Annotated in this window: 37 protein-coding genes, 1 rRNA gene and 1 riboswitch; of the genes, 14 read left to right on the top strand and 24 right to left on the bottom strand. The window is 57.0% G+C overall.

Features of this window, described 5'->3' with window-relative positions:
* The 5 genes from B088_RS03865 to B088_RS03845 all read right to left on the bottom strand — a co-directional run.
* The coding region (locus tag B088_RS03865) for a hypothetical protein (RefSeq protein ID WP_038973893.1) at window positions 1–573 on the bottom strand (573 nt) is incomplete at its 3' end.
* A 652-nt stretch (window positions 574–1225) separates the two neighbouring features.
* Window positions 1226–1810 carry a crossover junction endodeoxyribonuclease RuvC gene (gene ruvC / locus B088_RS03860; protein WP_018107093.1) on the bottom strand — a complete coding sequence of 195 codons (585 nt, stop codon included), beginning with the start codon at window positions 1808–1810 and terminating at the stop codon, window positions 1226–1228.
* Window positions 1811–1814: 4 nt separating this feature from the next.
* Window positions 1815–3038 (bottom strand): LL-diaminopimelate aminotransferase, encoded by a 1224-nt coding sequence (locus B088_RS03855; RefSeq protein WP_018107092.1) that lies wholly within the window; start codon window positions 3036–3038, stop codon window positions 1815–1817.
* A 6-nt stretch (window positions 3039–3044) separates the two neighbouring features.
* A complete protein-coding gene (gene dapF / locus B088_RS03850) occupies window positions 3045–3845 on the bottom strand; it encodes a diaminopimelate epimerase (protein ID WP_018107091.1) in 801 nt (266 codons plus the stop codon).
* A gap of 147 nt (window positions 3846–3992) precedes the next feature.
* The gene (locus B088_RS03845; RefSeq protein WP_018107090.1) at window positions 3993–5672 is read right to left on the bottom strand and encodes a putative transporter; all 1680 of its coding nucleotides are present in this window, start codon (window positions 5670–5672) and stop codon (window positions 3993–3995) included.
* 98 nt (window positions 5673–5770) lie between these two features.
* Window positions 5771–5963, bottom strand: a riboswitch (cobalamin riboswitch).
* Window positions 5964–6112: 149 nt separating this feature from the next.
* On the opposite strand from B088_RS03845, the gene B088_RS08305 reads away from it, so the two are divergent.
* From B088_RS08305 to B088_RS03805, 8 genes are all read left to right on the top strand, one after another.
* On the top strand, window positions 6113–6487 hold the full coding sequence (locus B088_RS08305; protein ID WP_018107089.1) for a putative signal transducing protein: 375 nt from the start codon (window positions 6113–6115) through the stop codon (window positions 6485–6487).
* A gap of 4 nt (window positions 6488–6491) precedes the next feature.
* Window positions 6492–7004 carry a bifunctional adenosylcobinamide kinase/adenosylcobinamide-phosphate guanylyltransferase gene (locus tag B088_RS03835; RefSeq protein WP_018107088.1) on the top strand — a complete coding sequence of 171 codons (513 nt, stop codon included), beginning with the start codon at window positions 6492–6494 and terminating at the stop codon, window positions 7002–7004.
* 3 nt (window positions 7005–7007) lie between these two features.
* A complete protein-coding gene (gene cobT, locus B088_RS03830; RefSeq protein WP_018107087.1) occupies window positions 7008–8054 on the top strand; it encodes a nicotinate-nucleotide--dimethylbenzimidazole phosphoribosyltransferase in 1047 nt (348 codons plus the stop codon).
* Entirely contained in the window at window positions 8038–8799 is a 762-nt protein-coding gene (gene cobS, locus B088_RS03825) for an adenosylcobinamide-GDP ribazoletransferase (RefSeq protein ID WP_018107086.1), read from the top strand. The genes cobT and cobS overlap by 17 nt, the downstream gene beginning before the upstream one ends.
* Window positions 8799–9365: an alpha-ribazole phosphatase family protein gene (cobC, locus tag B088_RS03820; protein ID WP_018107085.1), complete on the top strand. Its 567-nt coding sequence runs from the start codon at window positions 8799–8801 to the stop codon at window positions 9363–9365. Before cobS ends, cobC begins: the two co-directional genes overlap by 1 nt.
* 184 nt (window positions 9366–9549) lie before the next feature.
* The gene (locus B088_RS03815) at window positions 9550–10737 is read left to right on the top strand and encodes an AAA family ATPase (RefSeq protein WP_018107084.1); all 1188 of its coding nucleotides are present in this window, start codon (window positions 9550–9552) and stop codon (window positions 10735–10737) included.
* A gap of 52 nt (window positions 10738–10789) precedes the next feature.
* Complete coding sequence (nifJ, locus tag B088_RS03810) at window positions 10790–14407, top strand: pyruvate:ferredoxin (flavodoxin) oxidoreductase (RefSeq protein ID WP_050560122.1); 3618 nt, start codon at window positions 10790–10792, stop codon at window positions 14405–14407.
* Window positions 14408–14832: 425 nt separating this feature from the next.
* On the top strand, window positions 14833–15222 hold the full coding sequence (locus tag B088_RS03805; RefSeq protein ID WP_018107082.1) for a PEGA domain-containing protein: 390 nt from the start codon (window positions 14833–14835) through the stop codon (window positions 15220–15222).
* A 77-nt stretch (window positions 15223–15299) separates the two neighbouring features.
* Here B088_RS03805 and B088_RS03800 read toward each other — a convergent pair whose 3' ends face one another.
* The 12 genes from B088_RS03800 to rbr form a co-directional block, all read right to left on the bottom strand.
* Window positions 15300–16994: a glycoside hydrolase family 3 protein gene (locus B088_RS03800; protein WP_025081852.1), complete on the bottom strand. Its 1695-nt coding sequence runs from the start codon at window positions 16992–16994 to the stop codon at window positions 15300–15302.
* Between the two features lie 31 nt (window positions 16995–17025).
* Window positions 17026–18480: a glycoside hydrolase family 10-like protein gene (locus B088_RS03795; protein WP_025081851.1), complete on the bottom strand. Its 1455-nt coding sequence runs from the start codon at window positions 18478–18480 to the stop codon at window positions 17026–17028.
* A 112-nt stretch (window positions 18481–18592) separates the two neighbouring features.
* A complete protein-coding gene (locus B088_RS03790; RefSeq protein ID WP_081605456.1) occupies window positions 18593–20026 on the bottom strand; it encodes a DUF4623 domain-containing protein in 1434 nt (477 codons plus the stop codon).
* 31 nt (window positions 20027–20057) lie between these two features.
* Window positions 20058–21854 (bottom strand): RagB/SusD family nutrient uptake outer membrane protein, encoded by a 1797-nt coding sequence (locus B088_RS03785; protein WP_018107078.1) that lies wholly within the window; start codon window positions 21852–21854, stop codon window positions 20058–20060.
* Window positions 21855–21879: 25 nt separating this feature from the next.
* Window positions 21880–25332 carry a SusC/RagA family TonB-linked outer membrane protein gene (locus B088_RS03780; RefSeq protein WP_018107077.1) on the bottom strand — a complete coding sequence of 1151 codons (3453 nt, stop codon included), beginning with the start codon at window positions 25330–25332 and terminating at the stop codon, window positions 21880–21882.
* Between the two features lie 26 nt (window positions 25333–25358).
* Window positions 25359–26576, bottom strand: coding sequence for an exo-beta-N-acetylmuramidase NamZ family protein (locus B088_RS03775; protein WP_018107076.1), 1218 nt, complete (start codon window positions 26574–26576; stop codon window positions 25359–25361).
* A gap of 170 nt (window positions 26577–26746) precedes the next feature.
* The gene (locus tag B088_RS03770) at window positions 26747–27931 is read right to left on the bottom strand and encodes a serine hydrolase domain-containing protein (protein WP_018107075.1); all 1185 of its coding nucleotides are present in this window, start codon (window positions 27929–27931) and stop codon (window positions 26747–26749) included.
* On the bottom strand, window positions 27931–28749 hold the full coding sequence (locus B088_RS03765) for an N-acetylmuramic acid 6-phosphate etherase (RefSeq protein ID WP_018107074.1): 819 nt from the start codon (window positions 28747–28749) through the stop codon (window positions 27931–27933). Before B088_RS03765 ends, B088_RS03770 begins: the two co-directional genes overlap by 1 nt.
* Window positions 28746–29594, bottom strand: coding sequence for a hypothetical protein (locus B088_RS03760; protein ID WP_018107073.1), 849 nt, complete (start codon window positions 29592–29594; stop codon window positions 28746–28748). The genes B088_RS03765 and B088_RS03760 overlap by 4 nt, the downstream gene beginning before the upstream one ends.
* Window positions 29591–30745: an acyltransferase family protein gene (locus tag B088_RS03755; RefSeq protein WP_018107072.1), complete on the bottom strand. Its 1155-nt coding sequence runs from the start codon at window positions 30743–30745 to the stop codon at window positions 29591–29593. Before B088_RS03755 ends, B088_RS03760 begins: the two co-directional genes overlap by 4 nt.
* On the bottom strand, window positions 30742–32196 hold the full coding sequence (locus B088_RS03750; RefSeq protein WP_018107071.1) for a sodium:solute symporter: 1455 nt from the start codon (window positions 32194–32196) through the stop codon (window positions 30742–30744). The genes B088_RS03755 and B088_RS03750 overlap by 4 nt, the downstream gene beginning before the upstream one ends.
* A 795-nt stretch (window positions 32197–32991) precedes the next feature.
* Window positions 32992–33579, bottom strand: a complete 588-nt coding sequence (gene rbr, locus B088_RS03745) for a rubrerythrin (protein ID WP_018107070.1) — start codon at window positions 33577–33579, stop codon at window positions 32992–32994.
* Between the two features lie 357 nt (window positions 33580–33936).
* Here rbr and B088_RS03740 point away from each other — a divergent pair, with 357 nt between their 5' ends.
* The 3 genes from B088_RS03740 (at window position 33937) to B088_RS03730 (ending at window position 38120) form a co-directional block, all read left to right on the top strand.
* Entirely contained in the window at window positions 33937–34569 is a 633-nt protein-coding gene (locus B088_RS03740) for a TetR/AcrR family transcriptional regulator (protein ID WP_018107069.1), read from the top strand.
* Between the two features lie 6 nt (window positions 34570–34575).
* On the top strand, window positions 34576–36327 hold the full coding sequence (locus tag B088_RS03735; RefSeq protein WP_018107068.1) for an ABC transporter ATP-binding protein: 1752 nt from the start codon (window positions 34576–34578) through the stop codon (window positions 36325–36327).
* A 65-nt stretch (window positions 36328–36392) separates the two neighbouring features.
* Entirely contained in the window at window positions 36393–38120 is a 1728-nt protein-coding gene (locus B088_RS03730; RefSeq protein WP_025081849.1) for an ABC transporter ATP-binding protein, read from the top strand.
* 190 nt (window positions 38121–38310) lie between these two features.
* Here B088_RS03730 and rpmF read toward each other — a convergent pair whose 3' ends face one another.
* Complete coding sequence (gene rpmF, locus B088_RS03725; protein WP_018107066.1) at window positions 38311–38490, bottom strand: 50S ribosomal protein L32; 180 nt, start codon at window positions 38488–38490, stop codon at window positions 38311–38313.
* A 44-nt stretch (window positions 38491–38534) separates the two neighbouring features.
* Entirely contained in the window at window positions 38535–39077 is a 543-nt protein-coding gene (locus B088_RS03720) for a YceD family protein (RefSeq protein WP_018107065.1), read from the bottom strand.
* 308 nt (window positions 39078–39385) lie between these two features.
* Here B088_RS03720 and B088_RS03715 point away from each other — a divergent pair, with 308 nt between their 5' ends.
* Window positions 39386–40444 carry a lysylphosphatidylglycerol synthase transmembrane domain-containing protein gene (locus B088_RS03715; RefSeq protein WP_038973892.1) on the top strand — a complete coding sequence of 353 codons (1059 nt, stop codon included), beginning with the start codon at window positions 39386–39388 and terminating at the stop codon, window positions 40442–40444.
* 30 nt (window positions 40445–40474) lie between these two features.
* Window positions 40475–41641 (top strand): glycosyltransferase family 4 protein, encoded by a 1167-nt coding sequence (locus tag B088_RS03710; protein WP_018107063.1) that lies wholly within the window; start codon window positions 40475–40477, stop codon window positions 41639–41641.
* A 303-nt stretch (window positions 41642–41944) separates the two neighbouring features.
* Here B088_RS03710 and B088_RS03705 read toward each other — a convergent pair whose 3' ends face one another.
* From B088_RS03705 to B088_RS08290, 5 genes are read right to left on the bottom strand one after another with little or no spacing between them, the layout of a single operon-like run.
* Window positions 41945–43708, bottom strand: coding sequence for a leucine-rich repeat domain-containing protein (locus tag B088_RS03705; RefSeq protein ID WP_018107062.1), 1764 nt, complete (start codon window positions 43706–43708; stop codon window positions 41945–41947).
* Between the two features lie 45 nt (window positions 43709–43753).
* On the bottom strand, window positions 43754–46192 hold the full coding sequence (locus B088_RS03700; RefSeq protein WP_026170478.1) for a leucine-rich repeat domain-containing protein: 2439 nt from the start codon (window positions 46190–46192) through the stop codon (window positions 43754–43756).
* Between the two features lie 16 nt (window positions 46193–46208).
* Window positions 46209–48029 carry an Ig-like domain-containing protein gene (locus B088_RS08300; protein ID WP_050560120.1) on the bottom strand — a complete coding sequence of 607 codons (1821 nt, stop codon included), beginning with the start codon at window positions 48027–48029 and terminating at the stop codon, window positions 46209–46211.
* 14 nt (window positions 48030–48043) lie between these two features.
* Window positions 48044–49378 carry an Ig-like domain-containing protein gene (locus B088_RS08295; protein WP_081605455.1) on the bottom strand — a complete coding sequence of 445 codons (1335 nt, stop codon included), beginning with the start codon at window positions 49376–49378 and terminating at the stop codon, window positions 48044–48046.
* Between the two features lie 33 nt (window positions 49379–49411).
* On the bottom strand, window positions 49412–51175 hold the full coding sequence (locus tag B088_RS08290) for a C10 family peptidase (RefSeq protein WP_018107060.1): 1764 nt from the start codon (window positions 51173–51175) through the stop codon (window positions 49412–49414).
* Between the two features lie 1022 nt (window positions 51176–52197).
* On the opposite strand from B088_RS08290, the gene B088_RS03680 reads away from it, so the two are divergent.
* Window positions 52198–52333: ribosomal RNA gene (locus tag B088_RS03680) — 16S ribosomal RNA — on the top strand; the annotation flags it as partial.

Here is a 52333-nt window from a genome sequence, read left to right as displayed (position 1 = left end):
ATAAGCCTGCGCCACCAGCTTCATATAGGCTTCGCTCCGGACGTGGAAGTCTGCCGGCATTCTCTGCCTGCCGGGATTGTCGAGATGCTTCGCATAGCGGTCATGGCAGCGACCGAGGAGCCAGAAGTGCGCATTGAGTACACTCCCCGCCGGCTGATCCGCCCAGTCTCTGTCGCTGACCAGCTCCACCTTGTCTATCGGCGTCTTGAGGAAATAGCGGCTTGGGGTACTAAAAGCGAAGTGTGGCTGAGTGTACCCCTCGTAGGTGTGTGCCTGATGCTTCGCTTCGCCAAAGTCCTGTATGATCTGCTCCAGCTGAGGACGCTTTTCGGGATAGGAAAAGAGACAAGTCATACTGATAATTGGGCGATTAACTACTGACCATTTGGCGTACTTTATGTCCCACCCCTTGACACGAACCTCTATATAGTCGGCTGACTCCTCATGTATTTCCATGCTGCTCTCTAAGTAGAATCCTGTGGCGTAATGATCCCACGTCACCTTTTTCCAGTCAGTAAACCGATCGCACGAGGAACACAGCATACAGAGACTGGTCAGGATTAGAAGAGCCATAAGGCTCCTGTTTTTAACCATAATAATGTTGCTTGTGGTGGTTGTTAGACGTTAGTTATGATCGGTGTGGTAGAGAACTTCAGGTTAATGGAGTTGACTGCTCCCGATCTTGGTATCCAAATGTCGTCATTTTTATTGGTAAACCAAGCAATTTTGCGCTGAACATTGCAAATAAATATTTTGGGTTTTCGGAGATTTATGTGGTTTGCAGGGGTGACGCATTTGAGCTTCACAGCAAAGGTGTTGTTCCCTATCGCTGTGCAATCCCATTGACCGATCCCCGCCCTGCTGCTACCGCCTGCCGATCCCGCAGGGGCGAAGCCCCGGAGGGATCATCGTTTTTTAGACCGGGTGTCGAGGCACGAAGTGCCGAAGACCCCGGGAAGGAGGATCTCGAGAGGGATATACGACCCTGCTAGGGTGTCGCACTTGTCAGAGAGTCAAGCAATCAGTGCGACACCCTAGCGGGGTCGCGGGATCGCTTGCAATGCCTGATCCACGGGTCGAGGGGGCTAAAAAGCGGGCACCCACAAGGGGTGCTTCATCTTCCACTCTTCACAATGAGTTAAATAGCTCCTGTACCGCTCAAATGCGTCACCCCCTGATGTGGCTTGGGAAGTTTTGATATTTTGAGACTGACGCCATCAGGCTCTTACTTGACGACCTTGTCGGGATGGTTGCGGAGGTAGTCACGCCATGAGGAGGAGCGCCCGCCCGTGACTGGTCCGCGACCTGCGGAGAGCACGTGGCAGATCGCCGCACCGGTGGCGTCGGTGGCGTCCAGCGCATCCATCATCGCCTCCGGGGGGATGGAGAGCATCTTGCGGAGGTAGTAGGCGACCTGCTCCTTGGAGGCGCTGCCGTTGCCGGTCACCATCTTCTTGATCGTCGATGGGGGGTACTCCGTCACCGGTAGGTCGGCGAGCTGAGCTGCGACGATTGCCGCCCCTTGGGCGCGCCCCAGCTTGAGCATACTCTGTACGTTTTTGCCATAAAAGGGTGCCTCGATCGCCAGCTGATCGGGGTGGTAGCGGGCGATGAGCTGAGAGACTCCCTCGTGGATCTTGCGCAGTCGGAGGTAATTGCTCGCATAGCGGTCGAGCTTAAGCACACCCATGGCGATAAGGCGCATCTTGCGCCCCCGGGCGGCGATGATGGCGTAGCCCATCACGATCGTCCCCGGGTCTATCCCGATGATGATCTGCTCTTGTGCTCTCCCGGCGACAGGCGTGCCCATCGGGTCAGCCGAGGATCCGCTTCATCGCCCGCTCGGTCAGCTCGTGCGTGGAGAAGCCGGAGAGGCGGAAGTAACCCTCGCCCTCGGGACCAAAGCCGACGCCCGGCGTACCCACTACGCCCTTCTCCTCGAGGAGGTACTGGAAGAAGTCCCAGCTCCTCGGGTGGCTCTCCGGAGTCTTGATCCAGATGTAGGGCGCCGAGATCCCGCCGAAGACCTCCATGCCCCGCTCTGCAAAGGCGGCGCGGATCGTCCGACAATTCTCGAGATAGTAGTCGACATGGTCGCGGATCTGCGCCTGCGCCTCAGGCAGGTAGGAGGCGGCGGCACCGACCTGAGAGATGTAGGAGGCACCATTAAACTTCGTCCCCTGACGCCGCGCCCAGAGCCTATTGAGCTCCACCTCTGAGCCGTCCTCGAGGTGTGCCTTCAGAGCGTGCGGGACCACCGTGTAGCCACAGCGAACCCCGGTGAAGCCGGCAGACTTGGAGAAGCTGCGGAACTCGATCGCGCACCGATCTGCTCCCTCCAGCTCGTAGATGCTGTGGGGCACGTCCTCCTCCCGGATGTAGGCCTCATAGGCTCCGTCAAAGAGGATCACCGCATCCTCAGCGAGGGCGTAGTCGACGAAGCGCTGCAGATCGGCCCGCTTGAGTACTGTGCCGGTCGGGTTATTTGGGTAGCAGAGGTAGAGCAAGTCGACGTGCCGGGAGGGTAGGGGGGGGATAAAGCCATTCTCCTTATTACACGGCAGGTACTCCAGCCTCGTCCACCGTCCGTCGCGGTACTCTCCGCAGCGGCCCATCATAGCATTGGTCTCTATGTAGGCGGGGTATACCGGGTCGGTCACGGCGACCATCACGCTGTCGTCAAAGATGTCGACGATATTGGAGGCGTCCGGTCCCGCACCATCGCTGATGAAGACCTCCGACCAGTCGACCGGAAGTCCCTTACTGCGGTAGTCCTTGGCGATGCGCTCTCGGAGGAACTTATGTCCTACCTCGGGGCCGTAGCCGTGCATCGTCTCGCTGTGACCCAGCTCTTCCACTGCCTTAGCCATGGCCTGTAGGCAAGCATCCGGCAGGGGGAGTGAGACGTCGCCGATGCCCATCCGGATCAGATCGGCACCAGGGTGGTGACGGAGGTGGCGGTCGATGCGGTCATTGATCTCCACGAAGACGTAGCTGTCGGGGAGCTTGAGGTAATTGGTGTTGATCTTATGATTCATAGGGATTTATCTTAGCTGAAGTGTGCCATCAAATACTCGAGTGGCGGGTCCGGTCATGTAGAGCGACCGGCTCTCCTCTCCGCTCCACTCGATCGTCAGGTCGCCGCCCGGCATGCGTACGCAGACAGGGGAGAGCGCCAGCCCGAGGCGGATCGCCACGGCGGCCGAGGCGCAGGCTCCGGTACCACAGGCGCGAGTTAGTCCGGATCCGCGCTCCCATACCCGCATCTCGAGGGTGTGCTTGTCGATCGGACGGGTCACTTCGACATTCGTCCCCTCGGGGAAGCGACAGCTCTGCTCCAGCAGCGGCCCCTTGGTCTCGAGGGGGAAGTCCTCCTGTGAGAGGATGACGAAGTGGGGGTTGCCCATGCTTGCGACGTAGCCCTCGACCCCTTCGACCATCTCGGGGGTCTCGATCACCTCGGGGATGCCCATCTCGACACGCGCTCCGGTGACCTCCTTTTCTTCATCAAATAGGGGATCCACTGTCAGGAGTCCAGCCCCGGTGTGGATGCGAAGGGAGTGCGCCTCGGTCCGCGCCTCCTCGTGGAGGAGCTTGGCGACGCAGCGGATCGCATTGCCGCACATCTCTGCCTCGGAGCCGTCCTTATTATATATGTGCATCTCGAAGCTCCCAGCATCGTGCCGGGAGTAGGTCACCACGCCGTCGCCCCCGATGCCGGTGTGGCGGTCGGAGTAGCGCCGGGCGAGTGCGGGATAGTCGAGGGAGGGGTAGCGGTCACGATCGATATAGATGTAGTCGTTGCCCAGGGCCTCCATCTTGGTGAAGTGCAGGATTTCGGTCATTGCTTTGCTCTCAATTTCTTGCTCTGATGTCCAAAGGTACCCATTTTCGTCCGTCCTCCATTTCCGTACCTCCTCGTCGGAAGCGCAAGCAGGGGTGCCTTGTCTACAAGACACCCCTGCGGAGTATGACAAACTGAGTTCCGGGAGTTAGGAGAGGAGTAGAACCATCCACTGAGCCGCCATAACTCGGAGGAAGAGGGTGAGCGGGTAGATGGTGGCGTAGCGGACGGAGGGGATGTTATTCTTCGTCGCATCCGGGGTGAGGGAGAGTGCTGGTGCAAAGGTCATGCTCCCTGCCACGTAGCCGAGCAGGGTGAAGTAGTCCAGCCGGAGCCAGAGCCGTCCGATGATCAGGGTGATCCAGAGCGGGATCATCATCATAAGCGCTGCGTAGCCCATCCAGACCAGTCCCCCGCTGGCGATCTTCGCCACAAAGCTCTCGCCCACACTCAGTCCGACGCAGGCGAGGAAGAGGGCAATGCCCAGCTCCCGCAGCATGTGATTGGCGCTCTCGGTATTGTGGGTATTGAGGCGAAAGTGGGTGCCGAAGTTACTCAGCAGAATCGCCGTCACAAGTGTTCCGCCGGCAAAGCCGAGCTTAACCGGCATAGACATGGACGGCAGGTGGATCCTCAGGCTACCGATCAGCACGCCTATGAGGATCGTGAGGGCAACGACGAGGAGGTTGGGCTGACGGAGGGTCTTCCGCGAGTTGCCGAGCACCTGCTCCACATGCTTCACATCCTCCTCATGTCCGACAACGATCACCGTGTCTCCTACCTGAAGCAGCAGCTCAGGGCGTGCCATCAGGTAGACGCCAGCGCGGTAGACTCGCGTGATCGAGGCATTGTAGAGGGAGCGAAGCTTCAGACTGCCGATGCTCTTCCCATTGATCCTGTCACGAGTGACGAGACAGCGGTGCGACACCACATCAGTGGCCCCGCGTGTGATCCACTCCGGCTCCACGAGCGGCACCTCTCTCCCGAGGAAGGCGCATATCGTCTCCTTGTCGCTCTCATCGGAGATCACCATCAGGCGGTCGCCGAGGCGTATGATCGACTTCGGTCCCGCCATCTCCACCTCCCCGGAGTCGTGGTGCATGATGCGGGAGATCACCACATCGTACTTCTCCAGCACCGACTTTGACTCGTAGACGCTCTTGCCGTCCATCCAGGGGTTGCTCACCTCCAGGGCGTAGACCACCGCATCCTTGTGGGCGGCACGCTCCCGCTCCTCCAACTCCCGCTCCTCGCGCTCCACATCGATCCGGAAGACCCACTTCAGCACCGACATCGTCAGGATCATCCCGAGGATCGCCACCGGGTAGCCGAGGGCGTAGCCGATACCGACATCCCCGATGGCGGAGCTGCCGACGGCGCGGGCAGTCTCCTGCGTCGCTGCCAGTGCGGGCGTATTGGTCACCGCCCCGGAGAGGATGCCCATCAGCGTCGCCATGGGGGTCTGCGTCACCCGATAGAGCACGTAGGAGACGACGAGGGAGAGAAGGATAGACAGGAGAGAGAGGACATTGAGCCGCACCCCTCCCTGGCGAAAGGTGGCAAAGAATCCCGGCCCCACCGTCATGCCGATGCCGAAGATGAAGAGGATCATCCCGGTCTCGCGGACAAATGAGAGCACCTGTGGATCAAGTTTCAGACCCACGTGCCCGAGGAAGATCCCGGTAAAGAGGACCCAGGAGACCCCGAGGGAGAAACCCCCGATGCGGATCTTGCTGAGTAGGACGCCGATGGTAAGCACCAGCGCGAGGATGAAGATGGAGGAGGCGATGTCCCCCGTCCAGAGGAGGTTGCGTACTATCTCGACCATAAGCGTGTGATGCTGAGGGATGACCGAGTAACGCCTGAGTGTCTGTTCATAACTTTAACTCCCGAAAGAAATTAGTGTGACTATAACGGCTTATGAAGGTAGTGTCCCGGTCGCAAGTCGGTCTTCTGACTTGTCTCTGCCGCATCGGAGCCTTCCCGGGGCTTACCCCCAGTGACTATCGAGCCGATCGGCTATTACATGAGACTTACAGCAGCGGGTACTGTACCGGACTCTCACCGGTTTCCCCACCTCCGCACAGCGGAGGCATTTACTTGCGCCTCGGGCACTCCCAAGACGAAGCAAAGGTAGCAAATAAATGAGATGCGGTGATCACTCGTCGAATCAAACGTGGTACTGCAACTTGTCCCGGCGGGAGAAAAAAGCGACCTTTGTGTAGAGTATGGAGATGGTCTCCGTGCGGAAGCGACTGAGTGACTATTATGAAAAGGAATGATAAGGAGGAGGCTTTTGTGGAGGTCTTCAACTCCCTCAACCTCGAGGAAGTGCGACTGGCGGAGACGCTCCTCCAGTCGGAGAATATTATGGTGACCGTCTCCGGAGAGACGGGGACACAGGTCTTTGGGCGGGTGCAGGGCTTGACCGGCGGCGTCTCGCTCATGGTCCCGGCTATGGAGGAGGAGAGAGCCCTTCGGATCCTTCGTGAGGCGGGGTATTTGCCCCTTGCGGATCAGACCGACAGCGTCTATACCGTGGGTAAGAGTCGGAAGAATAGGAGCGCCTCCAGACAATTCTGGCTCATCACCGGGCTGATGGCGCTTCTCCTCATCCTCCTCGCTCTCCAGAACTTCATCTGACCCCATGCAGCGTAGGATTATCTATATCACCGGAGGGGCTCGCTCCGGGAAGAGTCGCCAAGCGCAGACACTTGCGGAGTCGCTCTCTGACCATCCGATCTACCTCGCCACGGCGCGGATCATGGATGAGGACTTTGCGCGGCGGGTGGAGCGTCACCGGCAGGATCGCGGGGAGCAGTGGACGACGGTGGAGGAGCCGCTTCGCCTGAGCGATCACGACCTCACGGGGCGGGTGGTGCTGATGGACTGCGTCACCCTCTGGCTCACCAACCTCTACGACGAGCATGGCTACGACATGGACGAGACCCTGAGGGCAGCCACAACGGAGTGGGATCGCTTCGTCGCCCGGGACATGACGCTCATCGTCGTCTCCAATGAGCTCGGCATGGGGCTCCACGCTTCGTCGGAGAGTGCGCGTCACTTCGTCGACCTCCAGGGGTGGGTCAATCAGCACGTAGCCGCATCCGCCGATGAGGCTTTCTTTATGGTTTCGGGCATAGCCATGAGGCTAAAGTAGAATATGGTAACAGTAGAAGAAATACAGCATAAGATCGACACGCGATCGAAGATCATCGGTTCGCTCGGACAGCTTGAGACGATAGCTCGTCAGGTCTGCCTGATCCAGGACACCCTTACGCCGGAGCTGAGGCGCCCGGCACTCCTCCTCTTCTGTGGCGATCACGGGATAGCGGATGAGCGGGTGAGCCTCTCGCCTAAGGACTTTACTTACAAGTGTGGCTGCACTTTCCAGAGAGGGAATGCGGCGATCACCGTCTTCTGCCGACAGTACCACTTCCACCTCCGCGTCATCGATGCCGGAGTGGATCGGGACTTCCCCGAGGAGTATGGCGTGGAGCCGCGGAAGGTGGGGTATGGGACGCGAAACTTCCTCCACGAGCCGGCGATGACGATCGAGGAGTGTCGGAGGGCACTCGAGACCGGGGCCGCCTGCGTGCGGGAGGAGTACTACAAGGACTGCAATGTGATCGGCTTCGGCGAGATGGGGATCGGCAATACCTCCTCCTCCGCTGTGCTGGCGCATCTCTACTCCGGCATCCCACTCGACCGGCTTGTGGGACGGGGTACGGGACTGGACGATGTACACTTAGAGCATAAGTACCAGACGCTGAAGCGTGCCGTGGAGGCTCATCATTCGGAGACGCCCCTCGAGATCCTCGCCACCTACGGCGGGTACGAGATAGCGATGATGGTCGGCGGGATGATCGAGGCGGCTCGGCTGCGGATGGTGATCCTCTGTGACGGCTTCATCGCCACGGCGGCTGTCATCGCTGCCGAGGCACTTGCGCCAGGGACGAAAGATTGCGTCCTCTACGGTCATGTCTCTGATGAGGGTGGGCATAGGATGCTACTGGACTACCTCGGAGGAGAGCCGATCCTCCGGCTCGGCATGCGGCTGGGCGAGGGTACCGGTGCCGTGGTTGCCTATCCGATCGTCCGGTCGGCCGTCGCTTTTCTCAATGAGATGGCCTCCTTCGACGATCGACAGCTGGAGAATTGCTACGAGGATAATCCCGACAGTATCTACCGCCATGGGACTGAGGAGTGAGTGGAATCTCCTGAAGGCTGCGGTGATGTGCTACACCCGTCTGCCGGCGGGAGAGGTGCACTTCGATGCGGAGACGGCGCACGAGGCGGCTCGCTACATGCCCTTCGTAGGTGCTCTCATTGGTGGGTGTGGTGCGGCGGTCTATGCGCTTGCCTTTTTTCTCCTCCATCTGCCGCCGTCAGTCTCATCCGTGCTGGCGCTCTCCACGATGATCATAGTGACGGGGGCCTTCCACGAGGATGGTTTCTCCGACTTCTTAGACGGCTTCGGTGGTGGGACGACCCGTGAGCGGGTGCTTGAGATCATGAAGGACAGCCATGCCGGAGCTTTCGGCATGATCGGCACGGTGATGCAGCTGCTGCTGAAGGTCTGCTGCCTCTCTGCACTCACCTCGCCGATCTCGGCGATGGTCGTGATGTGTTGCAGTGCACGGTCGGTGCCGCTGCTGATGATGCACTTCTCCGTCTATGCCCGACGGGAGAATAGTAAGCTCAGCCGGGAGTCCTACGTCACCTCTGACGGCTCGATCGTGGTCGGTGTGGTCACCGGTCTCGTCGCACTGCTGGCGCTTGGGTGGATGCAGGCGCTGGCGGTGGTGGCGGTCTACGTCCTGCTCTTCCTCTTTGTCCACCGACTCAGTAAGGCGCGTATCGGCGGCTACACGGGGGACGTGCTTGGGGCGCTGGAGCAGATGTGCGAGATGGGCTGTCTCGTCGCCCTCCTCGCCGTGGAGCGGCTGATGTGATGGAGCTCTACCTCGTCCGCCACACGCATACCGCCACGCCGAGTGGTATCTGCTACGGCAGAGCCGACGTCTCGGTGGCGGAGACTTTCCCGCAGGAGACTGCCGGGGTGGTCGCCACCCTTGAGGGAACCGGCTATGGGCGTGTCTACAGCAGTCCGCTCAGGCGCTGCCGACTCCTGGCAAAGGAGCTCGCTGACACGATCACCATTGATGCCCGGCTTACGGAGCTGGCCTTCGGTAAGTGGGAGCTGGTCCCTTGGCAGGCGGTCTATGAGCGGAAAGAGAGCGAGGCGTGGTTTGCCGACTACAAGCATACTGCCCCTCCTGCCGGCGAGTCGTACCCGGGGATGACCCGACGGGTGCAGGACTTCATCGACTACCTGCCGGACTACGACCGCCCACCGGTGCTGGTGACGCATGCCGGGGTGATCCGGATCTTCCTCGTCCGTCTCCTTGGCTACACGATCGACGAGTCCTTTGCCCGCAAGATCGCCTATGGCGAGGTGGTTCATCTCGTACGCTCAGATGATGGCGTCTGGCGGGAGGAGCCGATAGGGAGGAGGTAGTTTGTGATAATGTTAGCTCGTCAGTGCAATTGGGTAAGCTTTTTGGCTCTAATTGTAATGCAAGGTTTGCGAAATAGGAATATTCTTCCTACTTTTGAACCATCGAAGGCTTCGTCATAGATCGGGATGACTTCGAGAGGGCTGACCCTACTTAATCGGGGCCTGCCGTCACGACACTTTTTGCATGCAGAGCTTTAGGAAGATATACAATCGGATGCTGACTGCCCATCAGGAGAGCGACCGCAAGTCCCTGATCAGCAGTATCACGTCATCGGATCGTCTGGTCGCTGTGCGCGGTGCGCGCGGCATAGGCAAGACGATCTTCCTGCTCACCTATGCGGTCCGAAACATTACCGCACGTCCCGATCAGATCCAGTACGTGACGATGAATTACCTCTACTTTGCGGGACACTCGCTCTACGACTTTGCGCGGAAGTTTTACCAAGAAGAGGGAGGTAGGATCCTCTTGGTGGATCAGATCTACAAGTACGCCAAGTGGCGCGATGATCTCTACCGGATCTATATGGACATGCCCAACCTGCGGGTGATCTTCAGTACCTCGAGCGTCGTGACTGAGGAGGAGATGGGTCCCGAGCTAAAGGGCAGGGTGCGGATCATCAATCTCCAGGGCTTCTCCTTCCGCCAGTACCTCAATATAAAGTACGGTCTTCACCTTAAGGCATACTCGCTCAAAGATCTTATGGAGCGGCATGAGGAGATCGCTGCTGAGGTGATGAACCAAGTGAAGCCGAAGGAGGACTTCGAGCTCTACCTCACCGAGGGCTACTACCCGCCCGTGGAGGACAACCCGCTCTCCTCGGCCAAGTTGACGAAGAATATAAATATGATGCTCGAGGTCGACGTGGTCTATGTCCATCAGGTCGATATCTCCTATCTGCCCAAGATGCGGGAGCTGCTCTTCCAGATCTGCACGCAGGACAAGCCGACGGCCAATGTGACCCGCTTTGCCCGCAGTATCGGAGCCAGCCGCGCCACGATCGCCAACTACCTTAAGTATCTCGACGAGGCGGAGCTGATCCGCACGGTCTATAAGGAGGGCAACGAGTACCCCAAGAAGCCCGATCAGATCTTCCCCAACGACACCAATATCGCCGGGGTGATGTATCCGCATCGGCAGTCGACCTGTATGCGGCTCAAGACCTTCCTTCTCTCACAATTTGAGAACGCCGGCTACCGGGTCAACGTCCCCGATAAGCCCGGCGCAGACTTCATCGTCGATGGTGAGCATCTCTTTGCCTGCGTCGACGGTAAGACCAGTCGCTTCAGGAGCGAGGTGACCTACACCTTCAGCAACCTGCTGGTGGGGCATGACAACTGTCTGCCGATCTGGCTCTTCGGCTTCCTCTATTGACCTTTACGAAAAAAGAAAAAATAAATTACTTCACGCTTTAGTATACTTATATATGAGTAAAGAAAAGAAATTCATGACCTGTGATGGCAACACCGCTACGTCGCATATCGCGTATATGTTCTCGGAGCTGGCCGCCATCTACCCCATCACTCCCTCCTCTACGATGGCAGAGGTTGTGGACAAGTGGGCAGCCAATGGGCGTAAAAACCTCTTCGGCGACACCGTCCGTGTCCAGGAGATGCAGAGTGAGGCCGGTGCCGCCGGTACCGTCCACGGTTCTCTGCAGGCTGGTGCGCTGACGACCACCTTTACAGCGTCTCAGGGTCTCCTCCTGATGATCCCGAATATGTACAAGATCTCCGGCGAGCTCCTCCCCGGCGTCTTCCACATCGCTGCACGTGCCATCGCCGGCCATGCCCTCTCGATCTTTGGTGATCACCAGGACGTGATGGCTTGCCGTGCCACCGGCTTCGCTATGCTCTGCAGCAACTCTGTACAGGAGGCTCAGGATATGGCCGCTGTGGCTCACCTCTCTGCGATCCACGGACGTGTGCCCTTCCTCCACTTCTTCGACGGCTTCCGCACCTCTCACGAGATCCAGAAGATCGAGGAGATCGACATGGAGGATCTCCGTCCCCTCGTTGACCTCGAGGCGATCAAGGAGTTCCGCCACCGCGCTCTCACCCCCGATGCGCCCGTGACCCGTGGTACGGCGCAGAATGGGGATATCTACTTCCAGGAGCGTGAGGCTTCCAACCCCTTCTACAACGCTGTCCCCGAGACCGTTCAGCACTACATGGACGAGCTGGGCAAGATCACCGGTCGTCACTACCACCTCTTCGACTACTACGGCGCAGAGGATGCTGAGGACATCGTGATCTGCATGGGCTCTGCCTGTGAGACTGCCGAGGAGGTGATTGACAAGCTCAATGCCGAGGGCCGCAAGGTCGGTATGATCAAGGTTCACCTCTTCCGTCCCTTCAGCGTGGAGCACTTCCTCGAGGCGATGCCCAAGACCGTGAAGCACGTCGCTGTCCTCGATCGTACCAAGGAGCCCGGTAGCGCCGGTGAGCCCCTTTACCTCGACGTGAAGAACGCTCTCTACGGTATGGAGGAGCACCCGACCGTTGTCGGTGGCCGCTATGGTCTCTCCTCTAAGGACGTGACCCCGGAGCAGTTTGCAGCTGTCTTCGAGAACCTCCGGATGAAGATGCCGAAGGACCACTTCACCATCGGTATCGTGGATGACGTCACCTTCTCCTCACTCCCGCTCACAGACCACTTCGACGTGGCTACGGATGCCTTTGAGGCGAAGTTCTACGGCCGTGGATCTGACGGTACTGTGGGTGCGAATAAGAACTCTGTCAAGATCATCGGTGAGAATACCAATAAGTACTGCCAGGCTTACTTCGAGTACGACTCTCGTAAGTCCGGAGGCTTCACCTGCTCTCACCTCCGCTTCGGTGACAGCCCCATCCGCTCCACTTACTACGTCAATCACCCCCACTTCGTAGCCTGCCACGAGCCGGCATACCTGCACCGCTTCAATATCTCGAAGGGTCTCCGCAAGGGCGGCTCACTCCTCCTTAATTCCATCTGGGAGCCGGAGGATCTGGGTGAGAACCTCCCCGGTCGTCTCAAGAGATACCTCGCACAGAACGGCTGCCACCTCTACATCATCAATGCGACCAAGATAGCCTCTGAGATCGGTCTCGGCAACCGTACCAATACGATCCTCCAGTCCGCTTTCTTCAAGATCGCCAACGTCATCCCCTACGATCTCGCTGTCGAGCAGATGAAGAAATTCATCGTCAAGAGCTACGGACATAAGGGCGAGAAGATCGTCAACATGAACTATCAGGCCGTCGATGCCGGTGCCAACGTCATCGAGGTACCCGTGCCCGCAGAGTGGGCCGACTGCCCCGACGATGCTGAGCAGGAGTACGAGTACGATACGCCTTTCGTCTCCGCCATCGTCAAGAAGATGCACGCTCAGGAGGGTGATGACCTGCCTGTCAGCGTCTTCACCGGCCTCGAGGATGGTACCTGGCAGCCCGGCACCACGCGTGTGATGCGCCCCGGTGTCGCTGTCAATGTACCGATGTGGCATGAGGAGAATTGTATCCAGTGTAATCAGTGTGCCTACGTTTGTCCTCACGCTACCATCCGCCCCTTCATCCTCGATGAGAAGGAGATGGAGAATGCTCCCGAGGGCTACGTAACCAAGCCTGCCATCGGTAAGGAGTTTAAGGGTATGGGCTTCCGCATCCAGGTCGACGTCCTTGACTGTCTCGGCTGCGGTAACTGTGCCGATGTCTGCCCCGGAAAGAAGGGTGAGAAGGCACTCTCCATGGAGCCTCTCCACACCCAGGAGGATCAGGATCCGCTGTGGCTCTACTCCGCACAGGAGGTGACCAATAAGGCTCACCTCGTCGATGTCAGCAAGAGCGTGAAGAACTCTCAGTTCTCTCAGCCTCTCTTCGAGTTCTCCGGTGCCTGCGCCGGCTGCGGTGAGACACCGTACGTCAAGCTGATCTCTCAGCTCTATGGTGATCGTCAGGTAGTGGCCAATACCACCGGCTGCTCCTCTATCTACTCCGCATCTGCTCCTGAGACGCCTTATACGACCAATGAGAAGGGTCACGGTCCCGCCTGGGCCAACTCCCTCTTTGAGGACAACGCAGAGTATGGCTACGGTATGTACCTCGCCAATAAGAAGCTCCGCGAGCGTCTCCTCACCATCGCGCAGGATGTCGTTGATGGCAAGATCGAGATCGGTCAGGAGAAGACTAAGGAGCTCCTCAAGGAGTGGATCGAGAAGCACGAGGACGCTCAGGCTTGCCGTGAGCTCTCTGATGAGATCCGTGCTCTGGTAGAGAATGATGCTACCGAGGGTGGTCGTCTCATCGACGATCTCCGTCACTACATCACCAAGAAGTCTCACTGGATCATCGGTGGTGACGGCTGGGCTTATGATATCGGTTACGGTGGTCTCGACCACGTGCTGGCACAGGCACCTGACGTCAATGTCCTCGTCATCGATACGGAGGTTTACTCCAATACCGGTGGTCAGAGCTCTAAGTCTACCCCGCGTGCCGCTGTGGCACAGTTCTCTGCCAATGGTCGCCGCTTCCGCAAGAAGGACCTCGGTATGATGGCTGCCGGCTACGGCTACGTCTACGTCGCCCAGATCGCCATGGGGGCCAATCAGGCTCAGGCGCTCAAGGCGATCCGCGAGGCTGAGGAGTTTGATGGTCCCTCACTGATCATCGCCTACTGCCCCTGTATCAATCACGGACTCCGTGCCGGTATGGGTAAGACCCAGGAGGAGGAGAAGCGCGCCGTTGAGTGTGGCTACTGGCAGCTCTGGCGCTACGATCCCCGTCTGGAGGAGCAGGGTAAGAACCCCTTCCAGTTCGACTCCAAGGAGCCGAAGTGGGACCTCTTCCACGACTTCATCATGGGTGAGGTGCGCTACCGCTCTCTCGACAAGCTCTTCCCCGACGACGCCGAGGCGCTCTACGGTGCTGCCCTCGAGGATGCCAAGTACCGCTACACCAAGTACCAGAGATACCTCGCTATGGACTTCTCACGTCCCGAGGAGGATGTCGCAGAGGCTCCCTCTGAGGTGGAGAAGAAGGTCGAGGACGAGCCCGGTAAGTGGATGTAATCCCCGCACACCTGACGGCCTAACCGCCGTCTCCATCTAATAAACCAAGCTCAGGCTGATCGGCTTCACCGCCCCTCAGCCTGAGCTTTTTTTGCTCTATCGCCTGCTTTCGGCCGCAGAGTATAGCCCTCTCTGTCAGGGGAGTCTTCTCCTGATGTATTGGGAAATCACTAGGTCCCGGGGTCTTCGGCACTTCGTGCCTCGACACCCGGTCTAAAAAGCGATGATCCCTCCGGGGCTTCGCCCCTGCGGGATCGGCATGGCTGGGATCAGTCGACAGGATTGCACAGCGACAGGGATTATCACTTCTTTGCCTTAAGGCTCAAATGCGTCAGCCCTGGGGGGTGTTGTGAGAATGGATCTTTTGAGTACATTTGGCGTGAGATTTTAATGAAGATTCACTCACACCTGATTATTTATTGATTATGAGACAGGGTTTTGTCAAGGTCGCAGCTGTCTTTATGGCGGCTCTGATCCTCTTCTCGAGCTGTGCCAGCTCGACGGTCTTCCGCACCACGCCCGAGGGGGCCAAGGTGTATGCCGATGGCCAGTATCTGGGGACTACCCCGGTCACTTACTCTGATACGAAGATCGTCGGTTCATCGACGAACATTCGTATCGAGAAGGAGGGCTATAAGACGGTCAATGCGGTGCTCAGTCGGAGCGAGCAGGCTGATATCGGTGCTATCGTGGGCGGCCTCTTCGTCTGGATCCCCTTCCTCTGGACGATGAAGTACAATCCTGAGCACAATTATGAGATGGAGCCGATCAGTGGCTCCGCTCCTGTCCATCACACAGCCGACACAGCTGAGTGATCTCCTGACATAGACACAGAGCGTCCCCGATGATCTACACGACCATCGGGGACGCTCCTTTTTTATAAATAGTGCCCTTACTTGCCGATCACGATACCGTCGCCCTGCTTGTAGAGGGGCGGGAGGTCGACGGAGAGCTTGCCGGAGATGGGGCGCTCGCCTGTCAGCGCTCGGCCCATGGCGCGCATCCCCTCCGACCGGGTGTCGTAGGCAAAGCCGACGGCAGTCGCAGCCTTCATCGCCTCCATATAGTCGAGGGCGGCGTAGGGGGAGGTGTGGAAGAGGAGGACGCTCTTCGTCTCACCGAGGAGCTTCGTCAGATCCTCACCGGGAGCGAAGCCCTTCCACGTGACAGCAACCACCACCTTGTCGTAGGAGCGGAGCTTGTTGAGGATGGCCCGACGCGCAGCGGGACCGGTGGAGCGACGGATGGTGTATCCGTCAGCCTTCGCCACCCGGCTGATGGTGGAGCGAAGGAGGTCGGCGGAGTCGTCCCCGTAGGTGAGGAGGGCGACCCGATCCTCCTTATGAAGCGGGAGGATGCCTTGCTCATTCTTTACCAGTGTCATGGCACCCTCGTAGATCCGGTCGAGGAGCTCTCGAGAGGCTCTCGGGTGGAGGTCGGCATCGAGCTGTTTCGTCTCCAGCGGCTCACGGCTGTCGGCACCGAGGAGGTGCTTCCAGACGAGCACCTTGCGGCAGCGGCGAGTGATCTCCGCCTGGGAGAGGATCCCCTTGTCGACCGCTGCGGTCACGTCGTCGAGCGCCTCGAAGGGGTCTGTCGGCGCTACGAGGATATCGGCGCCGGCGAGGAGCGTGGTGACGTAGACGCCCAGTTCCCCGGCACCGTCGACGATCCCCTTCATCCCCAGACCGTCGGTGAAGATCAGTCCGCTGAAGCCCATCTCACGCTGAAGCAGGTCAGTGACGACAGCGGGGACGGCACTGGTCGCCAGTGGACCCGTGCCGAGGGCGGGGACGCTGAGGTGCCCCACCATCATACCGCCGTAGCCCTCACGGATGTAGGCGCGGAAGGGAGCGAGCTCCACCTCCTCCAGCTGAGCGCGGGTGCGATTGATCACCGGGAGGGTCTTGTGGGAGTCGGTGGAGGTGTCCCCATGGCCGGGGAAGTGCTTCGCCGTAGAGAGGAGGCCATTGTCCTCGAGACCCTTGGAGTAGGCAAGGCCCATACGGATCACCAGGTCGGGCGAGGAGCCGAGACTTCGGTTGCCGATGACAGGGTTGGCGGGGGTGCTATTGACATCCAGGACAGGGGCAAAGTTGACGTGGATGCCGACGCGGTGCGCCTCCTCCGCCGTTGCCCGACCGTACTCATAAGCCAGTCGGGGGTTGTCGGTGGCGCCGAGGAGCATGTTTCGGGGCCACTTCATCGAGTCGGAGAAGCGCATCGAGAGCCCCCACTCGCCATCCATAGCCACCAGCATCGGCACGCGTGCCTCGCGACGCATCCAATTGGCGAGCCGAACCACATCCTTGGGGCTGCCCTTCTGCCAGAGGACGCAGCCAAACTCCCCCTCCAGCACCTGTCGGTGCCAGTTGTCCAGTCCCGCCTTGTCCACCTTGGGCCAAGTCATCGGCATGATCAGCTGGGCCGCCTGCTGCCGGGGCGAGAGGGTGGCGAGGACGCTGTCGGCCCACGCCTCTGCGGCGGCCTTCTGTCCCTCATCCCTCATCATCCTCGGCTCGACGACCTGAGCGCCTGCCATCAGTGGTAGCAGCACCGCCACCACTCCATACAATATTCTTTTCATAAGTAATTATCTGTGTCTTAGTTGTGGTGAATTATTTTAGCTCCAAAACTTCGGAGATCTTGCTCTGGAGATTATCCTCATTGAGTGCTGTTACGCAATAATACCCCTTGCGGCTTACCTCAAGGGAGCTCCCTTCGGTAATGTCTAGTACTACAGCCTCTTGATCTACAGAGGAGGTGAAGTAGATGACAGATCGAGTCTTCCCGGTAGTGACCCACGTGAGCCGTCCATCTTTATAGCTGAGGTCTCTAACAGGTGATACTGCCTTTGTCGTCCGTGAGAAGCAGGGGAGAGGCATCACTGTAGGGTATTCTTTACTGAGTCGATCAAGGATACCTCCTCTATTGTCCACCAGATCTTGCAACCTATAGTAGATGCTACCATAGACCCTTGAGTCTTTCCTGGCAATGGTGATCTGTTTGCTGATCTCATCTGCATTGGTGCTAAACCCCGCCTCTCCCACTCGATAGGCGGCGTGACCTACTGCCAGGGGAGTCTTGTAGCTAAACTGGCAGAACCAAGAGAGCCTCTGATAAAAACCTGACTGACTAGTGGGATTGATCGCTTGATAGAGCTGGGGGATGATCAAGTCAAGCCAGCCATTTTTACACCAGTGTCGGGTGTCAGCATAGAGATCCTTGAGGTTATGATCTGCATTGGATCCGGGGGAGATGGAGAATGTGACGCCGGGATGCTTCGTCCGTAGCATTTGACTGACAGAGGAGACCATCTTATTGACATTATCGATTCTGAAATCCGTGATGGTGCTGTACTCAGAGCCGTACTTCTTGTAGTCTGCTGCATCGTCAAATGCCCCTTGACTCTGCTCGGGGTAGAAGTAATCATCGAAGTGTATCCCATCGATGCCCGGGTACTTTGTCAGTAGTTCATCGATGATATCCAGCAGCCTCTGCCTTACTTCGGGAAGGGCCGGATTGTACATCCGGATCTTCTCCAGATCCCACACCCACTCCCTGGGGATGGAGGGGTGCAGTGGGTCGAAGGCTTTTTTATTGTCCGGTCGAGTCTCGATGCGGTAGGGATTGATCCAAGCGTGAAACTCTATCCCTCTCTCATGTGCCTCCTTGATCATAAAGTCGAGGACATCATACCCCGGATCTTGTCCCCTCTGACCTGTGATATACTTACTCCATGGCTCATACTTTGAGTCATAGAAGGCGTCGCCCATGGGGCGCACTTGGAAGAAGACGGCATTGAAGTGATACTTACGGAGCAAGTCTAGTCGGTCAGTGTAGAGCTCTCTCTGCACCTTAGGATTATAGTTGCCGTGTGGCCAGTCCAGCTCCCATGCCGTCGTCATCCAGACGGCACGTAGCTCACCACGAGGGATCTTTATCGTAGGCATCTGTGGGACTGGTTCTGGTGGGTTGGGATCACTGCCGGATCCACCCTCCCTCTTACACCCCGCCAGTCCTACGATCATCAGGAGTGCGACGGCGATATTGTATAGTGGTCTGTATCTCATGTTACTTTAGTAAATGTACAGAAAAAAGATCTCCCCGAGACGATCTGAGCCTGGTAACAAGCTAAGACCTGCCGGGGAGATCTCACATAACGGAAAATAGATGGCTTAGTGATTAGTCATCAAGGGTCTTGGCAGGAATCTCTGCTATGGCAAATCCTGCATTGCTGTGGAAGCCGAAGAGATAGAGGGTAGCGTCCTTGCCATCCTTATCCTTTTTGATAAAGTAGCCGGTGTTGGTTCCGGGTGCAGCATTCGTGGTTCCCTGTAGTGAGACCTCCAGGAGCGGTTTCTGTCCGGACTCATCAAGTATCTTGATGCCCTCCAGCTCGTCCCTACCCTTAGTGATGTTGTACACCATAAGTACAGGAGACTGTTCGCCTCTACGAGCGGCTGTTACACCTATTAGATAACGCTCACCATTGAAGTAAACTACTCTACTACTCTGGAGATTGACCGGAAGGGTCGTACTCCCGGTGGTGTAGAGTGCATTCCCCTGTGAATCGGTCACCTTAAGCGGCATCTCAAATCCATCGAGTAAGTAGTACTTAGAGTTACCCGCTCTAAGCATCGTGACGTAAGGAGACTGCCCCTTGTGAGAGGAGAGCACAGAGCACGCATCGACGTCCGCCTGAGTAAAGCCTTTGACAGGGAATCGGAGGATATTGGTCTGAGCATTATCCCCTGTATAGATGTATCCATTACCCTGCTCATCCAATGTGATGGAGAAGTTGTCGAAGTAGCGCTTACCGCCGCCATCGATATTATTAGCATCAAACTTAAGGAGCAAGTCAGGAGCCTTGGATGGGTCGGTCCAGTGGTACACCTTGGCATTTAGTGCACCGGCAAGGTTGGAGATGTAGATATGATCCCCAATGACCTCTGCCATATTGATCGGGAAAATACCGCCGCTGATGCCATTAGTATTGAGCTTAATGGGGTCAAACTTACCAGCCAGCAGATCCTCGGTCCGGAAGACGTGAGCACCGACCGAGCTTCGAGCCGGTACGACGACCCATTTCTCGCTCATACCTGCTCCACGAGTCACCAGACCACCGAAGCCATTATACTCCGGATGGGAGTCCTTGAGTGTCGCTGCGGTGTAGTCGTGGATCTTGGTTTTGTCAAAGTCAGCTCCATAGACCGGCACCAGCAGTCGGATCGTTGCGAAGTACTCCCGGAAGTGCTTGCCATTGACCACCTTGACGATGATTGTCTGGCGGTCGCTCCCCTCGGGGACCTCTACTGCATAGGATTCCTTGTCGAGGGCACCTCCGGGTGCCATCTTTGCCTCAAACTTGAGGGCGGACAGGTCGGTCTCAGGATCAATGCGAGGGAACGAGATCGTCTTAGAGAAGTCATCAACGACTCCCTCTACCACCTGATCGCCATTCTTACCTGCATTGATTATTTTTAGACCGAGGAGCTCTGCCTTGTCGGGAGACTCCACGTTAGTAGGAAACTTATCGCTACATCCTGTGGTAGTCAGTCCGAGTGACAGACCGAGACAGGCCATCAGGAGAGCTGGTAGTATGTTTTTGAGTTTCATATTCTATAGTCATTATCTTCGAGTGAGACAATTACTGCTGCGGCCATCCCTCGGTCTGCTTCAGTACGTAGCCCTTACTCTTGTAGTCGTCCATCTGATTCTTTCCGACCGGAGTGAGGTAGGGATTGACATTTACAAGTCCGAGGAAGGGCTGACGACCCTCCGTGGAGGTCTCGTGGAAGAAGCCCTTAAGTGCAGCTTCGTTCTTGCCATTGTAGACGATCATGGTGCCATCCTCTGCGACGACGGCTGTCACACCGATGTTCTTACTGTCAAGCGTGACGTTGTCTGACTGGAAGTCTACCCACGAGCCGGAGAGGAGATCTGTATTCTTAGAGGTGTCCATGTACTCCAGCTTGCCCCATCGCTTGAGGTCACCGAAGCGCATACCGTCAAATGCGAACTCCATACGACGCTCCCGCCTGATCTCCCACAGAACTGGACTCACAGAGGAGTCGCGGTCCGGATCGTTGGGGAGAGCTGCCAGCTGTAGAGGTGCAGTCTGCTGGACGCCCTTGGCTACGGCCTCCTTGGCGAGAGGGCGCTTCCTGATGGTATTGATGGTACGATCGAGATCTTCCTGAGTCACCGGTGAGCCGCCCATTGTGGCAAGCTCAGCCTTAGACTCTACGTCTATCAAAAGGATCTCCGCATATCTCAGTATCGGGGCATCTGTCGTATTCTTAGCTCCCTGATACTCCGGTGGCAGAGGATTCACACCCTCAAGACGACGGGGAAAGAACTTATTCGGGAATAAGTATGAGCCCTTGGACATAGGAGTGGGCTGATCATAGAAGGTTGCCTCAAACCGAGAGTCAGTCGTCTTGATCATCTCCGACAGGCGGTAGGAGTCAGCACCATTAATGTCGGACTCGGATCTCACTTTGCCGTCTACGCAGATGTAGGACTTGAGGAGGTCAGTGGTGCCACCCATGGCGATAGAGTTGGCGGTATTGCTGTAGTGAGCCAGCATGTGCCCTACATTGGTGGTCAGGTCATATACTCTGTAGATGATGCACTCCCTATTGTCGGCGAGACTCTCAGAGGTGTAGAGAGACTTGTAGTCGCCATCGATGCGATACTTGCCGCTGGAGATGATCATCTCGCATGCCTCTTGTGCGAAGGTGAAGAACTTCTTTGCACGCTCCTGATTCTTATAATAGTACTTCTGCCAGGATCCCTCTGTCAGTGCTATCTGAGCAGCTACACCGGCTACCCAGTAACGATTGATCTGCTGGTCACCATCGCTTAGTCGGACATTCTCGAGGGCAAACTTAAGATCGTCATAGACGTGATCCATTACTTCGTTACGAGGGGTACGCTCCTTGTAGAGCTCGTCCAGCTCGCTATCGCCGATGAGATGATCGTAGTAGGGTACATCTCCCCACTGACGGGTCAGGAGTGCATAGTCGTACGCTCTCAAGAAGCGAGCCACGCCCATCCAGTGGTTGTACGCCTCATCTGTGAGCTTGCCCTTGGCATGGGTGTCGAGCCGATCGCTCAGCAGATTGATGCTGCGGAGAGTCTTCATATTCCAGATGGATGAGGAGGGTACTGATCGGCGGAAGTTACCCTGTCGTCCCATGTAGACAGCGTCGTCGCTAAAGTCTCCGGTGTGCATGTCCGTGTCGTCATAGCCTATGAAGAACTTAGGTATAAGATCATTGACATAGTTACGGATCAGGTTCTCGTCACTCCAGGTGGTAGCATCGTCATTGACAGAAGTCTTAGGAGGTCTGTCGAGGAGATCCGAGCAGCTGGATAGGCAGATAGGCGTGAGCAACAGAAGTGCTAGGCCGGATATGATGTTTGATATATTGAGTCTCATATGATTTGTGATTCTGAGAGGTTAATCATAGAGTGATCTGAAGTCCGAGAGATGCGGACTTAAAGGAAGGATTGGATGTACCGGTGCGACCCATATTATAATTGCCGTCGGTTCGTAGCATCGAAGCTCCGGAGACAGCCTCGGGGTCAATTGGCAGACCGCGCAGCTTGTCGAAGGTGAAGAAGTTCTCCATCGTACCATAGATACGTACCGTCTTGAGACCGGCGTAGTGGGTCCACTTCTTTGGCAGCGTGTAGCCGAGCGTGATATTCTTGATGCGGGCATAGGACATATCGAGCATATAGCGGCTCTGCGTCTTGAGGTTAAAGCCCTGGTTTGCGCCACTGTTATTCCAAGCTCTGGGGTAGAATGCATCCGTGCGATCAGGTCTCCAGTAGTCCTTGGCAAAGGTGCTTGGCATAGCTCCCTCCTTGGCGAAGTATCCCGGGATGGCGAGCTGACCACTACCCCAGATCTTACGCTTGCCCACTCCCTGGAAGAAGATGGAGCAGTCGAGACCCTTCCACTCAGCACCGAGACGAAGTCCCCACTCATAGCGGGGTGTGAAGTTTCCTATCACCACCCGATCGCCGGGATCTCCATAGGTGCCCTTACCTGGCGTAATGTATCCGTCCCCATTGACATCTACATACTTGACGTCACCGGGGCTATTTAGCAAGACTTGATTGCCGTCCTCGAAGTAGGTCTGATAGACAGGGTTGTCACCTGCGAGCTTATTGGTCAGTTTATCGTTACCCTCCCAGATGACATGGGTCTGGACGATATTGCCATCGGCGTCGTGGACAAAGTCCTCTGCCTGGTAGAGTCGGTCTGTTACATAGCCATAGAGGTCTCCGTACCTCTTACCGGTGGTGAAGGTGTTGTCGATCAGACGATTCTCCCATGGAGTGTTCCAGTCAGCAGCCTTGACGATGTCGGTGATGGCATCGGCAATGTTGGCGTTGATGGTCAGGGTAAGGTCATTACCAAAGTGCTGGGTAAAGTCCATTCCGAGTTCCCATCCACGTGTGCGGAGGTGACCATAGTTGCCCTTAGGCGCAGCGGCACCAAAGGTATTCGGCAGAGCCTCGCCGTCGATGATCATATTCTTCGTGTCCCTCTGATACCACTCAAAGACGAAGCCTAAGCGATTATCAAAGAAGCGCACATCCGCTCCCAGATTGAGGGTCTCGATATCCTGCCAGGTAATGTTTGAGGAGACGGGTGAGGGAGTCGTCAGTCCATAGAACTGAGAGCCATCTGAGTGTAGCCAGCTGTTCTTGCGTAGCTCCATGGTGGAGAGATACAGGTTGTTTGACACAGACTGGTCACCGATGACACCCCAGGAGGCACGCAGCTTGAGGAAGGAGAGATAGTCTGATATGCTCTCCATAAATTGCTCATTGCTTACCACCCATCCGGCGGATAGAGAGGGGTACCAGCGCCAGCGGAGATCCTTGGGGAACTTAGAGGTCCCGTCGTAGCGGAGGTTCATCTCGAGGAGATACTTGTCCATATAGGAGTAGTTGTATCTCCCGAAGAATCCTACCTGCGATCCCCAGCCGGCACCACCACCGACGGTTTCCTTACCATCAGCGAAGTTGAATTGCGGATTGTCCGTGATATTCAGCTCGTCGCGGCGAGAGAAGTGGCTTGCCCACTCAGAGGCGGTGATGTTCGTACCGAGCATAAACCTCATCTTGTGTGCGTCTGCCAGGAGGAGGTTGTAGGTCGTAAAGGCATTGAACGTATGGAGCTCGGATAGCGAGCTGGCCATCCGATAGTAGGTGCTGCTCTTGGCCTTATACTGGTTCATCGGGAAACGATAGGCCGGCATCCCGCCTTCCGAGGTCGGGTTTCCGTTCTCATCCACATAGACCTGTACCCCATTCTCATCCTTCCACGGGGTTGCGCCATACCAGTGAAATGCTCCACTCATGGTAGGCATGGAGGAGATGTTTCGAGAGTCTGTGGTCGTGTAGGAGTAGTCTGCCTGTAGATCCCAATTGTCTGTGAAGTCTATGGTCAGACCTGCGGTATAATTAGAGTACCGAGAGCGGTCGCTATTGGTATTGGCCTGTACGGTATCCCAGTAGGGATCACGAATGATCTCTCCGTGCTGGGTGCGTACTCCCTGAGGGAAGAGCCGGCTCCATCGGTAGAGATAGAGCCACGGATCAGCACCAAAGCCATAAGCGGCGTTGGGGTAGCGCTTGGTGCCGTCTGCGTATCTGGCACCACCTCTCACACTGATCATATCGTTGATCTTGGTGGAGAGGTTGACATTGAAGGTAAAGCGACTATAGTTATCCTCCTTAGCCGGCTTCATCATGCCGTCCTGACTTAGGTAGCCAAAGGAGAGATTGTAGGAGGTGTCTCCTCTCTTGCCATTCAGAGAGAGGTTGTGATTGTGTGAGAAGGCACTCGGCTTGACCATCTGGGAGATGGGGTCGTAGAGACGATAGCCAAATTTCTGCGTGCCGTCCCACCACCAGTCTCGCCCGTAGACGACAGGTGCGTCGGCAGGGAGATCTCCATACTTCTGCTGCCACTCCCTGACCTTCTCGATACTGGTCTCGTCGACTCTCCAGAAGCCGCCGGCAGGTCCGGACTGTTTCATATTGCGATGTGCGTCCAGGGTGTACTCCAGACCCTCGACTCCTGCCATCTCGATTTTCTTAAAGGGAGACTGGAAGGTTAGGTTATTGGAGTAGGTGATGTCTGTGACATCCGTCTTCGCCCCTTTCTTTGTGGTGATCAGGATGACACCAAAGGCAGCCTTAGATCCGTAGATAGAGCTTGATGCGGCATCCTTAAGCACCGATATGCTCTCGATGTCGTTGGGGTTGATGTAGTTGAGGCTGGGTACCTCTACGTTGTCTACGAGGATAAGAGGTGTACTTCCTCCGGCTATGGATCCGATCTGACCGCGGATCTTAACGACCGGGCTACTACCCACCTCACCTGTAGGGACGGTAATGGAGAGACCGGGGATGGTACCTTGGAGACCGCGAGCAGCATCAGGGAGTGGGCGGCTACCCATCGTCTTCTCGACGTCGACGCTGGCGACGGCTCCGGTGAGGTTCTCCTTCTTCTGGGTACCGTAGCCGACTACGACCACCTCATCGAGGAGCTCGCTGTCCGGCAGGAGCTTGATCGTGAGGCTGGTGCGTCCGTTGAGCTTGATCTCCTGCGGGATGTAGCCGACGAAGGAGATGCGTAGGGTGGCATCGGCGGCCACGTCAGTGATGGTGAAGTGCCCGTCCAGGTCGGTGATCGCACCCTTATTGGGCACGCCGATGACCTTGACTGATGCACTCATGACCGGCTGATCGGTCTCGTCGGTGACGGTACCCTTGACCGTCACTCTCGACTGGGCCGACAGCGTGGCGGGGAGCAGGAGGAGGCAGGTCAGCAGCCCCAGGAGTAGGGTGCTGCTATGGCGCCATCTGCTGCAGAGCTCTGTCTTGACATTCATAATAGCTGGAGTGAAATAATTAGTGATTAGCGAGTCGTACTACAGCATCTCTCACCTGTGCTGCAGCCGTAGCGGCAGTCGGGATAGAGGAGGTAGCGGGCACGCAAGGAAATGTAGTCGTGAAGGTCCGCCTGCCAGCCGGCACGGATCGCCTCGGGAGAGACGCCTGACTCCAGCTGCTGACGGAGTGTGGGACCTCCGGCGAGGAGGTCAAAGAACTTCGGTCTGGTGATCAGACTGACGCCGGCAGCGCTGCTGCGGGCGGCTATGTCGGTGAGGATCTCGATATTGATCCCCGGCTCGACGGTATAGTCGGTGAGGTCGGGTCCGTAGCAGACCTTGCCCTCATGCTTGGGGGCGTGTGCCCCGGCGATACTCTGTGGGGTAAAGGTGTGGCTGCCCATCCGCTTGTCCGGATATCCGGTCTGCTCAAAGGGCTGCTCCGTGCCGCGTCCCTCGCTCCAGCAGGTCCCCTCGATGAAGCAGAGGGTAGGGTAGAGCAGCAGGGCGCGGTCGCTCCTGAGGTTGGGGCTCGGGCGAACGGGGAGGCTGTAGGGGTCGCCGTGCTTCCACCCGAGGAGGGTGACGACGGTCAGGTCTGCGGTGAGTCCCTCACCGAGCCAGCCCTCGCCATTGATCATCTGCCCCAGCTCGCCCATGGTGAGCCCGTGGACGGCGGGGATGGGGAACATCCCGACGAAGGAGCGGTACTTCATATCCTTAAGCACCGGACCGTCGACCGCGTCGTGGGGATTGGGCCTGTCGAGGATGATGATCGGCGTGCCGGTCTCGGCGCAGGTCTGCATAACGTAGTAGAGGGTGCTGATGTAGGTAAAGAAGCGCACCCCCACGTCCTGCAGGTCGAAGAGGACCACATCCAGCCCGGCGAAGTCCTCAGCCGTCGGCTTATGGTGCTTGCCGTAGAGGGAGATGACCGGGAGGCCGGAGACCGGGTCTGTGGCGGAGTCGACCTTTGCTCCCGCATCTGCCATGGCGCGGAAGCCATGCTCGGGAGAGAAGAGGCGCTTCACCTCGACCCCGCTGTCGATCAGGGCATCGAGGAGGAAGGTGTGTGCCGGGTCGGTCTGCACGGCCGCCTGATTGGCGACCAGTCCCACGCTCTTCCCCTCGGTGAGGCGGACGATCTCGTCCATCCGGTCGGCGCCCACCTGCAGCTGTGCTGGGGCAGAGAGGGCGGAGAGTAGGAGGAGCAGGGCAAGGGCGATATCTTGTCTTACTGTCATAGGAGAGGGAGTTCTTTAGGGGTTAGTGCAATGGCCTGGTTCACAGGGGTGATTTCTTTTATCGGTATTAGTTGTGACTATTACCGGTAATAGTTTTCTCTATTAGCGGTAATAGAATTCTCTTTTACCGGTATTAGTGAAGAGGCTATTGCAGGGGCCATAGATGGGGATTACTTGAGGACTGAGGAGGCGACGATATTAGAGATCACCTCATTGAGTCGGGTGGTGGAGGTATTGTCGTGCGGGTGGACCCGATTGGCGAGCCAGATGATGGCGACGCGCGTCTCAGGGTCGATGCTGACGTAGGTGCCTGTGTATCCGGTGTGGCCGAAGGTCCCCTCGTGGAGCAGGTCGCCCATCGCCCAGATATTGGGGAAGGAGCCAAAGCCGGGTGTGCGGCGGCTCTCATTGGGGAAGGCGGGGTGCAGGGTGGTGAAGAGCCGGACCGTATTCGGCATCAGGATCCGCTTGCCGTGCCAGAGCCCGCCATCCATCAGCATGGTACAGAGCGCCGCCATCTCCTCGGCGGTGGAGAAGAGCCCGGCATTGCCGGAGATGCCACCATTGAGCTCACGGGCCATCGGGTCGTGGACGGCGCCGCGGAGTGGAAGTCCGTCGGGCTGCAGCTCCGTGGGGGCGCAGTTCTTCAGGTTCTTCCCGGTGGGAAGAAATCCGGTATGCCGTAGCCCCATCGGGCGGTAGATGTGACCGGTGACGTAGTCCTTGAGCGTCTCGCCGGTGACCTGCTCGAGGATGTACTGGAGGGTGATGAAATTGAGACAGCTGTAGGTGACCCGACCCTCGTCGGGGGCATAGAGACGCTTCACCTCGGCGATGTGCTTCTCGAGCCCTCGGCGCGGGGTCTCCTCGTCTCGCTTGAGTACCTCGGGGACGGAAGCGTAGGGCGGCAGTCCGGAGGTGTGGGTCAGCAGGTGTCCGATGCGGATCGGATCCTTGGGGTCCCAGTCGGGGAGGTAGTCTGCGACACGGTCACGCAGCGTGATCCGCCCCTCCTCGAGGAGCTGCATGATGCTGATGCCGGTCGCCATGGGCTTTGTCACCGACGCCATGTCGAAGAGCGTCTCGACGGTCATCGGCTCCACCGTGGGGGTGAGGCTGCGGTGGCCGTAGGCCTTGAGGTAAACCATTTTTCCATCCCGAACCACCGCCAGGACGCCACCCGGGAGGAGCGTGTCTGCGATGGCGGTCGTGATGGCACTGTCGCAGCGGGCGAGGGTAGCCGCATCCATACCCATCTCAGCGGGAGTGGCGCGCGGGAGGAGCTTCTCCTGCGCCGTGCCGGTGAGGGAGAGGAGTAGGAGCAGTAGGAGGAGGGTTGTCTTTCTATTTTTCATCACTTGGTATACTTGTCCAGGACGGCGCGGACGGATCCTGCCTCGAGGAGCTCCGACTGAGCCCGGTCGTGGGCCCAGTCGTAGTAGTCCATCAGCATGCGGGTGCCGCGCTCGACTAATTTCTTATTACTCAGCTGCATGTCGACCATGCGATTGCCCTCCACGCGACCCATGTGGATCATGAGAGAGCTGGAGATCATATTGAGCACCATCTTCTGCGCCGTGCCGCTCTTCATGCGGGAGCTGCCTGTGACGTACTCCGGTCCGACGACGGTGACGATGGGGTGCTTGGCGGTGAGGGCGATGGGGGAGCCGGGGTTGGAGGTGATACCTCCGGTGACGAGCCCCCTGCGATTGGCTTCCCTGAGTCCGCCGAGGACGTAGGGTGTGGTGCCGCTGGCGGCGATGCCGATGACGGAGTCGTCCTCCCCGATGTCGTAGGCGGACATATCCGCCCAGGCCTGGTCGGCGATGTCCTCCGCATTCTCCACCGGGTGCCGGAGGGCATAGTCTCCGCCGGCGATCAGACCGATGAAGAGCGTCGGCGGCATGCCGTAGGTGGGCGGGATCTCGGAGGCGTCGAGGACGCCGAGACGTCCGCTGGTGCCTGCGCCGATGTAGAAGACTCGACCGCCTCGCTCCATCCTCGGCAGGATGTCGTCCACGAGGGCGGCTATGGCGGGGATCACGTCCGAGACTGCATCGGCGATCTTGTGGTCCTCGCGATTGATGTCCGTGAGCAGCTCGAGCGTACTCTTATCCTCTAAGTGGTCGTAGAGGGAGGCGGACTCGGTGATATTGGTGAAGTCGGTACTCATTTCTTGATCGTGTGGTAGCGAACCAGCCCCTCCATCGGTACGGAGAGGACCTGTCCGAGATGTATGCCCTCTGCCTCGGCTGCTTCCTCGAGGACAGCGTGGAAGTTGTGCGCAATGGAGCCAACGAAGTGGACCGGCGTGGTCTCCCAGTTGTCGTAGAGCTTCACATTTCTCCTGAAGAATGAGCGGAAGCACTCCCCGACCATCGACCGCACCTCAGGTACGTCGATCTGTTTACGGATAAAGGGAGCGAGCGAGGCGAGGAAGCGATTGGGCTGTGACTCCTTATAGACCCGCTCAAGGACGGTGGCGGTGGTGATCTCCGGATAGGTCTCCTCGAAGTCTCTCTCGACGCTCTCCGGGAGCAGTCCCTTGAGGAGGTCGGCGATGAAGTGCTTGCCGAGGACCGCGCCGCTACCCTCGTCGCCGAGGATGTAGCCGAGCGGGGGGACGTTGGCGACGATCGCCTCGCCGTCGTAGCGGCAGGAATTGGCGCCGGTGCCGAGGATGCAGACGATGCCGGGCTCGTGACCGCAGAGGGCGCGGGCAGCACCGAGCATGTCGGTCGTTACCGTCACCTCGCCTACCAGCAGACTGCTGATGGCCTGACGGATCATCGGTTGCTTCTCGTCCCTCGCTCCGGATCCGTAGAAGTAGATCCTCGTGAAGCAGTCCACGGGGAGCATCGGCAGGAGCTTTGTCCGGATCTCATCCCGGATCTCCTCCTCGGTGACGAAGTAGGGATTGAGCCCCTTCGTGTAGGCGTGTCCCGTCACTTCCCCCGTCAGATCATCCATAGCGGTCCACTCCGTCTTGGTGGACCCACTGTCGGCGATTAGTATCATAGCTTGATGAATATGTTTTTCTTATATAACGTATGGGCGATCAGCCAATTGATGCCCAGGAATATCAGTGAGTAGGTGAGAGAGGCGAGCTTCGGCTCGGCTATCGCTCCCGAGAGCAGACGCCATGACAGCCCGGCGATACCGAGTCCATCCGACGTCACGGGGATGTAGAGGAAGAGCAGGCAGAGCACCGTCGAGGCGAGGTAGGAGAAGAGTGCATTGGCTCCAAAGGGACGGAAGAATGCGAGGTATCTCTCGCCACCCCGCTCCTCCGTCAGCCAGACGAGCAGACCCAGCAGGGTCGCCCCCAGTCCGCAGGTGATGAGGACAAAGGTGGGGGACCAGATCTTCTTGCTTACCGGGAGCCAGCCGGAGAGCAGGTAGCCGACGAGGGCCATCAAGAGCCCTGAGATGAGCAGCCCTAGGATCCTTCGGTCGCCCTCATGACGCATCATGCGCTCGCCTACGAGGCTGCCGATCAGCACCTGCATCACGGCGGGGATGGTGCTTACCAGTCCCTCAGGGTCGATGCCGTTGTCGGAGTACATATGGTTCTCCGTCAGGATGGCGCGGTCGATCCGGGAGAGGATGTTCTCCGGTCCGTAGACGTACCCATCCCCCAAGAGCAGGAGCAGCGCGTATCCCGCCAGCGTCGCACCGATGAGTGCCGGCAACCGCTTGTGTGGGATCGTCATCAGGAGCAACGCCCCCAGTCCGTAGGTGAGGCCCAGCCGGACAAATACCCCGGAGATCCGCATGTGGGGGAGGTAGTCCACCGCATGGAGCAGCCGCTCCGTGAGATCAGCCTCCGGATCGGGGTGGAACCACCGTCTCAGGAAGACCGCCACGAAGCCCACCACCCAGCCGATGAGGCAGAGCAGGAGCGTCCGGCGGAGTACCTTCCACCCCGTCTGTCTATTGAGGGTGAAGTGACTCTTGGAGAGGCTGAGGTACATCGACACTCCCATGATGAAGAGGAAGAAGGGGAAGACCAGGTCCGTCGGTGTCAGCCCGGTCCACTCTGCATGCTGCAGAGGAGCGTACATATGCCCCCAGGAGCCGGGGTTATTCACGAGGATCATTCCGGCGACTGTCATCCCGCGCATCAGGTCGATCGCGACGATGCGCCCCTTGGACTGCTCTTTACTCATGCCTTCTCCGCCTTATGACTACAGATCAGCAGCCCCAGCATCGTGAAGAGGGCGTTGATGATCAGGATCTCGTAGCTGAAGTGGTAGCCGCCAAACCACTCTACCGAGTTGCTGTCGAGGATGTAGCAGAGGATCGGCGACAGGATCACCACGATGGGGATCAGACGGTCGCGCACCCGCCGCTTGGAGATGATGCCGAAGGTGAAGAGTCCCAGCAGCGGGCCGTAGGTGTAGCTGGAGAGGACGTAGACGGCATTGATGACAGAGGTGTTATTGAGTATCTCGAAGGCGATGATACATACGCCCATCAGCAGTGCCATCCCCACATGGACCCACTTGCGGGTCTTCTCGAGGCGCTTCTCCTCCTTCTCCTTCGCCCCCAGGATGTCGATGGTAAAGGAGGTGGTGAGGGCGGTCAGCGCCGAGCCGGCTGCCGGGAAGGCTGCCGCCACAAGGCCGATGATGAAGAGGATCCCGACGATCTCCGGGAAGAAGTCACCCGTAGCGAGGAAGGGGAAGACCTGGTCGCTGCTCTCCGGCAGCTGGATGCCCATCTGCTCAGCGTAGGTGTAGAGCAGCACTCCGAGCATGAGGAAGAGGGCGATGACAAAGAATTGGAAGATCGAGCTGACGATCATATTTCGCCGCGCCTCCGTGTCGCTCTTGCAGCTAAGGTTGCGCTGCATCATGTCCTGATCCAGTCCCGTCGTCGCCACCATGGTGAAGGCGCCGGCGAGGAATTGCTTCCAGAAGTAGCGCCCGTCATTGATGTCGTCAAAGAAGAAGACCCTCGACATCTGACTCTCCCGGATCGTCGTCACCACGCCACCGAAGTCGAGCCCCAGCCCCTTGGCGATGAAGACGATCGAGAGGACGACAGAGGCGACGAGGCAGATCGTCTTGAGCACATCGACGCTGACGATACTCTTCACTCCGCCGAAGAAGGTGTAGATCCAGACAAAGGCGATCGTCATCAGGACATTGAGGAGGAAGGGCAGCCCCAGCGGGTCAAATACCAGCAGCTGCATCGTCAGCACGACGAGGAAGATCCGCACCGAGGCACCGAGCATCTTGGAGACAAAGAAGAGCCACGCTCCGGTCTTGTAGCTCGTCATCCCGAAGCGATCCCGCAGGTACTCATAGATGGAGAAGAGCTTGATGCGGTAGAAGAGCGGCACCAGGACAAAGGCGATCAGCGCCTGCCCTACGATGAAGCCGAGCGCCATCTGCAGGTAGGCCATGCTGCTGCCGGAGACCATCCCCGGGACGGAGACAAAGGTGACGCCGCTGATGCCCGAGCCGATCATCGCTATCGCGACGACCATCCAGTTATTGGACCGGTTTCCGATGAAGAATCCCGCATTGTCCGCCTCGCGCCCCGCCCTGTAGGAGACGAGGAACATCAGGAGGAAGTATCCCAGTGTCAGACCAAGTACTAAGTAAGGTGACATACGTTGGTGGCTTAAGGTTTCTGTCGACCGCCGCCTCGAGTAACACTCGAGAGCCGATCGGTGGTGAATGGTGTGGTGACCCTCGTGGCGAGGGTCCTGTACGGTGACTTGCCGGTGCTTCAGCTTCCTGACCTCTGCCGAGAAAGTGAAGTGCTATGGCTTATCTGGGTGCTAAGATAGCTAAACTTTTTGAATTATAGATGCTAAACTAATATTCATTCGTCCAAACCTGGTATAATTCTTTTTCTGTCTAATATGAGTCTAATTAGTAAGTAATTTAATAATATATCCAAGCTTGATCCTCACAGCACCCGACTGTGGTCATATATATAGGTGTGAGCCGTCGCCTCTGGACCCGCTTCGGGCAGGTGCTCGTCCGCTGATCTTTCCCACCCGGATCGGGTTTTTATTTTCTCCTCACCCACGATCTGATCTTTTCTGACCGAAGTGTGCTGCCTTTCCTTGCACACTTAGGGGCAGGGGCGTCTCTGTCGGCGCAGTCGTCGTCTTGCTCTCGTTGTGTCGCTTCACCTCATCGCCGGATCAGGAGCCGAGGTGTCGTCTGTCTCCTCTCCCGGATTGTCGTTTATCTATTACCGCAAATAGATTTCGCTCTATCCACAAGCCCTTGTAGCGCTTGCTCTGTTGCGGATGGTCCATGTCTCAGCGCGGTGCCTGCCCGGCTTGGTCTTATGCTTCGGTCTAGGGTACAAAAAAGCAGCACCATAGGTCGGGGACCTATGATGCTGCACTTAGTGTTGTCAGGAGCTCAGCTGAGCTCTCGGGGATCGCTTATCAGATCACCGGAGCGTCAGAGATGCGCTCGAAGTAGCCCTGCGGATGCTTGCAGATGGGGCACTTCGTGGGAGGTACCTTGCCCTTGAAGACAAAGCCACAGACGCGGCACTTCCACTCTACCTCTTCCTCCTCCTTCAGGAGGTCATCCTTCTCGAGACGATCGAGGAAGAGCTGGTAGATGCGCTCGTGCTCCTTCTCAGACTTGACGATGTTGCGCATCAGAGTGGCAATCTCCTTGAAGCCCTCCTCCTCAGCCTTGTCGGCCATGGTGGGGTACATATGGGTCCACTCCTCATGCTCACCGGCGATGGCGAGCTGGAGATTCTCACGCGTGGTGCCGATCTTGCCTGCGGGGTAGCCGGCGGTGATCTCTACCTCTCCTCCCTCGAGGTGAGAGAAGAGCATCTTGGCGTGCATGCGCTCCTGGTCTGCTGTCTGCTTGAAGAAGTCTGCGATCTGACCATAGCCCTCCTCGCGAGCAACGCTCTCGGAGAAGTGGTAGCGATTGCGTGCCTGAGACTCGCCTGCGAATGCCTTCAGCAGGTTCTTCTCTGTCTCAGTCCCCTTGATACTTTTCTTGTCCATATTATATAAAACTGTTGTGATAAATGTTTCGACTTTGCGTCCTCATAATAAAGTTTTACTGCACAAATATACCTAAAAGTGAGTAGATGACACAAGTCTCGCCTTAGCTTCCTTGCCGTACGCCGGCGTGCGGTGGACTTTCACGTGATACTCCAAAATCATAGAAAGAGAGTATTGACGGGAGAAGTAAGCCGTGGTACCTTCGTACCGATTATATTAGAGGCTAATGAGAAGAAGAATTCCTATGCGGGCACTCCCCGTGATCACCCCTGAAAAGGCGCACCATTCGCTCATCGAATGGTGCGCTTTTTTTGTGAACAAAGACGAGCAACATTCACTTCTGAGACACCCACTGAGATGCAGTATCTGAAGGAAGAGGTCCGTCGGCTCATTGTGACGGTCGCACGCGAGGAATTCATCGAGCACGGCGTGCGAGAGACTTCGATTCGCACCATAGCGAAGCGGTCTGGCGTGGCGGTGGGCACGATTTACAGGTACTTTACTGACAAGGATGCCCTATTCCGTGCTGTCCTTGCCCCGTTGCTCAAGGAGCTGGACAGGTATCTCTCAGCGCACAACGACAAGGATTTCCTTGATCTGAGGGTATTCCGGATGCCGGAGCTCTCCCTCGACCATCAGCTGAGGATGAAGGAGCTTATCAAGGCTTACCGCCCGGAGCTTCGCCTTCTGCTTTTCCACTGCGAGGGGTCATCGCTGGAGCACTTCATGGATCGGATCATTGCCACTCAGACGGAGATAGGGAATGAGTATTTGCGTCTGATGAAGGAGCGCTACCCTCATCTGGAGGTCAATATATCGCCCTTCCTTATCCATATCCTCTGCTCATCCTGGGCGCACATCTTTGCCGAACTGGTGGAGCACGATGAATATACGGATGAGGAGATCGACCTTGCTCTCAATCAATACTCCCGCTACAGTATGGCGGGGTGGACGGAGCTGTTGAAGCCATTTGAAACCATTAATACATAAGTAGTTATGAATACATTTAAGAAACTGGGAGAGTATATGGGTAAGCGTAAGCTCCTCATACCGCTCTCCATCGTCCTCTCGGCGCTCAATGGATTGCTATCGCTGGTGCCTTTCGTCCTCGTCTGGCTGGTGGTGCGCACCCTTCTTACGGCAGGTGGAGACATTGCGGAGACACCCATCAGATCGTATGCCCTGTGGGCATTTGTCGTCTCTGTTGCTACTGTGCTGCTCTACTTCGGTGCTCTAATGCTCTCTCACCTGGCTGCATTTAGGGTGGAGACGAATATGCGTCGATTTGCCATGGATCGCCTTTTGCGTACGCCACTTGGATTCTTTGACCGTCAGGATACCGGTCGGATGCGGAAGATCATCGATGAGGACTCGAGCATGACGCACACGCTTGTGGCACACCTCCTGCCGGATGTCGCGAGCAGCGTTGTCGCCCCGCTGGGGATCCTTGTACTCCTCTTCGTGGTGGACTGGCAGCTGGGGCTCGCTGCCCTTGTCCCGATACTTCTTTCCTATGGCCTGATGGGATACATGATGGGTGCTGAGAGGGGAGGTTTTCAGCGGCAGTACCTCGATGCCCAGGAGCGTATGAGCGCCGAGGCAGTCGAGTATGTCCGGGGGATCCCGGTAGTCAAGGTCTTCCAGCAGACGGTCTTCTCCTTCAAGCGCTTCTACACTAGCATCATCGACTACAGGGATCTCGTGACGAAGTATTCGCGTCTCTGTCGCCGCCCGATGTCCCTCTACACGGTGTTGACGAGTGCCTTTGCTTTCGTCCTCGTCCCGGTGGCAATCATCCTCATTGGTCACGGAGGAGATCCTGTGGTGGTGATCTCGGATATGTTTCTCTACGTCCTGATCACACCGGTCATCGCTCTCAGTATTATGCGCTGCGCCTATTTGTCGCAGGACTTCTTCCTCTGCGGAGAGGCGATCCGCCGCTTGGAGGGGCTGACGGAGACGGCTCCCCTTCCTACCGTAGAGACAACTCTGGAGCCAAAGGGTTACAGTGTGTCTTTGGAGGATGTCTCCTTCCGTTATGAGGGCGCAAAGGAGGACGCTGTCAGCCACGTCACCCTCAACGTCCCAGAGGGGAAGACAATTGCCCTCGTGGGGCCATCTGGAAGTGGTAAGACCACCCTTGCACGGCTGATACCGCGTTTCTGGGACACGACCGGAGGACGGGTGTTAGTCGGTGGTGTAGACGTGAGGAAGATGTCACCGGAGAAACTGATGAAAAGTGTCTCCTTTGTCTTCCAGAATACTCGCCTCTTCAAGACCACCATTCTCGAAAACGTCAGGTATGGCTCTCCAGATGCGACACTTGAGGAGGTCAACAGGGCTATCGACCTCTCTCAGAGCCGAGAGATCCTCAATCGACTTCCTGAGGGACTCAATACGCTCGTCGGTGCCGAAGGAACTTATCTCTCCGGTGGCGAGATGCAACGCATCGTGCTTGCGCGAGCCATTCTTAAGGACGCCCCGATCGTTGTGCTCGATGAGGCGACAGCCTTTGCCGACCCGGAGAACGAGCACCTGATCCGCCAGGCTCTCACCCGACTCACGAGAGGGAAAACTGTGCTGATGATCGCCCACCGCCTCACGACGGTACGCCACGCCGACAGCATTGTGGTGATGAAGGAGGGAACGATCGTGGAGGAGGGGACACACGATGAGCTTATGGAGCGAAATGGCACCTACCGCTTGATGTGGGACGAGTACCAGAGGGCTGTCGCCTGGAAGTTGTGATGGTCTCTGCAGAGGCCTTCCGTGACGTTATTGCCTTTCCTACAAAGAACAGAATGAAAATTATGATTACAAAATATCTACAAGAGCGCTTTGTCCTCTCCGAGAAGGGAGCCCGTGATCTCAAGCGGGGAATCATTTTCTCCACCCTGCAGAATATCGGGCTGATGTTCCCGATCTGCTACCTATTCTACTTCCTCACCGAGTATCTCGATCCGGCGAAAGGAGGAGAACCACACAGTCTCACCTTTTACATCCTCCTTGCGTTGGGGCTGATGATTGTGATGTACGTCATCAATCGCTTACAGTACGATAGCACCTACACCACTGTCTTTGGAGAGAGTGCACGGCGACGGATCACGCTGGCGGAGAAGCTGCGCCGGCTGCCACTCGCATTTTTTGCGGAGCGAAATCTCTCTGATCTCACATCGACTGTTATGGAGGACTGCACGCAGCTGGAGCAGACCTTCTCTCACACTGTCCCGCAGCTCTTCGCCTCCTTCCTGAGCGTGTTGATCGTGGCCATCGGTATGTTTTGCTACGATTGGCGCCTGAGCTTGGCACTATTCTGGGTCGTACCTGTTGCTGTGGCGATTCTTCTCCTCAGCAGACGCCGTCTCTCGCATGAGTTTAAGGATCACTACACCGTGAAGCGCCGTGTCACCGAGACGATACAGGAGGGACTAGAGTGCGTACAGGAGATCAAGTCCTACTCCGGAGAGGAGGAGTACAGGACCCGGCTGGATGAGGAGCTGAAAGACTATGAGCGGGAATTAGTCGATGTGGAGCTGGGCTCCTCTGCGGCTGTCAATTCTGCCGCCGTCCTCTTGAAGCTTGGCATGCCTACCGTCCTCCTTGTAGGGGCTTGGCTCCTGACGACCGGGACAGTCTCGCTCTTCGTCTACTTGGCCTTCCTCCTCGCTTCGGCAATGGTCTACAATCCTGTGCAGGAGGTCTGCAACAATCTCGCCCTGCTCTCCTTCCTCGACGTGCGGCTGAACCGTATGCGTGAGATTGAGTCGATGCCGATGCAAGAGGGTAGTGAGGAGTGTGACCTTCCCAATCACGACATAGAATTCCGCCATGTCTCCTTCTCCTACGAGGAAGGAAAGCAGGTGCTCGAGGATGTCTCCTTCACCGCTCGTGAGGGTGAAGTGACGGCACTTGTAGGACCCTCGGGTGGGGGAAAGAGCACATGCGCCAAGCTGGCTGCCCGCTTCTGGGATGTGGATGGAGGCGAGGTCCTCATCGGGGGTAAGGACATTGCCGGGATAGACCCCGAGACTCTGCTGCGGGACTTTGCGATCGTCTTTCAGGACGTAGTTCTTTTCCACTCCTCCATAGCAGACAATATCCGCATAGGGAAGCCGGACGCCACCGATGAGGAAGTGAAGCGTGTCGCACGGCTGGCTCAGTGTGAGGACTTCATCCGCCGGATGCCGGAGGGGTACGACTCGATCATAGGGGAGAATGGCGAAACCCTCTCCGGCGGGGAGCGACAACGGCTCTCCATTGCACGGGCACTCCTTAAGGACGCTCCCATTGTCCTTCTTGACGAGGCAACGGCGAGCCTCGATGCAGAGAATGAAACGAAGATCCAGTTAGGTATCTCGGAGCTGACGCGGGATAAGACCGTCCTTGTCATTGCTCATCGTATGCGTACGATTCGCAATGCCGATCACGTCGTGCTCCTTAAGGATGGTCGTATAGCTGAGGAGGGATCTCCTGACGAGCTGGTACGCCGTGACGGTGACTTCGCTCGTATGGTCCGCCTCCAGCGTCAAGAGGAGTACTAATCTCTTTTATAGATAGCAAGACAGGTAATCCCCGTCGTCTGAGGAGACGGCGGGGATTACTGTTGTCTGGGGAGATCTTATGAGGATGTCTTGCGCCCCAGAAAAGTAATAAAGATGCTATGGCAAAAGACCTCGTCCCCACTCAATCATATAACTGAGTGGGGACGAGGTCTTGTAAGATGGCAGGATCTTACTCCTCCACCTCTACAGCGATCTGACCGCGGTAGTAGCCGCAGGTGTTGCATACGGTGTGATAGACGTGCCAGGAGCCGCAGTTGGGACAGCGTGTCAGCGCGGGGGTCTTGGCTACGTCGTGAGTCCTACGCTTTCTGGTCCTGGTGTGGGACTGACGTCTCTTAGGATGTGCCATGATGATGTACTTCTATTATATGAGTGTTACTTTTCTGTCTTGACTTACTTACGAGACTCGGTGTCGTCCTCCCCGGAGATCTTCTTGCGGAGACTCTCCCATCGGGGATCCTCCGGCGTCTCCTCGGGCGCCTCGCCCTCCATAAGGAAGCTGACCACCGAGGGGTCGCACTCCGCGATGTCCTCATGTGAGTGGACGATCGGGAGGCTCACCTTGATGAGCTCGTAGAAGATAAAGCTGAAGTCATATCGGGGGTCTGCAGCGTCCAGGACGAGGGCTTCGTCATTCTCCTCATCCAGTGCCTCACCTATCTCGACGGTGATCTCCTCGTCCGTGTCCACCTCCACCTCCAAGGGCGCCAGGCAGCGGTCGCATGGTACGGTGACCGCCCCCCCGTAGTGGAGTAGTAGCTGGTACGAGTGGCTCGATGTAGGCCGGATCTCCAGATCCAGATCCACGTCGCCGCCAAGGATCTCTTCGTCTCCCTGCTCGGAGAAGAAGTCGTCGTCAAAGTGGTATGCGAGCGACTCGGGACCTCTGAGAGGCTCCGTGAAGTCGATCTTATAGGCATCCTTCCTCCTGTCCATGGCTTTCTGCTCTATTCAGACCGCAAATTTACTAATTCCTTTGCAGTCAAGCAAGGAGCCGCCGACGCTGCCCCCTCTGTGGCGTGGCATTCTGTGCTTCCGCGGGCAGGTGTGATGCAAGCCGGCTGAGACCGAGAAGCGTCATATGGGATTTTACCTCTCCATGACAGAGCGAGCCATACCGATGTGGCTGTGAGGGGGACGACGGATGGGTCGCAATCGCCTGTGAGACTGATGTATAGGAGTATGATAGGAAAATAGTGTATTATTGCACGCTCCTTTGAGTGGAGCTGATCAGGTTTACTGACATGTCCAAGAGCCAAAAAAACTTGCCTGACGGCGAAGCGAAGTCTAAGAGGATCATCAAAATCGTCACCTGGAGTCTCCTCGTGGTGGTGATGGTGCTGGTCGTCCGCTTCGTCGCCTCGGTGGACTTCTCCGCCCTGGGGGATCTGCTCCGGAAGACACCCGTGATGCTCCCCTTAGTCGTCCTGATGTCCTTTATCTCCTATGCGGCCTCCAATGTCGCCTGGAGCCTCTGTCTCAGCGTCGGCGGGGAGCGGAGCCTGCCCTTCTGGAGGCTCTTTATCTACCGACTGATAGGCGATATGCTGGCGCCCTTCAATCCCACCGGCGTAGTGGCGGGTGAGACGGTGAAGGTGATGCTGATGCGGCGCGACGGGATCTCTGTCGAGCACGCCCTCAGCTCCGTCCTCACCCATAGGGGGCTGGTGATCCTCGCCAATGTGCTGATGACGATCCTCGCAGTCTTCTATATCCTGATGGGAAGTGCGATACGTGGGACGCGAGGCATACTGGTCGCTCTCGGCACGGTGGCGGTGATGGTCCTTATCTTTTACGGTCTCTTCCGCCTGCTCGTCCATCCCCGCCTGCTGATCGGTCGGACGGTGGACAGCATTGCCCGGCGGACCCACTGGTCCTTCCTCTCCGAGGAGCGGATCCGTAAGACTTATGCTGCCAATCTCGAGGCAGCTCGGTTTTTCCACCGACACAAGCGCCGCTTTTGCCTTACGCTGGGGCTCTGTATGGTCCACTGGGTCTTCGGGGCAATGGAGTTTTTCGTCATCTTTACGACGCTGGGGCTTGACGTCACCGTGATGAGCGCCATCGCCGTGGAGATGGGCGTGGGGGTCTTCAAGACCCTCGGGTCGGTCATCCCCGGGCAGCTGGGCATCGAAGAGTATGGTAATAAGGTGATGCTCGACCTGATCGGTGTGCAGAGCAACGAAGTGTGGCTCGCCGCCTCGCTTATGCGCCGCGGGCGTCAGCTCTTCTGGCTCGCCGTGGCGGGGATCGCCTCGCTTGTGGTCTATCGCCGTCGTCCGGAGAAGAAGAGTGGGGAGTAGACCTTTTATCACTATGAATCCTGATATTCCATGACCGGAAAGAAGCCTGAGATACTCTGTATTTCGCACAAGTATCCCCCCTCCACCGGAGGGATGGAGCGGCAGAGCTATGAGCTCATCAAGGGACTCAGGGCCTACTATAAGGTCCACTCCTTTACCTATAAGAAAGGAGATCAGCCCAAAGTGGTCTGGCTCGCAGCTCTCAAGCGACACATTATGGAGTGCCTCGAGAGTCACCCCGAGATACGGCTGATCCACCTCAATGATGGCGCGATGGCCTCCGCCTCGCTCTGGATGCAGAAGGAGCTCGACATTCCAATAGTCGTCACTTATCACGGGCTGGACGTCACCTTCCCGCTGGATTTTTATCAGGATAAGCTTATCCCCAAGCTGGAGCAGTACGACGCGGCGATCTGTGTCAGTGAGTACACCCGCCAGCAGTGCCTCAAGCGAGGGTTTGATCCGGAGCACACTTATACGGTGCCCAATGGCGTCGATGTGTCACTGGCGGATAAGCCCGATCGCCGGGAGGAGATCACCGATGAGCTGCTGTCGCGAGGCGTAGACGTGCGTGGCAAGCGGGTGATCATCGCCAGTGGTCGCTCGGTGAGACGGAAGGGCTTCTCGTGGTTTATAAAGAATGTGATGCCCTCTCTCGGACCCGATGTGGTGCTGCTGATGACCGGCCCTCGGCGGCAGGAGCAGTCCTTCATGCAGTCCGTGACGCGCTACATACCGTGGAATGACCTGCGGCTCTTCCTCGGTGCACCCACCGATGAGGCAGAGCTGGACGAGCTATTAGAGACGACTCCCGGCGTCTATCACCTGGGGCGAGTCTCCTTCGATGATCTTATGTCGCTCTACTCGCTGGCGGATCTCTTCGTGATGCCCAATATCCCCGTCGAGGGCGACCAGGAGGGCTTCGGACTCGTTGCTCTCGAGGCAAGTGTGCGAGGGACCTGGGTAGTCGCCTCCGGCATAGAGGGGATCACCGAGGCGGTGATCGATGGCGCCAATGGTACCCTCCTGCCGCCCGAAGAGCCCGACCGCTGGATCGCCAAGATCCGCGAGCTCCTCTCCATGCCGCAGCAGGAGCTGGCGGAGTGGGGCAGGAGGGGGCAGTCTTACACCACCGACCACTTCTCCTGGGAGCGTATGGTCGACGGCTACAAGGCCGTCTTTGACCGGTTTATATAGCGTATATCACCACAGACTGACAGACTTAGCGTCTTCATACAGGACTGGGATCCGGAAGTGCCCCGCACCACACCGATTACAGGCAGGAAACTATCCCTTCATACTATTACCGGTAATAGTGTCGACTAATACCGATATTGGTCTTCACTAATACCGGTATTAGATTTCCCTCATACCGATATTAGTCAGCGGGCATTACCTCGGGGCGATGTCTCTGTCTCGTGTGGAGGGAGCGCAAAAAAAAAGAGGAGGCACCGACCGCTGTGGTCGATGCCTCCTCTTCTGTTAGGTGTGTCCTCGGGGTTACTCTACGTCGTGAGTCACCGACCAGCCCTTGGTGGTGGCTATGGAGGTGTCAGCCTTGGCAGAGCCGGGATTGTCCGAGATGTCAAGGGTGAACATCCATTCTGCAAGCTTCTGCTCGCCCTTATTGAGACTTCTCATAAAGTTCTCCAGAGGTGCTCTTTCCAGCTGATTGCCCTTGAGGCTGCCGATCCAGAGACCGTTAAAGATCGTCGGTGTGGTGATGGAGGTGAGTCCATTCTCCTCGAGTAATAGGACCACCAGGTTAGCGGCGCTACTAATGTCGATCGTCTTGAGATCAGGATTGCCCGAGACGATCACAGACTGCAGGGTCTTGCCATCGGTCGGCAGGGTGATGGTCTCTGTGCCATTGGCCACCCACTCCAGCTCCTCTAATCTCGTCAGACCGGAGAGGTCTACAGACTTGATGTCACCATTGTAGACCACTAAGTTCTTGAGCGGGCTGTTGTCACTGACCTCGAGGGAGGTGAGCCAATTCACCATCCTCTTTTCCTCATCGGACACACCGGAGACGGCAAAGCCACTGATGTCTCCATGGATCGTGAGGGTGGTCTCGGTCGGCTTGTAGAGGGTCATATCATCCTTACGGAGGTCATACTGAAACTCTGTGATCGCCTCTCCGGGGTCAAAGGTGCCGTTGGCATTGAGATCAATCCACGCGGTACTCTCAGCCTCCTGATTGCTCGGACTGATGGAGAGATAAATGCCCTCGGCAGGATCGGAATTGAGGGTGAACTTGATCGTCGGCAGATCGGTCGGCAACTCCTTGTCGAAGGAATCGACAAGCATAAGCTCCGTACCGCTCCACTCGGCGTAGAGGTTGTACGCCTTCCCCGGCTGCATGGCACCTGGGCGGGCGGGACGGGTATTGGTGGAGATGATCTCCTCACGCTTCTCCGCATCGTAAGCCACGAGGCTTACCTCGGGAGTGCTCTCCGTATTGGGGCAGAACCAGAATCCGAGGTGCTGTGTCTCTTTCGGTGCAATCGTCACATCGGGGTAGGTGACCGCAGTCATGTAGTCGACAGGATCCTCCGTCAGGTCCATGATGTTGAGGTAGGGGATCTCGGCATTGCCGGCAAAGGGCAGTGAGCCCTTGTGGTAAAACTCAGTGACCCCGTCTGCCGGACGAACTGCCATCCCCGCCAGATGCCAAGGCTTGTCGGAGTTGTTCTTGAGCGTCACGACGGCAAGGGAGCCGAGGTGGACAAATTCTGCCTTGATCTCCTTGTCAAAGACGGAGACCTTCTCGGCACAGAAGTAGACCGGCACGTAGCCGTCCTTATTATTGGAGTACTTGGTCAGCTCGTAGAGCGGCCTGGCTCCCACGCCGACCATGAGTCGGTTATTCTTGAGGAGTATGTCCTGAGCCACGATGCCGTAGAGGTCAAACTTCTTATCCGCATCGATCCCCTTAGGCAGGGTTACCTCGAAGGTGCAGTCCTCGCCCTTCGTCTCAAGTACCTCTACTCCGCGCTGGAGTCTTACCTTGCCCTCCTGGACGAAGGCGATATTGAGGTCAAACATCCCCTCATTCCACTCGAGAAGGATGCCCTTGCTATTGCGATCCTTGATGATGGATCGGGTCTCCGATGAGGGACCGGCAGTGATGCGCAGGGTGTAGGTCTGACCATCACTTGCGGGGGTCTCCTCCGGGGTATTGATCGACCTGTCCGAGCAGGCTGACAGCGCTAGGATGATGAGCGACAGCAGCAGGGAGAGGCTTGCTTTTCTATTTATCATAGTTGTGTACATTGTTCGTTGTGAGGAAAATGACTCACGGGGTCATTACCAGTCTTCGCCCTCCATATTGGGTCTGCGGGCAGGGTGGTTGCTGATGCTGTTACGGGCATCGACTCTCCAGTTCTTGCTCCGTGCGATGGAGTACTTACCGGAGCCGGAGCCGGGGTTGTCGGCGATGAAGAGCTGACCGGGAGACTTGCCGTTACGATCGGGCAGGTCGCTCAGCAGCTTGTCGATGGTCTCGGCGGTGAGCTGATTGCCGATGAGCTCAATGTACTTCAGGCTCTTTGCCCCGGAGAGGTCGATCCTCTCGAGCTTATTGCCTGAGGCGATCAGTCGCTCCAGCTTGGTCATCTTGCTCAGGTCGACCTGCTCGCTGGTCCAGTCCCAACCCTGGATATTGAGATAGGTGAGACCGGTCATCTGACTGAAAGGAGGCACATCGTACGGTATATTCATCTGGCGGATGATCGATCCGGAGTTACCCAGGTCGAGGACCATAAGGCCGGCCGGATTGGATAAGAACGGCAGCTTCTTGGTATTGATGAGGAGGAGCATTGGATTATCTGCCAGCAGAAGGGTCTCAAGCTTGGGATACCATGCTGGGACGCACGCTGATATTCCTGTACCGGAGAAGTTGAGGTGCTTGATCTCAGTATTTGCATTGTCGGAGCCACCCCAGTAATACTTCACCTGCCCATACGAGACAGTAAGTGAGGTGATGTGTCCGTAGATGATGAGTTGGCTGGTGGTAGGATTGACCAAGTTGGCACCGGTGGAGCCGAAGGTCTCGATCTTCTCCCCCTCGTCCAGCGTCCCGTTGCCATTGAGGTCGATCCAGATCTTGTCACGCTCTGCGGGATCAGCCTCCACAGAGAAAGCCAGAGTGAAAGGAGGCTCGCCGGAAAGCTCCATATAATTCTGAGGCAGGTCACTCCGTACAATCGGTACGTCGACGCTCCACCCCTTTTCGAGGGCCTTCTGGAGGTTGATCTCCACGTCCTCCTCCTCGAGACCGGGATTACCCGAAATCTGGAGCAGCAGGCGGTGCACGTCGTCGGGCTTTACGCCACTGCGGTCCGGCAGCTGATCGATGATCTTATTGATCACGGCGGCGGAGAGCATATTGTTGCGTACATCCAGGTCGTAGAGGGAGGCGACGGGGCTGATCTCCACATCGGTCAGCTGCTGCTTGGAGAGCTGCAGGTCCTCAAATGCTCCGCGGAAGGAGATCCTCGGCTGGGAGACGGTGTACTCCATGGCGCCGAAAGACTTCGTAATCGCTTCACCGGGATCCTTGACGTTATTATCATTAAGATCCACGTAGGCCGCATCACGACTGCTGTAGTCCAGGTAGGCAGTGACGGTGATGGGACTGCCCAGCGGGATATCCGTGGTGATGGTGACATACTGCGTCTTGCGCTCCTCCTTCTCCCGATCCAGGGCGACGATATGCTCGCCATCCCAGTAGCCGTAGCCGATGTAGGCGATACCACTCTTCATCGGTCCCTTGCGTGCCGGGATCAATCCCTCTGAGGTGACGGTGGAGGAGTAGGATCCTGCAGCGAGTGTCAGCTCAGGGATCTGTGTTAGGTCAGGTCGAGGCATTACCCAGGTCATGTAGAGACCGGTCTCTCCGGGTTCCAGTGCTTTGGCTCTGGACAGGAAGCTCTGGTAGGGCTTTGACTGAGCTAACTCCAGCACCTCTCCCGTCATCAGGTCGATGAAGGGGTACCTGGTCCCCACACCGGAGCGGTAGCCACCATTGTAGACGTAGTCTTTCTTCGTCCGTGTCCCCGGCTCCGAGAAGGTGACGGGATCGCGGAAGGGCTTGTCGCTCCTATTCTCGAGGACGACCACCTCGTAGGCTCCGATGTGCTCAAAGTCTCCCTCCACCTTGGTCATATCGGTCTCGGCAGGGACGATCCCCCTGAGACGGAAGACCACAGGTGCATCGAAGTCCTCTATCCGGCATCCATTGTAGGATGAGGCGGGCATCAGTGCGAGCACCCGACCCTTCAGCTCTGGAGCGAGGATATTCTCATCGAAGTGATCCTTGTCGTAGTAGACCATATTGGGTCCCTTGAAACTGCTCTGGTTGATGCCGTTGTAGCCCACGAGATCGATCGGCTTGCTTTGGTCAATCTCTGCGGGTAGGGTGACGCTGAGCGTTCCTACCTTGCCGTCCTCTGAGAGCGAGGCGAAGGGAACCTCTCCGATCTCGAAGAGCTTGCCCTCCTGGGAGGCAAAGAGCAGCACCTTGTCGTCTGCCTCGAAGCGTACGAGGAAGTCCTTAGAGTCCTCCATCTGAGACATCACGGCACGGAGAGAGGGATCCTCCCCGGGGGCATTCACCTTTATCGTCAGTGTGGACCCATTCGTGGTGTCTGCGTCTGTGGGGCGAAAGCTCTCCTGCGTGCAGCCTGCGAGAGCTAATAGAATAGGGAGCAGGGTCAGTAGACCTGCATATATCTTTTTATTCATAGTCATGGGAAGAGGATTAAATTTCGACACCGGGGACATCTGGTACGCCCGTCGTCTTCTCTACGGTGATGGTGCAGGTGGCTGTCTTGCCGTTAGTCGTCTTGACGGTGATGGTTACTTCGCCAGGGGCGACACCGGTCACACGTCCATCCGTTACTATGGCAGTGTCGGAGTCTGAGGATATCCACTCCAGCCTCTGGTCGGTTGCGCCGGATGGCTCGATGGTGGCCGTGAGCTGCAGCGACTTCCCTACCTTAACCGTAGCCTTGGTCCTGTCAAGTGTGACGGCGGTTACCTCGATCACCTCGTCAGAGACGAGGATCTCACAGGCGGCGGTGATGCCACTGGCAGCCGTGGCGGTGATGGTCGCGGGACCGGCAGCCTTGGCAGTCACTTTACCATTGGAGTCGACGGTGGCTACCCCGGTGTCGGAGGAGCTCCAGGTGAGGCGCTGGTCGGTCGCATTCTTTGGCTCGATCGTGGCGGTGAGCTCCAGCTCGCCTCCGATCGTCATCGTCGCCGTGGTCTCAGAGAGAGTCACCTTGGTCACAGCTATCTCCTTCACGATCACCTCGGCTGTCGCCTTGAGACCATTGGAGGTCTCGGCGGTGATGGTGGCGGTTCCGACCTTCTTCCCCGTCACCACGCCATCCTCTACGGTCACGGTGGTGTCGTCAGAGGAGCTCCAGGTGACGTTCTTATTGGTTGCCTCCTCCGGCTCGATCGTCGCCTTAAGGGTGGCAGTCTCGCCCACTCCGAGTGTCACCTTGTCCTGGTCCAGCTTGATGGCTGTCGGCTCTATGATCTCCACCTCACCAATGGTCACCTTGGTGCCATCCCATGAGCCGGAGACCGCATAAGCCTTGCCGATCTCCATAGGGAAGTCCTTGGCAGCGATCTTCTGATCGGACACTACCCAGTTGTGACCATCCTGATAAGCAAGCTCCAGATCCGGCACAGTAACCTTGGCATTGGGCACGTACCAAGTGACCATTGCTACGGTTGCACCTGGATCTAGGTTTTTGAGCATTGCAAATGGCTTTCTTGGGTTTGCATCTTTAGTGTAGATGATCTCACCGGTTGTAAAGTTCATATGCGGATAAGTCATGGAGTAATCCGTCATATTCATCTCCATTTTAAGTGCCCATGAGCGCCAGCCCCCATACTTGGAGGTACGACCCTTCTGGGAAAGACCTACGCGTGGTCTGATGGGCGCATCGGAGTTGTTTGTGAAGAAGATCACCTCGTAGCATCCGAAGTGCTTAAACTTCACAAACCTCTCGGTCCGCTCAGTCTCCGATGGGATAATCCCCTTCTCGTGAAACATCACCGGAGCGGAGAATTCGTCCAAAGCGATCGGTCCATAGGACTCGGCACTGACTAAGATCTTATCACCCTCGATCAGCATGCGATCTCTTTTGACTTCAGTGCCACTCTTGAACCCAAAGTCGGCCGGCCCATCGTAGGCGATGAGGTCGATCGGCTTGGTCTCATCGACACCTGCCGGCAGCTCGAAGGTGAGTGTGGCACGCTTGCCGCCCTCCTCCACGCTGGCAAAGCCGACGTTGGCGAGGTCATAGAGCTTGCCGTCCTGCCAGACGAAGAGAGCAATGTCATCGTCCTCTTTGAAAGTCGCCTTGAGCACCGGGTCTCCTGCCTCTCCCGACAGGTGGGCGCGGAGTGATGGGTCGGCGTCAGGAGCGACGACGGTGAGGGACATCGTGTACCCTCCTGTGGCATCTGTATTGTCCGGCTCCGGCATCTGCGCTCTCTGCTGACACGAAGCCAGTGCAAGGAGCAGTAGTGCGGTAAAGATATAGGATATATTTTGTCTCATAATAGTGTATTCATTTAGAGCCCAACAACCGGTACATCGTCAATGGAGGTCTCTCCTACGACAGTCACTGTGCAGGTTGCCGTGACCGAGGGATTGGACTTGGAGGCAACCGTGATGGTGACGGTACCGGCCTTGACACCGGTCACTACGCCCTGTGCATCCACCGTGGCGATCGTCTCGTCTAAGGAGCTCCAGATGAGTTCCTTATTGGTCGCATTGGTAGGCTCGATGGTGCAGGAGAGGGCCAGCGTCTTACCGACGGAGACCTCAGCGGAGGTCTCGGAGAGAGTAAGCTTGGTGACAGCAATGGTGCTGCTCTTGACGGTAATGGTGCAGGTTGCCTTGATCTCCGGCTGTCCCTTGACGGATACGGTGATGTTGGCGGTGCCGGCCTTGACTGCAGTGACGATACCGTCCTCGTCCACGGTGGCAACATCGGTATTGTCCGATGCCCACACAACTCCCTGTGTCGTGGCATCGCTCGGCTCCAGCTTGTAGAAGAGCTCAAGTGTCTCGCCCTCGTCCAACTCTGCAGAGGTCTCGGTGAGTCGGATCCCTGTGGCGGGGACGACCTTGGGTGCCTTGGGCAGGACAAAGGTCTTGCCATTGTAGACGATCGTTACGCTGTCGTCATCCTCAGTGATCTGGAGATTGGCGGTGGTTGCTCTTGCCTTCACCTTTTGACCATTGACATCAAGGACAGACTGCCAGGTGGTGCCATTGTCAAGGCTCACCTCCCAGTATCCGTCTGCATCCACACGGAGCTGCGGGGTGATGCCGTCCACGCCATCGGTGCCGTCCTCTCCGTCCGCTCCGGGCTGACCTGGCTGGCCGGGTTCACCTGGCTGGCCGGGTTCACCGGGCTGGCCTGGCTCTCCGGGCTCTCCGGGCTGACCTGGTTCGCCGGGCTTGCCGGGCTCACCAGGTTGACCCGGCTCGCCGGGATCCCCCTTGGGTCCCTTGGCGGGGACTGGGTTACCCTTAGCATCGTGTATGATCTTACCGTCGATCGCCCAGTAGAGGACACCATCCTCCTCGATCATACCGATCTGAGGCATCTTGCCGGAGCGGACGACGATCTCCTCGCCGTCACTCATTACCAGCACATACCCCGTGCCGTCCTCCAGCTTGCGATAGTCCCTGACAGACTTATTCTTGCTCTGAGCATCGATGAGCTTCTGCAGAGAGGAGATGCTCTCATTGGCGGACTTTACCAGTCCCTCCACCTTGGTCATCCGACCCTCCAGATCCTTGACGCGATTGTCGAGGTCAGTGAGGTCCGTACAGCCGGCGAGGAGCAAGCCCACCGTGACTGCAACGACCATCATTATATATTGTCGCTTATTCATACTTTACTAGATAATATATGGCAGGACCGTGGTTTACTTTATCTCGATGAAGTAGTCCTCCACTTCTCCGGCTATCAGTGCGTTTGTATTGGGGTTGGTAGCCCAGAAGCCGCCCTCTTTCTTCCCCTTGTACTCTTTGTCGTCATCGAGGACGATACGGAGGCGGTGTGTGCCCTTAGTGGCAGTCGTGGGGATCGTGTACGTGGTGGTGAATGTGCCGCGAGTGACTTTCCCTAAATAGACTTTCTCGTCTGGGTCATTGGTCTCCTGACCATCCTTTGTCTCGTACTTGTAGAATACCCCATTGTCATTGTAGTCAATGTAGATACCGATGACGGGGGAAGTGAAGAAATTGGTGCGATCGGTCTCGATCTCTATCTCGAGCTTCTCACCGGCGGTTGCCGAGATGAGTCGGTCACTCCTGTTGTAGAGCGAGTAGCCGTCAGCCGCCGAGGGATTGCTCATGCCATTGATGCTCACATATCCCATAAAGAGGTCGAGCGGCTCAAAGACCGTCACGCCGGAGTAGGACACCCCATTGTCTATGATGGACCCCTCATCCTCATCGGTCTGTTCGTCGTCCTCTTCCAGATCCTTGCCGTCCGTATTGTCTCCCTGGATGCGAGCAGGTGGAGCAATGTTGATCACGATGTCTCTATTTTGGTTGTACCCACCACCTGCACCGCCTCCTGTGCCGAGGGCATCCGGATCGAGGGCATTGAGCTTAAACCAGCCATTGGAGACGCCACTCCAGCCCCAATTGAAGTGAAAGAGGTCGTCAGTCGTGTATCCATCACAGACGAAGGAGTGACCGCCACCCTTCCCGGTGCCGCCATGGAGTACGGGATGACGGGCATCGAGCTCGCTCTTGATGATAGCTGACCATAGGCTACCAGCCTCTTGCGCCGTGATACGCTTGATGTCCTTGGAGTAGCCGTAGTGGCGGATCAGAGCGGGTACCACCTTGTCGTGCGTGGTTCCGCTACCCTGAGGGGCGTAGTTCATGTCAAAAGCTACCCCCAGCCCGTACATAAATCGCGCAATGGTCGGATTGGGCTTAGCATCTATCTTGTTATCGGGTGTGCCATTCGGTGCGACTGGCATGTCGACCCAGTCAATGCGGTAGTTGTAGTCGTGGGAGAGGTAGCCATAGGACTGACTCATGTAGCCATGTGTTCCCACTGCATGATCCGGATATCTCCAGTAGCGCATGATCTGGGCTGTGGCCGTAGCGACGCATCCCGTCGGAGCGTGTCCGGGGGTCATGCCATTAAAGGGAGCCATCTGGTCCCACATGATATCTCCAAGCAGTGGCTCTACTACGATTTTGCCTGGATCAACGTCAGCTCGAGTGGTTGTTGGCACGATGTCGAGAGCTCGTGCCGCATTGATCTGCTCAGCGTAGAGATCAAGCATCATCAGCAGACCGCAAGGCATGTCCTTAGGGTCGATCCTGCCGCTCTCGGAGAATCCCAGTAGCGGGTAGGCGCGCTCAGTGGCTGCTACGATGGCGTAGCCACTCTTCTCACCGGCAAAGACGTAATACGCCGGCTGATACTCGCTCTCTACTGACCCGATGCTTCTTGTGCCGGGCACGCTCTTGTCTGTCGCTAAGAGGTGCAGCTTCCCCTCTATCGGGAGTGCGGCCGCAATCTCTTCGGCTCTGTCTTCAGAGATGAAGTAGTCATCTTTGACTAGTTCGGGAGCTGTCTTCTCCGGCTCCTGCACGTTGCTCTTATTGGAGCAGCTACAGAGGACCCCGGCTAAGATCAGCCAGAACAGGTGTCTTTTCTTCATAAGTGGTTTGGTTTAAAAGTTAAAACCGACCATGGAGACCAAGGTTGAAATTGTCCCCACGATTAGTTCGGAGACAAATGTAAGTATAATTTAACTACTGCCTAATAGGGTAAACTACAGGGGTATTTATTCTTTTTTAGAGAGTGCAAGTGGGCAAGCCAATTTAGTGTGTATGAGGCGGGTGATGATCTACGAGGCTGCGATGTCCCGGCTGATTTGCGACGGATCCTAAAGCCGTGTTGTGGTTTATCCGCTCGTATTTTCGAGATTGCTTTTACGACGCCGGGCTAATTTTTTATTTTGATTATTGTATTCCTTGGGGGTGAGAGAGGTAGGGGTAGCTGCTCCGGGGTGATGGTTAGGGGGTAGGGGTGTCCCGGCTCTGGGGGAAATCTATTACCGGTAATAGTGCGAGGTCTGATGGGAGCGGGGTCTCTTGCTCCTGTCTCGGGTAGGGTTGTTTAGTGGAGGAGTGGATTTCTTTTGGTCTGACTGTCAGGGTAGTGTGAGATTTCTTTGAGGAATTTTCGGGACAGGGCTTGCGGGGAATGAGAAAAGTTGTACCTTTGCACTCGCAAAGCCGAGAGGGGTACGCTCCTGAGGCTCCGGCAGAGGTCGGGGCGAGCGAGTCGCAGAAAAAGAATTTTTCGGATCGCTTGCAGGAATGAAAAACTTTCGTACCTTTGCACTCACATCACCGCCCGAGGGGCAGGGGATGCTGAAAAAGAGATCATAGACATAAAGATAAGACAAGGGCATCGCCCTTCTTAGAGATAAGGAGTGAGCGATGTGAATTGTGTAAGTACAAGACAAGAAAACAAGTAGTATACCAGTTTTCACGATGGGACAGTAATAGTGTCACTTCGTCTGAGACCTAGAGAGATACAACTTGGGTGAAAGTTTAAGTGACGATATATATACGTCAACGTACGAAACCAATAAAGCGAAGAGCAACATATGAGCAGCTCTTGATCCGCTACTTGATAGTAGAGGAAGAAGAGCAAAGGAACAAAATTTTCTTAACAATGGAGAGTTTGATCCTGGCTCAGGATGAACGCTAGCGATAGGCTTAACACATGCAAGTCGAGGGGTAACGTGTTGGAAGCTTGCTTCCGATGACGACGACCGGCGGATGGGTGCGTAACGCGTATGCAACTT

This window comes from Porphyromonas bennonis DSM 23058 = JCM 16335, from assembly GCF_000375645.1.
In the GTDB taxonomy this organism is placed as follows: Bacteria; Bacteroidota; Bacteroidia; order Bacteroidales; family Porphyromonadaceae; genus Porphyromonas_A; species Porphyromonas_A bennonis.
This window is presented reverse-complemented; position numbering and strand designations above follow the sequence as displayed.

Bases quoted from the DNA above. Each gene is read 5' to 3' on its own strand.
- ruvC (WP_018107093.1), bottom strand. From the start codon at position 1,810: ATGGGCACGCCTGTCGCCGGGAGAGCACAAGAGCAGATCATCATCGGG.
- B088_RS03855 (WP_018107092.1), bottom strand. From the start codon at position 3,038: ATGAATCATAAGATCAACACCAATTACCTCAAGCTCCCCGACAGCTAC.
- dapF (WP_018107091.1), bottom strand. From the start codon at position 3,845: ATGACCGAAATCCTGCACTTCACCAAGATGGAGGCCCTGGGCAACGAC.
- B088_RS03845 (WP_018107090.1), bottom strand. From the start codon at position 5,672: ATGGTCGAGATAGTACGCAACCTCCTCTGGACGGGGGACATCGCCTCC.
- B088_RS08305 (WP_018107089.1), top strand. From the start codon at position 6,113: ATGAAAAGGAATGATAAGGAGGAGGCTTTTGTGGAGGTCTTCAACTCC.
- B088_RS03835 (WP_018107088.1), top strand. From the start codon at position 6,492: ATGCAGCGTAGGATTATCTATATCACCGGAGGGGCTCGCTCCGGGAAG.
- cobT (WP_018107087.1), top strand. From the start codon at position 7,008: ATGGTAACAGTAGAAGAAATACAGCATAAGATCGACACGCGATCGAAG.
- cobS (WP_018107086.1), top strand. From the start codon at position 8,038: ATGGGACTGAGGAGTGAGTGGAATCTCCTGAAGGCTGCGGTGATGTGC.
- cobC (WP_018107085.1), top strand. From the start codon at position 8,799: ATGGAGCTCTACCTCGTCCGCCACACGCATACCGCCACGCCGAGTGGT.
- B088_RS03815 (WP_018107084.1), top strand. From the start codon at position 9,550: ATGCAGAGCTTTAGGAAGATATACAATCGGATGCTGACTGCCCATCAG.
- nifJ (WP_050560122.1), top strand. From the start codon at position 10,790: ATGAGTAAAGAAAAGAAATTCATGACCTGTGATGGCAACACCGCTACG.
- B088_RS03805 (WP_018107082.1), top strand. From the start codon at position 14,833: ATGAGACAGGGTTTTGTCAAGGTCGCAGCTGTCTTTATGGCGGCTCTG.
- B088_RS03800 (WP_025081852.1), bottom strand. From the start codon at position 16,994: ATGAAAAGAATATTGTATGGAGTGGTGGCGGTGCTGCTACCACTGATG.
- B088_RS03795 (WP_025081851.1), bottom strand. From the start codon at position 18,480: ATGAGATACAGACCACTATACAATATCGCCGTCGCACTCCTGATGATC.
- B088_RS03790 (WP_081605456.1), bottom strand. From the start codon at position 20,026: ATGAAACTCAAAAACATACTACCAGCTCTCCTGATGGCCTGTCTCGGT.
- B088_RS03785 (WP_018107078.1), bottom strand. From the start codon at position 21,854: ATGAGACTCAATATATCAAACATCATATCCGGCCTAGCACTTCTGTTG.
- B088_RS03780 (WP_018107077.1), bottom strand. From the start codon at position 25,332: ATGAATGTCAAGACAGAGCTCTGCAGCAGATGGCGCCATAGCAGCACC.
- B088_RS03775 (WP_018107076.1), bottom strand. From the start codon at position 26,576: ATGACAGTAAGACAAGATATCGCCCTTGCCCTGCTCCTCCTACTCTCC.
- B088_RS03770 (WP_018107075.1), bottom strand. From the start codon at position 27,931: ATGAAAAATAGAAAGACAACCCTCCTCCTACTGCTCCTACTCCTCTCC.
- B088_RS03765 (WP_018107074.1), bottom strand. From the start codon at position 28,749: ATGAGTACCGACTTCACCAATATCACCGAGTCCGCCTCCCTCTACGAC.
- B088_RS03760 (WP_018107073.1), bottom strand. From the start codon at position 29,594: ATGATACTAATCGCCGACAGTGGGTCCACCAAGACGGAGTGGACCGCT.
- B088_RS03755 (WP_018107072.1), bottom strand. From the start codon at position 30,745: ATGAGTAAAGAGCAGTCCAAGGGGCGCATCGTCGCGATCGACCTGATG.
- B088_RS03750 (WP_018107071.1), bottom strand. From the start codon at position 32,196: ATGTCACCTTACTTAGTACTTGGTCTGACACTGGGATACTTCCTCCTG.
- rbr (WP_018107070.1), bottom strand. From the start codon at position 33,579: ATGGACAAGAAAAGTATCAAGGGGACTGAGACAGAGAAGAACCTGCTG.
- B088_RS03740 (WP_018107069.1), top strand. From the start codon at position 33,937: ATGCAGTATCTGAAGGAAGAGGTCCGTCGGCTCATTGTGACGGTCGCA.
- B088_RS03735 (WP_018107068.1), top strand. From the start codon at position 34,576: ATGAATACATTTAAGAAACTGGGAGAGTATATGGGTAAGCGTAAGCTC.
- rpmF (WP_018107066.1), bottom strand. From the start codon at position 38,490: ATGGCACATCCTAAGAGACGTCAGTCCCACACCAGGACCAGAAAGCGT.
- B088_RS03720 (WP_018107065.1), bottom strand. From the start codon at position 39,077: ATGGACAGGAGGAAGGATGCCTATAAGATCGACTTCACGGAGCCTCTC.
- B088_RS03715 (WP_038973892.1), top strand. From the start codon at position 39,386: ATGTCCAAGAGCCAAAAAAACTTGCCTGACGGCGAAGCGAAGTCTAAG.
- B088_RS03710 (WP_018107063.1), top strand. From the start codon at position 40,475: ATGACCGGAAAGAAGCCTGAGATACTCTGTATTTCGCACAAGTATCCC.
- B088_RS03705 (WP_018107062.1), bottom strand. From the start codon at position 43,708: ATGATAAATAGAAAAGCAAGCCTCTCCCTGCTGCTGTCGCTCATCATC.
- B088_RS03700 (WP_026170478.1), bottom strand. From the start codon at position 46,192: ATGAATAAAAAGATATATGCAGGTCTACTGACCCTGCTCCCTATTCTA.
- B088_RS08300 (WP_050560120.1), bottom strand. From the start codon at position 48,029: ATGAGACAAAATATATCCTATATCTTTACCGCACTACTGCTCCTTGCA.
- B088_RS08295 (WP_081605455.1), bottom strand. From the start codon at position 49,378: ATGAATAAGCGACAATATATAATGATGGTCGTTGCAGTCACGGTGGGC.
- B088_RS08290 (WP_018107060.1), bottom strand. From the start codon at position 51,175: ATGAAGAAAAGACACCTGTTCTGGCTGATCTTAGCCGGGGTCCTCTGT.